Source organism: Enterobacter cloacae complex sp. FDA-CDC-AR_0132, assembly GCF_003010695.1.
GTDB lineage: Bacteria > Pseudomonadota > Gammaproteobacteria > Enterobacterales > Enterobacteriaceae > Enterobacter > Enterobacter ludwigii.
Genome location: NZ_CP027618.1, coordinates 4,413,628 through 4,470,837, shown reverse-complemented (window position 1 = coordinate 4,470,837; position 57,210 = coordinate 4,413,628). Strand labels below are relative to the sequence as shown.

The window sequence follows — 57,210 nt, the reverse complement described above, 5'->3', positions numbered from 1 at the left end:
GCGTGGTGGAACAAATTGTTCAGCGCTGTACCGAGGTGGAGTCTGGCGGCCGCATGGTGGACGCTATTCTGACAAACACCTTGCTGCCTCAGATGAGCCAGATATTACTTACCGCCAGCCGCAGCGATGAGCAGTACCGACGTCTGCACGTCACCTGTGAGCAGGGCGAGTTTCACTGTCAGTTTGCCGCGTAATAATCATCAAGAGAACTGTAAAAGATGACGGATAATGATAACAATCGGACTGTCCCAAACGCGCTCCCGGTCGGGTATCGCTTCAACGAGTTTGAAATTAAAGAGGTGATCGGCGGCGGCGGGTTCGGCATCGTCTATCGCGCGTGGGATCATCAGCTCGAACGCACTATCGCTATCAAAGAATTTATGCCTGCCTCGCTCGCCGTGCGCGGCGACGATATGACGCTGGTACTGCGCAGCGAACGTTTTGGCAAAGCGTTTTCCGCCGGTCTGAACAGCTTCATTCAGGAAGCCCGCCTGCTGGCGCGCTTCAACCACCCGAACCTGCTTCACGTGCTGCGTTTCTGGGTGCAAAACGATACGGCCTATATGGGAACGCTGTTCTATAGCGGTACCACGCTCTCCCGCCTGCGCGAACAAAAACCGGAGCTGATTAACGAAGCCTGGATCCGTCGTATGCTGCCCATGCTGTTCGGTGCCATTAAGACAATTCATGACGAAGGCTATTTGCACCGCGACATCTCTCTGGATAACATCCAGATTCAGGACAACGGCCTGCCGGTTCTGCTCGATTTCGGCTCAGCGCGCCGCACCATTGGTAATCTCTCTGACGAGACGGAAACCATGCTGCGCCCGGGCTTTGCGCCGATCGAGCAGTACACTGACGACAACGAAAGCGAGCAGGGCCCGTGGACGGATATTTATGCTCTCGGCGCCGTGCTGCGTACCCTGATTGTCGGCTCACCGCCGCCGGTCAGCGTGGTGCGCTCAATCCAGGACACCTGCAAACCGCTGGTGGAACTGCAGCCACAGGGCTATTCCCTCTCGCTGTTGCAGGCCATTGACCGGGCGCTGGCGTTGCACATGGAAGACCGACCGCAGTCCATCGATGAATTCGCGGCGCTGATTGAGATGCCGGTAGCGGGTATCGACGATGTACTGAGCGCGAAAAAACCGGGCACGATGCTGGTACCGGTAGAGGAAGAGGCACCGGCTTCTGCACTGGACTGGCACCGGTACAAAATCCCGGCAATGGTTGCTGCGGGCGTGCTGGTTGGCGTCGTCGCCGGAGCGATGCTGTTTAGCGGTGGCGACCATGATGCGCCAGAGCAGGCGGCGCAGGCCCCCGCTGAGACGCGCACCGTTGAAACTGCATCGAACGCGCCGGATGTGAAACCGGAAACGGCGAAAGCCAGTGAACAGACTGCACCGACTGCGACAGCGCAACCGGCCACCCCGCCGGTGGATGCCAGCCCGGTGGCACTGGTCTATATCCGTATTCTTGACGGTGAGACCCTGAAAGTGAACAGTGAGCCAAAAACACTGCGTCCGGCGAATAACGGTTATGCATCGCTCAAGCTACCTGCGGGCGAGGCCAGAATTGAACTGCAGGGCAACGGGAAAACGCGTACCCAGACGCTGGATATCGCGAAGCCTGGCACCTGGCTGGTGAATCCGTAAGTAAGGTAAGCAGGGACTGGTAACAGGACGGAGCGAATGTATAACCTCAAGTTTGTCTATCTTTTCAGCGAGAATGTCTCGCCAGCGCTTTTCGCGAAAATTATCCGCCCGTCCGTAGCCGGGCAGTGGATAATGTCAGTTCCCGACAATTCGCTGCGCTCGCTGTTTACGCGTTACGATTTGCTGCATTCCATCACCGGGGCGAATCCCTATCAGTCAGGACGCGATACCCGTAAGCTGATCGTGCAGGATCTCGATATCGGCAGGATCGTTGCCATCGACGAGAGTTTCCGTAACTGGTCATCGGTAACGGAGATATTTTATATCAATGCCGATGGCCGACTGCAGGCGGCCTCGCTTACCGGTCTGGGCTGGTATCCGGTAAGCACAATCGTCGATCGCTACGAAACCATGGTGCGAACCTACGGTGCCCGTCCTGCGCCGACGGTACTGCCGAAGCAGGTGGTGAAATCCAAAGCGGCACAGGTGCCGGATGAGGCCACGCCGGGTAAAGACGGTAAAACCTATGCTTCGCAGCTACAGCAGATGACCAAGGCGGAACGCTGGCAGGCGCGTAAGGATCTGATCGCGAAGGGTAGTAACAGCCTTTACCCGGATGCGCAGATCGCCGCTAAACGACTGGCGGCGAATAATATTGCGGTGGAGAAAGCGAAGCTTGCTGAGAATGTTTATAAGACAGTGAATCCGCTGGAGACAACGCCGGGGGTGCCAGAGGGCTGGAAGGATATAAGCAACGATGCATCGGTGCTAAAGAAGTTAGGTCTTAAAAGTAAAACACTTTATGACAAGAGTGAGGATCCTGATTTTCTGGCACGCGTCTATCAGCCTGACCCTGACGTTTTTGGTGGCGATATGAACCCTACGCTGGTGTTCAGAGGGTCGAGGCAACCAGAGTTTTTCCCCATGAAGAACATGACTGACTGGAAAAATAACGGTGCGCAGGGGCTTGGGTTGGAGTCGGATTATTACCGAAGAGCCGTAAGTATGGGCGAGCAGCTCGCCAAATCAGGTCAAAAAATAGACATTGCGGGGCACTCTCTTGGGGGAGGTTTAGCATCAGCCACCTCTATGGCAAGCGGTATGGCGGGATGGACGTTTAATGCTTCTGGCCTAAATTCCGGTACCGTCGAGAAATATGGCGGAAGCATATTGGGCAGCACGGATAACATTCAGGCTTACCGCGTCGAGGGTGAACTGCTGACCAGGACTCAGGAAGTAAATGTTTGGGAAGATTTTAAAATGGTAAAAGGGCACGTGCCAGCACTTATAGCGAAAGAAGAGATTTCTGCCATTATGCCCAATGCTGCCGGAATAGCTCACGACCTTCCTGGTGGAATGGGGAGTGCATTTGACCGACATGGAATAGATCAAGCGATAAACTGTATTGAACAACAGAAGGATGAGGATATCTCTATTATCAGGAGCCGCGCGTGAAATCACTAATTATTGGCTGGGTAGCGCTTTGTTTAATGTTTATGGTTCAGGGGTGCAAGCAAAATATGGATTTACAACCAGATAATTACTTTAATGGTGACCAGCTCACATTAGCGCGCGCAATTGAGAATGGTGACGGCGATGAGGTGAAAAAGCTAGCTTCGAAAACTGATTTAAACAAACCCGGTAAAGAGGACATGACCCTGTTGTTTTGGGCGGTGATGAATTCACTTAACGATAAAAAAACGCCTGAACATTTAAAAATTATCACTACTCTGATTAAGGCTGGCGCAGATCCGCTGCAGCCGAGGCCGCAGGGAAAAAGTTCGCCTGCAGAATTAGTATTAAAAGCGGACAGCGACGTGTGGATAAAGGCGATGCTGGACGGCGGATTATCTCCAGATGCGAAAGACAAAACGTTTGGTGAGCCTATAATATTCGAAAGTATCGAAGCGAAAAATACCGAGACACTCAAGGCGATGCTTGACGGCGGAGCGGATATTAATATTACCGACTCACTGGGTAGTACATTGTTAGTAGCCGCGCTGGATTACCACGCTTACGATCACGTGCTCCTTTTGCTGAAACGCGGTACTGACCCTGAAATTAAGACTATCAATGGCTGGACGATGGGTAATCAACTTCAACGTTATCTGAACAGAACAGAAGAAGGCAGTGAAGAATATAAAAAACTAACTGAAATCAAAGAGACGCTTATTCAACATGGTGGTAAATGGCCGCCAGCACCAGTCAAGTAAAGGTTAGGGCGAACATGACCGCGAAAAATAAAATCTTCTATTTCTGGGGTGTTATGGATGTCATCGGGATTGTGTTTTATTCGATTGGTCCATACCATTTACTTGAGTCATGGTGGGTTTCCACCGGAGGAAATCCGGGTGTAATTATTTTTATGCTGATAGCAGGTGGCGTAAACGGAATAGTGACAGGTGCTTTTTATCTTGTTTATCTCCTCATGCCAGTTTCCTTGCTTTTTTCTGCCTGGTTTTTTTTCACAAAACATCGATATGCGGTCGGTTTTGCTCTTATACAAGAAGTGCTGCGCGTTATCATCTTCAGTTGCTCAGTGACACTTTTCCCTATGGCGATCGTTGGTTTAGGATTGAGCATTATTCCCATTAATATTGCTTTATTTATATTATCGGAAATAATAAAGATTGGCTCTCTCATATATATAATCAAAACAGTTCGCGCTAAATAACCAATCTGACACTGCATAGTATTGCCATGACACATTTAGTGCCGTGAGTCTTTGCATCGCATAAGCCATACGGAATAAAGATTATGCTCAACCGAATTACCGTTCAGCTCCCGGTGGAGGGGCTTCTGTTCTGGAAACTCACAGGTCGCGAGGCGATGTCCGAGTCGTTCGCCCTGACGCTGACCCTGCTTGGCACGGATGCGCGCATTGACCGCAGCAAACTGCTGGGTCAGCCGGTCACGGTAACCATCCCGACGCAGAGCCTGCTGACGCCCCGTTATATCAATGGAAAAATTACCCGCGTGGCGGTGAGTGCCGTCGAGCTGACGGGCACCCGCTATGCGGTGTACCAGCTGACGGTGGAGCCGGACCTGTGGCCGATGAAGCGCGACCGTAACCTGCGTATCTTCCAGGGCCAGACGGTGCCGCAGATTGTGAAAACCCTGCTGGCTGAACATCAGGTTAACGTGGAAGATAAGCTCACCGGGAGCTACCGGGTGTGGGACTACTGCGTGCAGTATCAGGAGTCGAGCCTGGACTTCATCAGCCGTCTGATGGAGCTGGAGGGGATTGCGTATCACTTCAGCCACGACGCCGACAGGCACACCCTGGTGCTCACCGACGCCGCGACGCAGCATCAGCCGTTCAGCGGCTATGAGGTCATTCCTTACCACCAGACGCCGTCCGGCGGCAGTACGGATGAAGAGGGTATCAGCCAGTGGGCGCTGGAGGACAGCGTCACCCCGGGGATTTACAGCCTCGATGACTACGACTTCCGCAAGCCGAACGCGTGGCTGTTCCAGGCGCAGCAGAACCCGGCGTCACCGAAACCGGGCAGTATCGACGTGTACGACTGGCCGGGACGGTTTGTTGAGACCGGGCATGCGGAGTTCTACGCCCGTATCCGTCAGGAGCGCTGGCAGGTGGAGCACCAGCAGATTCAGGCGACGGCCACGGCCGCGGGTATTGCACCGGGACACACCTTCACCCTGACTAACGCCCCGTTCTTCAGTGATAACGGTGACTATCTGGTCACGGCGGCGGGTTACCATTTCGAGGAGAACCGCTACGCGAGCGGCGAGGGGGAAACCCTTCACCGCACTGATTTCGCGGTCATCCCGGCGGCGGTGTCATACCGTCCGGCGCAGAGCACGGCGTGGCCGCGCACCTACGGCCCGCAGACGGCAAAGGTTGTGGGACCAAATGGGGAGAGTATCTGGACGGACAAATATGGCCGCGTGAAGGTGAAATTCCACTGGGACCGTCTGGCGAAGGGGGATGACACCAGCTCCTGCTGGGTGCGCGTGTCGAGCGCCTGGGCGGGTCAGGGGTACGGCGGGGTGCAAATTCCGCGGGTCGGCGATGAGGTGGTGGTGGACTTTATCAACGGCGATCCGGACCGTCCGATTATTACTGGTCGCGTGTACAACGAGGCGAGCATGCCGCCGTGGGCGCTGCCGGCGGCGGCCACGCAGATGGGTTTTATGAGCCGCACGAAGGATGGCTCCGTGGATAATGCCAATGCCCTGCGCTTTGAGGACAAGGCGGGCGCAGAGCAGGTGTGGATCCAGGCCGAGCGCAATCTGGATATTAACGTCAAAAACGACGAAACACATTCTACTGAAAAAAATCGAACCCAGTTTGTTGGTGAAGATGAAACCTTACGGGTAGCGAAAAACCAGAAATCAGGGATTAAAGGCGATGTGGTATGCCTGACGGGGAACAGTCGAAACGATAAGGTCGTTAATAATTTTATACTTTCCGCAGGTAATACGCTGAGACTGGAATGTGGTGAAAGCGCCATCGAGCTATCAAAAGACGGTAGCGTTCATATCATTGGTAATAACTTTAACTTTACTGCAAAACAGAACGCACAAATTAATACGCTTTCCGGCGAATTGCATTTGAACCCTGATGACGGACGAAATGCCATCGATCCGCCTGGTGCATCCCTTCAGGGTGAAATCCAACAGGAAGTGGATAGTTTTTTTGTTATTAATGGCAACAAGTAAGAGTAACCCGAATGGCTGATTATATTCTTCAGGAAGCAACACTCGCCTTACCCGATGTATTTAAAGACAGAACCATGAATTTATTCACCATGAGTGATAACGGAGCTAGCGAGTTTACTTTTGTTGTTTCTCGTGCGACGGCAAAAAACGAAGATAAAGTCCATGATGCGGCTACCCGACTGGCGCATGAACTGGAAATTACAGTGCCCGACTTTCGTCTAGAATCCTCTCAGATGACTTCTGTTGATGGTCATCCGGCGGTAGAGCTTTTTTATCAGTTTAAAAATGATAACTCGGTCATTTTTCAGAAGCAGACGGTGATTTTACTCGCTGACCATCCTGGTGGGCAAAAGATGGTGTGTTACATCGGCACATGCCCGGGCGAATTTAGCGATTATTATCATAATCAATACCAGGAAATTATCCGTAGTATTAAGTTTCACAAACCTGCTCAAACGGATCCCAAAGAAATGCTCGCTGCCGACAGCCAGGGGCCTTTTTTTGCGCTTGATAGTGAGAGTAAAGTTCTCCGTGTCTTTGAAAACATTCAGGAACTTTATGGACATCTTTCGCTTCAGCGGGCGAAAGAGGGTCAATATTTGCTTTATGAAAAAAAAGGTAAACCACTCAGTATTGCACCCGTTCCGGACAGCCAACCCCTTCGTTATGCGCTCTGGACGACTTCCTCAGACAAATCACATCACTTGCTTTCACAACTTTCCGTATGCCGCCAGGTCTCTGGTTCTGACCAACTTAATACACCCGATCGGATACGTGGGTATCTGATGGCACAGCGAGCCGAATAGTTATGTCAGAATGTCTGGCCGCACGCGTAGATGATGAGATTGCTCATACAGCCTCAAAAGGCTGGATGATCGCAGGATTGGTGGGTGGGGCAATTCTGGGCGCTGCTGCCGTTGTCGTCACCGGAGGGACCGCGCTGGTTGCTGTTTCTGCCGTTGCGGCTGGGGCATGTGCTGCGGGTGGGTTGGGTGAACTCCTCGGCAGTATGTCATGGGCACCGCGTCACACGACAGGTACGCTGAAAGAAGGTTCACCCAATGTCTTTATCAACAGCCGAAAGGCGATCCGCGCACATCTATCAGCCGGAGAGTGTGATGAGCACAGCGGCAGCCTGCAACGGGTCGCGGAAGGTTCGATAAAAGTTTACATCAACAACTTCCCCGCCTCTCGCACAGGCGATAAATTGACATGCAGCGCTGAGATTAGTCAGGGATCGCGTAATGTTATTATCGGCGGAAGCAAGGTCCAGACCGATGAAATAAGTCCTGAAATCCCGGAATGGGTGAACTGGACGATGCTCGCCGTTGGTGCCGGAGCCATGGCGGTGCTCGCCAGTCCTGCTATCGCACTTCTGAGTACCCTCGGGGCGATGGGTGGTGGAACGGTTGGTAGCTACGCAGGTGGGATGTTGTTTGGCGAAGGTAGCGACGGTCAGAAATGGGGGATGCTGATCGGCTCGATTATCGGCGGCGGGGCTGGCATGAAAGGCGGGGCGCGGTTTGATGCGTGGCGAGCTGGTAAATCAATGCCGCGCGTTAGTGCGGAACCCATTACAGCCCCAGCTTCGCCGAGGATGAGCTTAAGCGAAGCCGTAGGGAAACAACGAGCTGAAAAATGGATTACTCGTGGCAGAGAATTGGCAGATAATCGTGATCCTGCTTTGTCTGCTTTACTCAGTGATGAGCAAGTAGGCGCATTGTATGGTTATACTACCGATCCTGGCTACCAAATGGTAAACCCAGCATTACGAGGTATGAAACCAATGACTAAAGAAATGGAAGCATTTACTCAACATATAAATGATGGCCTGGACCAGCTTCCTGCTTTTAGTGGAGAGACATACCGCGGGATGAACAGCTTACCTTCACACATCTTGGATGGATATACTCCGGGCAAAACAGTTATCGATCCAGCCTTTGTTAGTACTGATGTTAATCAAGGCTTCAGCGGTCCTATCCAAATGCGTATTGAAGGTTTTTCCGGCCGGAAAATTGACTTCCTTTCAGAATTCAATGCAACAGAGACTGAAGTGCTATTTAAGCCTAATACATCGTTTGAGGTTATCAGCAGGTCAGATGAACTTGGGATAACAAATATAGAATTAAGGGAAATACCATGATCGACCTTCATACTGAAGACTCTGTAATCAATCATTATGCCGATCGCTATCGTACATACATGCCAATTAATGTCCGTAAGGCAATAAAAAATGACGGTATTGATGGTTTGAGTTCTTCACAAGCCTGGGATGAAACATTACCTTTAATTACGACTGAAGATATTTCACGTGATAAAGCACTTGGGGCGCTGGTCGGTTTGGCTGTTGGGGACGCAGTCGGCACTACTCTTGAGTTTAAGAAAAGAGACAGTGAACATGTAGCGGATATGATTGGTGGCGGACCTTTTCATTTAAAACCCGGTGAATGGACGGATGATACGTCCATGGCATTATGTCTGGCGGAAACTTATCTTTCAGAAAACAGAATGCATACCGATATACTTAGAAAATATCTCGTTAAATGGTATCTTAACGGTGATAATAGCAGTAATGGTCGGTGTTTCGATATTGGCAATACGACGCGATTTGCGCTTGAACAGTATTTGCGTATCGGGCCTTCCTGGTATGGTAATACCGAGAAACACACTGCTGGTAATGCTGGGGTTATTCGTCAAGCTCCGGTGTCTATCTTTCGTCGAAAATCGCTGCGCGCGATTTACTTCGAATCCCAGGCTCAGAGTCGCGCAACTCATGGTGCGGTAGAGTCAATTAATGCATGCCAATTTCTCGGATTGGTATTGCACTATTTAATTAACGGTTATAAAAAAGAAGAAGCTTTTTCCCCTCATGTTTTCCCACTATGCGCGCGTGTAATGATCATAAATGCGGGTGAGTATAAGCAAAAAACTCGCGATCAGATTCGTTCAAGTGGTTATGTAATAGATACGCTTGAGGCCGCGATGTGGTCCGTATGGAATACGGATAATTTCAGAGATGCTATTCTGTTGGCCGCCAATCTTGCCGATGATGCTGACAGCGTTGCGGCGACGGCAGGACAAATAGCGGGAGCATTATATGGTTATTCTGGTATTCCGTCGGAGTGGAAAAACAAACTTGTACAACACGAGCGTATCGCCAAAATGGCAGGTGAACTGTTTGATAGAGCTCCTGAGGATAATTTTTTATAATTGAATAATTCATATGGCACGGCTATTGTAGCGTGCCATTCAGTTGGAGAGAAAATGTTGGGTTAATGTGAAGTTACATGTGAGGAAAACAACTCACTTTGCCAGCATAGAAAATATACTGAATTATGCAAAAAAAGTAGAGTAGTTCGGTAATATTGCTTCCCGTGCCTGGTATTTGGCTAGTTAAAAATATCCCTACCAGCCAAAAGGTAGGGGGTACAGAATTTATTAAGATAAAAATATGTCTAAGAGTGCTCATGAATAAAGAAAATTATAACGAGCTGAATTATATCAATGATGCCATTGATATAATCAATAAACGATTGGAAACAAAACCTGATTTTTCACTGTATATTATGGTGAAGTGCCAGTTGGATTATATTAAATCTGTTTTGGTTGGCGCTGAAAAAGATAAAAGTAAATTACATTCATTGAATCTTGGAGTACTTGCATCTAAAGAATTTGATACAACAGATGCCGAACTTGCTGAGCATTTATCTAATGCTAATTATATAGCTTCGCAGATGGGGAAAGGATTGAAGATCATTCTTCCTCATGAACAAGATGTGGAATATTTGAAAAGACAAAAAAGATATCGTAAGTGATAGGCAGTTTTTTTGAATTCTGCTGGCCGCCAACCTTGCCGATGAAGCTGACAGCGTTGCGGCGACGGTGGGGCAAATAGCTGGAGCATTATATGGTGATTCCGGTATTCCCCAGGATTGGAAAAATAAACTCGAGCAACACGAACGTATCGCCACAATGGCAGGTGAACTATTCGATAGAGCACTTGAGGATAATTTCTAGTAATTGTATAAATCATATGGCGCGGCTATTATAGCGTGCCATTAAGTTGAATAGAAAATGTTGTGTTGATGCGAAGTTGGATGAGAGACGAAACAACTTACTTTTTCAGTGTTGAAATATTTCGAAATATCAAGTGGACCATATTTGATGATAGTCACTCATTAATAAAGAAAGTGATTTTTTAATTTCCCCTCTTAATTTTATTATCTTCCTTTAATAAAATGTGGTGACTGATTTTATCAGGCAGAAGTGGTCGGGAATAATAGGCGCGCTCTCACTCTAATAATTTAACTCAATACAATGAATGAAATAACAGTCTTGGATTATGTTGAAAAAGCATTAAGTTTATCTCAAAAGAGATATGCTGAAGTTAGAAAAAGTAATTCCCAATCCCCGCTTTTGCAAATGTACGACTCTGCAGTACAACAATTATTATTTCTGCGGGACCTCATCGAAGGCAAGGAAAAGGATAAGGCGAAATTATGGAAGATGACGTTCGGTATGTATGCAGCGAAGGAGTTTGATAATTCGGATGAGTTGTTTTTTGAAAGGCTGTCGGATGCCTGGTTTATTGTTGATCAAATTCGCCGAGGATTAAAGGTTAGGCCCCCGCATGAGGTTGATGCCAATTATAGAATAAAACAACAAAATCTTAAAATGAAATATCCTGATGAATTTTAAGGTTGATATTAAATATATTTTATTATGGGTGAATGGTGATTAATTTACATGCTAATTTGAATGTATTGTTAAAATATGTAGATAGATATCGTAAGTACTTACCTGTTAGTAGTCTTTCAGTCCAGCAGAAAATGCAGTATAAATATAATGATAAACTATTAGAATCATCTTTTGATTGCGATGCACAAAAACAATGGTATTTAACACCATCGTGTAGTCTCTCACTAGCGGAATCAAGGGATCGCGCGATTGGTGCCCTTATTGGCCTCGCTGTTGGAGATGCCGTAGGCACTACGCTCGAATTTTTACCGCGTGACAGAGCATACGTCAAAGATATGACAGGAGGTGGGCCATTTCGACTTCGCGCAGGCGAATGGACGGATGACACATCCATGGCATTATGTCTTGCGGAAACGCTTCTTGAGAAGGGTGATGCTGATACTATATGCTTCAGGAATAAGCTTCTGGAATGGTATCAGCATGGTTATAACAGTTCAAATGGCATCTGTTTTGATATAGGTAATACAACTCGCTTTGCTTTAGAACAATATTTAACTGTTGGTCCTGGGTGGAGCGGTAATACTTCGCCAGAAACTGCAGGTAATGCTTCTATTATCAGACAAGCGCCTGTCTCAATTTTTTTTAGAAAGTCATTAAGCAAAGCGTTTTATGAGGCTAAAAAACAGAGCATCGCCACGCACGGTGCCGCGGAAGCAATAAATAGCACACAGTATTTAAGTTATTTACTTGTACATATGATTAATGGCAGCAATAAAGATTTTGTTTTTGCTCCACACGTCATGCCGCTTCAGCCACGTGTAATGATTATCAACGCGGGTGAATATAAGCAAAAAACTCGCGATCAGATTCGTTCAAGTGGTTATGTCATCGATACGCTTGAGGCCGCGATGTGGTCCGTATGGAATACGGATAATTTCAGAGATGCTATTCTGTTGGCCGCCAATCTTGCCGATGATGCTGACAGCGTTGCGGCTACGGCGGGGCAAATCGCGGGTGCGCTGTATGGTTATTCCGGTATCCCACAGGAGTGGAAAGACAAACTGGTACAACACGAACGTATCGCCAGAATGGCAGGTGAACTGTTCGACAGGGCTCCTGAAGATACTTTCTTGTAATTGTTTTCATATTTGGATAGTGAGGGTTTGAGCTGGCCGTAATTTCCGCTCAGGCAGATGGCGGGATTAATGGTTATTGCTGAGTGTGTTGCCCTTTTGACAAAAGATTAAAGAGGATAAATGGGAAATATTGTAATGCATTGGTTTTTCTTTATTTTCTTTATGATTTGGACACTAGCGCTTATCTGGAATGGAAAAGATTTTTTTAACAAGAAAAAGTGGCTCCTGGCGGGGATGATGTTGGTTCTGGTATTAGTAGCCACAGTTGTCATTGGCTTTACGTTTAAATGGCTTTCTCAGTCGATGTCATTGTTTTCCATCGCAACGGCCAAACAATATTCGATCATTTTTTCTATGTCTTTTTTGTGCGTATGGGGTTTAAAGGTCACAGTTGTGCTGCTCTGTACTGTTTTCTCGGGGATTCTGAGGGGGCACAAAAGCTACAATGTGGAAAATTATGAAAAAATATCGTCTATATCACGCATCGTCGCGCCTGGCTTACTTATCGTTGCTAAAAGCTTAATTTCCCTCGGAAGCGTCCTTATGTTTTCGGGTCTTTGGCTAAAGTAAGCACAATGATTAAGGTTGCATAACGGATACCGTTGTTTCTACTGTTATCGCAACCACGTCTCCGCTTTGCGTCATGCCCTTGACCCGATCCGGATGCGTGCATCGACCGCAGCAGGCAGCTCGGTCAACTGGTTGCGGTGATCATCCTCACGCAACCCGCCATGCGCCAATTGTTAATACTGGGGGTGTGACTGTCATAGTCGGGCGAGCGAATAAGGAGCAGCGGATTCAATGAAGTTTCTCGGGTTTATTATTTTTTCATTGGTCGCTCTTGCCTATATCTGGAATGGCAAAGATAGTTTTAACAAAAAAGAATGGGTAGTTTTTTTCGTAAAATTATCTTTTATATTAGTCGGCACTTTTATTCTGGTTTTCGTGTTGATCGGATTGCGGGAAATTTTCCCCTCGATGACAAAAGAAGATGGTGAGTTGGTACTAATCGTTATTCCGCCTTCATTTGTCACACTGTTATTGGCTAAGTTTTTCGTCGTTATGCTTTGCACAATATTTGAAGCTATAATGCGTTTTCATCAGCGATATAACACGGAGCAAAATTATTCGATTTTGTCATCACTGGCAAACAGATATAGCCCCGGATTGCTTTTGCTGGCGAAATGCCTGGCATCATTTGGATGCATTCTTATATTCTATGGTATCTGGCTAGCCTCCGCGGCCTAAGTGAAGAGACATTATAAACACTTAGAACAACTATCCGTTTCCCATAGCCTCCGCTACCAGTAACGAAGACCTTGAGGCGAATGACTGGAAATGGCTGTACACCTCAACTGACAAGGAAATACTTCATTACCAGGTGATATTTCCCATGCGTGTTAAGCCAGCAGGTTTGACTCCACCACACATTACTGAAGTCGGCTTGACGAATGAGAGGGGGTTATCCATCTCCGGAGTAACACTGTGGACGTGCTGGGGAAATTTCATCGCTGCGGAAGAAATGTGTGCTTTATACCAATGCTTTGTTTTTAGCATGGGGAAAGTATGGTGCCATGCGTAGGATGTATTTTTAATTAGTTAATTAAGTGTTCCATATTAAATGATAGGTTCCTCGACGATTTCCCCCAGGTGATTTTTCATCTGCCTGGTTACATGTAATAGTAAATGACTTTTTTTCATTTATCCGTTTTTTATTATCTTCTCCAGCATAAAACCATTACGGAATAAAGATTATGCTCAACCGAATTACCGTTCAGCTCCCGGTGGAGGGGCTTCTGTTCTGGAAACTCACAGGTCGCGAGGCGATGTCCGAGTCGTTCGCCCTGACGCTGACCCTGCTTGGCACGGATGCGCGCATTGACCGCAGCAAACTGCTGGGTCAGCCGGTCACGGTGACCATCCCGACGCAGAGCCTGCTGACGCCCCGCTATATCAATGGAAAAATCACCCGCGTGGCGGTGAGTGCCGTCGAGCTGACGGGCACCCGCTATGCGGTGTATCAGCTGACGGTGGAGCCGGACCTGTGGCCGATGAAGCGCGACCGTAACCTGCGTATCTTCCAGGGCCAGACGGTGCCGCAGATTGTGAAAACCCTGCTGGGTGAACATCAGGTTAACGTGGAGGATAAGCTCACCGGGAGCTACCGGGTGTGGGACTACTGCGTGCAGTATCAGGAGTCGAGCCTGGACTTTATCAGCCGTCTGATGGAGCTGGAGGGGATTGCATACCACTTCAGCCACGACGCCGACAAGCACACCCTGGTGCTCACCGACGCCGCCACGCAGCATCAGCCGTTCAGCGGCTATGAGGTCATTCCTTACCACCAGACGCCGTCAGGCGGCAGTACGGATGAAGAAGGCATCAGCCAGTGGGCGCTGGAGGACAGCGTGACGCCGGGGATTTACAGCCTCGATGATTATGACTTCCGCAAGCCGAACGCGTGGCTGTTCCAGGCCCAGCAGAACCCGGCGTCACCGAAGCCGGGCAGCATCGACGTGTACGACTGGCCGGGACGGTTTGTTGAGACCGGGCATGCGGAGTTCTACGCCCGTATTCGTCAGGAGCGCTGGCAGGTGGAGCACCAGCAGATTCAGGCGACGGCCACGGCCGCGGGTATTGCACCGGGACACACCTTCACCCTGACTAACGCCCCGTTCTTCAGTGATAACGGTGACTATCTGGTCACGGCGGCGGGTTACCATTTCGAGGAGAACCGCTACGCGAGCGGCGAGGGGGAAACCCTTCACCGCACTGATTTCGCGGTCATCCCGGCGGCGGTGTCATACCGTCCGGCGCAGAGCACGGCGTGGCCGCGCACCTACGGCCCGCAGACGGCAAAGGTTGTGGGACCAAATGGGGAGAGTATCTGGACGGACAAATATGGCCGCGTGAAGGTGAAATTCCACTGGGACCGTCTGGCGAAGGGGGATGACACCAGCTCCTGCTGGGTGCGCGTGTCGAGCGCCTGGGCGGGTCAGGGGTACGGCGGGGTGCAAATTCCGCGGGTCGGCGATGAGGTGGTGGTGGACTTTATCAACGGTGACCCGGACCGTCCGATTATCACCGGCCGGGTGTACAACGAAGCAAGCATGCCGCCGTGGGCGCTGCCGGCGGCGGCCACGCAGATGGGTTTTATGAGCCGCACGAAGGATGGCTCCGTGGATAATGCCAATGCCCTGCGCTTTGAGGACAAGGCGGGCGCAGAGCAGGTGTGGATCCAGGCTGAGCGCAACATGGACACCAGCATTAAGAACGATGAAACGCACAGCGTCGGTGGCGAGCGCAGCCATTATGTGAAGAAAAATGAACTGCATCGGGTGGAAGCGAATCAGATCCAGGCGGTGAAAGGCGGAACAGAGATCCTGACGGGCAAAGGCAAGCTGGATGCGGCGGTGGAGCAATATGTCATTGCTTCTGGTACGAAGCTACGGCTGGTCTCTGGTGAAAGCGCAATTGAGCTGAACGCTAACGGCAAGATTAACCTCATCGGCAAAGAGTTTAATTTCTTCGTTGAAGGAGATGGTCATATCACCACCGGCGGTAAGCTGCACCTGAATACGTCTGGCACACAACCGGGCACCACGGCGCCGGGTTCCGGGCATAAAGGGGATATTGATGCGGCGGTGCAGGAGAAATTTACGACTAAAGGTGAGTAAGGTCGTAGCAGTGCTTATTGCATTATTAACAACGGGAATGGCTGAGGGAGATTCAGAGAAAAAGGATCTCTGGGCGTTCATTTCACAAATGAGCGCCTCACTCAAAACGTTATCCGTTACGAGTCTAAATGACATGTCGTTGCATTTTAACTACATGAAAAATAATGCATATATGAACTTCTACCATGCTGATGATTTCAAGCTTTTGGAGGGTACGAGCATTACTACCATTGATTTACGAGTAAGCAAAGAAAATGATGGCATGGCTCCCTTACTGAATTTTTCACCATCAGGCCAGTGCATCACACTTCAAACCGTTAAAAAGCATTACCCACAACTGACGTTAACTGATTATCCCCGAGGCCGCTCGGAGAATGAAGTGACCAGTTATACAGCACCAAAAGATATGAATGGACAAAAAGTGAGTTTCAGTTTCACCGTAAAAAAACCTGACTGTCTGAGCTCTGTTGTTATTAGCGCTGACTAAGAAAACAGCTTCCATGACTCGCGGTTTCCCACATCGGTGAGAAGCGTAATTTAGATTGAGAAAATGACGATTAACGTGAAAAAACAGACTCCGACATATCTTTTTTTTGTTCTGATGCTTACCTGTCTGTGCAGCAGTGCGGTATTGGCTCAAGTTATACCGCCCGTTCTGACAAATCACGATTTTTCTGTGCAGATAAAAAGCCAGCCTGTCGAATTGGGTGAAAGATGGACTCCTGACGTTGCGCGCAGAATTGACGTGCCAGTGGAAGGCAGTTTTACCGGTGAGGTTCCTTTTGACGGAGCTAACTATAAATTCTTCCAGCATCAAAAGTCTGGGTTAGACATTTTCAGTTCCAATCTCTGGTGGGATAAAGCGGAACGAAGCGTTGATGATTATATCGTGTCGCAGATCACGCTGACTGCTACAGATGCCGCAACGCCGCGTGGTGTCCATGTTGGTTCAACGAGAACGGACTTGAACACAGCATACGGTGACGGTCAGGTCGCAAAGGATGCCGGAGAACAATGGATTACCTATGAGTTGGGTAAAAAGGTCCTCTCTTTTGAGATCAAAGACAGTAAAATTGTGAAGATAACAATGAATTACGACAATGGAAATCCAGAGTAATTTATGAAGAGGAAATATCTGGCAGCCGTATTGCTCACCGCTTTCTTGGCAGATGCAACTGAAACTGAAACTGCAACTGCGCTAGAGTTATCACAATACAATAAGCTCAATACGGTCAGTCGCATCGTTAACGATAGCGAAGTGACAGACCTCCTCAGAAAGACCCTGGGAAGCGATTACCAGACGTTTATCAACAATTTTGATGTATTTGGTGAACCGCATTCCACGGCTGACGGAGGATTGTTGATTGAAGGCTGGCTAAAAGATCTTTATCTGGAAAACGCCTCTGCTTTGGTTATCGAACCAGATGGCAAAATCTACGCTGCCTGGGTCGTACCCGAGTCTGACGTTATTCATTATCAGTCTTCTGAACATCGCCAGGATATTAACGGCGATATTAAAAAATGGGCTGCAAGATTTGGCACACTGCATTTTGAAACGATAAGCCAATCTGGTCCCGCATTTGGCGGAGTATGGTCAGGCGGGTACGCGAACGACTCGACGTTAACTCTGCGGTTAGCTGAATCAGGTGGCCGTATCTCCGGATCTTATTGCTATATTTCTCAAAGAGGAAACCGCATTGATTGCCCGGAAGATGATGAGCGTAATCTTAGCGGTACGATCGCGGGCAATCGTGCCAATGTTGAGTTCAACTCATCGTTTGGCGGTATAGGCGGACGGGCTGTTCTGGAAATTAAGGGGAGTGAAATGGAATGGCGTTTAGTTACTCCTCCTCAAAAAGGAAATTATTATGCTCCGCAGCGTTATACGTTACAGAAAGCTGCTTCGGCTCAGACAGTTGAAACCCGAAAACTCAATACTGAAAAGTTCGCTATTTCTCTGGTCAATAAATGCGGGCGTTTTACTAGTGAATGTGACCAGATGTATTATCTCGGCGTGCGCAAAAGTGATAATAGTACGATCTCCCTTAAGGGGAAAACGTTGCACGATCCTGCAGGTAAAATAATTGGTTCTACCTATAAGAATGGCGAGATCGCTTACACCGTGACTTACTCACCTGTGAAATTGGTCGTGAGCAAAGGCAGCCATGTGTTAGTTGAACAGTCAGGTCAGTGGCTTAAATAATGCATTCGCCAGCCAAAAGGCCAGTGTGGATTGGCCTCTTTTGTTTCTCACAATATTAATCATCCCGAGTTCACTTATGAAATACACCCTCCAGGAAGGTTCGTTTTCCCTTTTTCCTGCTGCCTGGCAGGACAACAGTATGAATATTATTCGCGATGACGAAAGCGGATTGTCCGTCGTGGTCAGCCGCGGCGGTATCCCGGACGGCAGCGACTACGAACAAGAGTTCCACCGCCAGTGGGACGTGCTGCGGCCTCAGATGGGCGAGATTGCCCAGAGCGAATTCCGCAACGCTAAAGCCGGGCCTGACGGAAACATTAACGGGCTTGAAGTTGAGACCACCTTCGACAGTAACGGACAGCGCATTTGGCAAAAACAGCTGGCCGTACAAACGCCGGGCAAGCCGGTGTTGATGATTTTTACCCTCTCGGCGCTCAGAGCATTCACCGCAGAGGATGAGGTGCGCTGGAGCGCGCTTAAGCAGAGTCTGACGCTAAACGACAACCGGAATGTGTAAGGCATGAGCGATAACAACGCGGCCCGTCAGGGCGACGAGATTATTCACTCCAGCATTTTTGCGGACATCACCAGCATTGTGGCGGAAGGTGCCGCCTATGCCGTTATCGGCGCTGCCGTGGGCGCGGCGGCAACCGTTGCTGCTCCGCTGCTGGGGGCGGGTGCCGCCGCCGCGGGCGTGGCGGCGATTGGATCCAGCTGTCTGTTAAGTGGGATCATTGGCGGCGTACTGGCAAACGTGGCAGGTATAACTGACGATATCAGCAACGCCGCCGAAGGCTTAGGCAACGCGCTGTTCCCGCCGTCACCAGCGGGCAAAATTACCACCGGGTCTGATAACGTTCTGACGAACGCGATTCCCGCTGCACGAGCGGCCGGGACGCTGACGCCCGCCGACACACCGTCACCTGAACCACAGTCTCCGGGCAGCTTTGCCGATTACGCGGGTATGCTGCTTTCCGCCGCTGGACAGTTTGGCAGCGAGATGTGGCAGCCGAGCGTGGCTTCTGCCGCCGCGGGAACCTCGCCGCTGGAAGAAGACAAGGTGGCGTGCGAAAAGCACTCCGGGCCGCAGTATCTGGCGGAAGGCTCTAAAAGCGTCTTCATTAACGGGCAGCCCGCGGTACGTGCAAAAGATCGCACCACCTGTGAAGGCACTGTCTCTGATGATGTGTCCCCGAATGTGATCATTGGCGGCGACACGCTCACGGTACGTGATATCAAGAGCGGTAAAACGCCGGGTCTGGCGCTGGGGATGATCGCGCTCTCCCTGCTGCGCGGACGTCCGGGTAAAATCCTGAAAAATATGCCCTGTGCACTGGCGGCAGCCGGCGGTGGCATGCTGGCCGATATGGCCGTTAATGCTGTGTTTGGCTCCTCGCACCCGGTACATGCTGCAACCGGCGTGAAGGTGCTGAATGATGACGATGAACTCGATTTTTCGCTGCCGGGGCGCTTCCCGCTGCGCTGGCAGCGCAGCTACAACAGCCTGACCACCCGTGAAGGGCTGTTTGGTCTGGGGTGGGCGACAACCTTTGACAGCTATCTGACGCTCGAAGAGAACAACGCGACCTGGTTCGACGAAACCGGCCGTGAGCTAAGCTTTGAGCTGCCGCCCGTCGATCGCGCGTTTTACAGCATCAGCGAAGGCATCATCATCCGCCGCAATGAGAGCGGCGACGTGGCGATTGCCGACGATGACGGCGCGGTATGGCGTCTGTATAAACCGACCCGGGCGAATCCCACCATCCTGCGTCTGGCCTCCCTCAGCGACGAATACGGTAACGCGCTGCTGACGGAGTGGGATGAACACGGCAGGCTGGTCAATCTTCACGATGAGCCACGGGCGATTGATGTCACCCTGTGCTATGAAGATGAGCGTTTCCCGCAGCGTGCCACCTCTGCCAGCCATTTTGACGGCAACCGTACCTGGCCACTGATGCAGTGGGGTTACGATGCGCGCGGCCAGCTGGCGAGCGTGACGGATGCCTCTGGCGTAGTGACGCGCGAATACCGCTATAACGACCACGGCCTGATGGTCTGGCACCGCCTGCCGGGCGGGCTGGAGAGCGAATACCGCTGGCAAAAATTCGACCACTGGCGTGTGGTGGAAAACCGCACCAGCACCGGCGACGGCTGCCGTTTTAACTATGATTTAGCCGCCGGGCTGACGACTGTCGAGCACTACGATGGCCAGACGCGTAAGCACTACTGGAACGCGCAAAATCTGATTGTCCGCTACGTTGACGAGCGCGGTGAAAACTGGTGCTACGAGTGGGATGAAAACGAACTTCTGACCCGTCGCGTCGATCCCCTCGGGAACGCCGTCACCTTCGTCTACGACGAAATGGGCAACCGGGTGCAGGAAATCGACGTCGACGGCAATACCCGCACCACCACCTGGCTGGAGCACCGCGCGCTGCCGTCAGCCATCATTGAAGCCGACGGCAGTGCGACCCGTTTCTGGTACGACGAACATCACGGGCTGAAGCGTGTGGTGGACCCGATGGGGCAGACAACACTGCTGCGCCGGGACGAGTTTGGTCAGGTCGTTGAAGAAGTTGATGCCGCGGGAAACAGTCGTTACCAGGAGTACAACGAGGCCGGGCAGGTCATTCGTGCCACAGACTGTTCAGGACGAATAACCCGCTATACCTATCATCCGCTGGGCTGGTTAACGACTGAGATCGGCGCTGACGGAGAAGAGACGCGCTATCGCTACGATGCCGCAGGGCGTCCGGTGCAACTCGATCGACCGGAAGGCTGGACAGAGTCACTTGCATGGAACGAACGCGGCCTGCCGGTGACGCATGCGGGCGCTGATGGCAAAGAAAGTGAGTTTAAATACGACGAGGCAGGACGATTAACCGCTACGCGTAACACTCAGGGTGAAGAGGTCCGTCGCCGCTGGGACAGCCGCGGGCGACTGATTGCCCTGGAAAATGAAAATGGCGAAGCCTATCAGTTCCGCTGGGGGCCCGACTCGCTGCTGCTGGAAGAGGTGGGGCTCGATGGCGTGGCCTCACAGTATCGCTATGACGCCTGCGGGCGTACGATAGCGCGCACGTTTGCCGCCGGTCATCCGGAAGCCATCACCCATGCCTTCGCCTGGAGCGCGAGTGGCCAGCTGGTTGCCCGCACCACGCCGGAAGGGCAGACCCGTTATCACTACACACCGTCAGGTTTGCTGAGTCGTATTGGACTTCATCCGGCACTTTCCGTTGACGCCTGGAGTGCAGAGGCAGAACAGGAACTTGCCTTTGAGTATGACGCCCTGGGGCGTGTCACGCGTGAAGTGGGCGAGCACGGTGAGCTGACATGGGAGTATGATGCTCTCGGCAACCGCACCTCCGTCACGCTGCCCGATGGCCGCGAGCTGAAGCAGTTTTACTACGGCATCGGGCATCTGCTCAGCATTGCTCTCGATAAGCTGTCGGTCTCCGATTTTACCCGCGATGAACTCCACCGGGAGACCAGCCGCACTCAGGGGCTGCTGACCACCCGTAGTGAGTACGACCGTCTTGGTCGACTGCATCGCCGGGATGTATTCACTGGCAATGCCCAACGTCCGTCGCCGCGCCGCTGGTCCCGCCGCTGGGATTATGACTACCGCAATAACCTGGTGCGGGAAGAGCGGGACGATAACCCGTTCAGCTGGTACCGCTGGCAGTACGACAGCGCCGGGCGTCTGCTGATTCAGGACGGCACGCTGCCCGGCCAGGAACAGTGGCGCTGGGATGCTGCCGGTAACCCGCTCGAAGGTACTGCTGAGAAGGTCACACACAACCGCCTGGCGCAGCTGAACGGCATTCGCTGGCGTTATGACATCCACGGCCGCACCGTGGAGAAGGATAACGGACAAACCCGCTGGCACTACCGCTACGACGGCGAACATCGCCTGACGGAGGTCATCAGCCAGCCCCGGGACCGCAATAAGCCGCAGACGCAGGTCAGCTTCCGCTACGATCCGCTCGGTCGCCGCATCAGCAAAACGCGCCGCCAGATGCTGGGCGGGCAGCCAACCGGCAAGCCGGTCAGCACCCGGTTTGTCTGGGAAGGGTTTCGTCTGCTGCAGGAGGTGCACGGGGATGTGCCGCTCACCTACGTCTACAGCGACCAGGACAGCTACGACCCGCTGGCGCGTATTGACGGCGTTGATGCCCCGGAGATCTTCTGGTTCCACTGCCAGCCCAACGGTACGCCGGAGCGGATGACGGATATCGAAGGGCAGGTGCGCTGGGAAGGGGTGAACAGCGCCTGGGGCAAGCTGCTACGGGAAAGCGAGACGCAGGTATCAGGATATTCTCAGAACCTGCGCATGCAGGGGCAATACCTGGACCGTGAGACGGGGCTGCACTACAATCTCTTCCGGTATTACGACCCGGACTGCGGGCGGTTTACGCAGCAGGACCCGATAGGGCTGGCGGGGGGGATAAACCTTTACCAGTATGCGCCTAATGCGCTGGGGTGGGTGGATCCGTGGGGGTTATCTAATAGTGGTATATTAGATAAAGCTATGTCTGGTAAAGTTGGAGATCGACTTTCTGCTCACCATGTTATACCCGTTGAGGTGTGGAAAGAGAACCAATCATTCTTCAATAATATTGGCATCGGTAAAGACATGAACTCTGCATTTAATGGTATTCATGTGCCAGGGAGCGCAACAGCAATGAAACAAGATGCAGGGAAAGGAATGGATGTTTTCCATAGCAGTAATCATCATAACTATAGTGACATTGTCCGTCAGCGAATTGCTCGTGTTGAGCAACGATATAATTCTGGGAGATTGGATGCTAAAGGGGCGAGGATAGCTATAAGGCGGATCCAGATTGATATGAAGAATAAAATTTGGATGGGTCATGTTCCCACAACAAAATGCAGGAGAATGAATTAATGTCCTATTATGTGATCATGAATGACTTTGAATCATCACTCATGCCAAGAAATTTACAGGGCATGGTTGATGAAAGATTACAGATCGATGAAAACTGGGAAATAGAAGGCTCTGCATTTTCCTACCCTTATCGAATAACAGACGATGAATGTCCAGAACGTATTTATTTGTTGTGCAATAAAAATGTTGGGGCTTTGAAATTTGACTATTATAAAAAAGACTTTGGGCACTTGATGGATAAGTCTTTATTTTCAATTTTAGAAAATTATAAGCACAATGTTTTTTTTGACCGAGATATAACACCAGTTTCGATCGGGAATGGTCAAGTTCTTCGGAATGATTTTAAATATGTATATTTTCCAGGCGGGGATGTTATAGATGAAGAAAAATCTATTCTTGAAGATGATAAGTTCGGAGATATCATACCTTTTAAAATCGAATTAAAGGATGATGCGCTTGAATATGATATTCTTTCGTTTAGCGACACATTATTAGGTGGTTTTATCATTATTAAACAAGAGGTTAAGGAAGTTATAGAAAGTAAAGGCTTCCGGGGTTTGAAACTTGTTCGACTGGAAAATGCTTTAGACGTTTTCTGTGAGGATTATTTCTACGAAATAGACTCAAATCGTAAGAGAAAGGGCAATAAACTACCTTAATATTGAATGGTGTCGTGCCATTACTGATTCTTTATTTTTCTTTTTTAATGGCGCGAAAAAGTTCTTTGGATGATGAGTCCATTTTTCAACTATAGATCATAGTAGTTTTACGAGTAATCAATAATGTTAACTCTTAAAGAGGAATGATGTATATAAAAAATACTATTCAAGACTTTGTTATCAAATTCAAAACGAATGATTTAAATATGGGGGAGATAGACTTTACAGCAGAAGAAAATAAAAGTTCTCTCCCTGTAAATTTAAATGGCGAAATTCGATTTTTTATAGTCATTTGATTTTAAATGACCACCCAACATTTTATGGTACTTTCTTTATACAAATTGTTGAGTCCCAAGATCTCAATGAAATATTATCAGGCTGGCGAGTTCAAAATGATACGGCCTGGCACGATGAGTATATAATCTTTGCTGAAAGAAATGGAGACGTTCTTTTTTGTGACACCCGAAATATAACATCCCCTGTTTATGGTAGTATTCAAAAACGAAACTTTATCATTTCCGGTTCCTTAGCTGACTTTTTGGATGTTTTTTGTTCTGCCATTGAGATAGAGCAAAGTAAATATGATGGTGATGGTACAGATGATGATTTTAATTTCAGAGAGGATTTTCTGAAAGATATCGATTTTATGCTTAAAAGCAAACTAAAGGATGTTGAGGCCAAAAGGGTTTAAGCAATTCTTTTTTGGTTAAGTTTTTATTTTTTAATATTAAAAATAACATTTTTTAGAGAGCTTATTTCTTCAAAAATTATTTATGGCTCATGTCAGCTTTTATATTGGTTAGGAGGTTTCTTTGCGATTCACCATCAATAAATACATGAAAATCGGTTACGATAAATTTGATGAAAAAAGAGTTACATCTTTTATAGAAAAAGGAAATGATTTTCATGATGATAAAAAATATACTGAGGCGTTAGAGCAATACCACAAAGCCTGGCAAGCTCTTCCTGAGCCGAAGCTTGAATGGGAAATTGCCAACTGGATCTGTGCATGCATATACAGCGCATATTTTGATCTGACGGATTATGCTGAGGCAAAGAAATGGGGAGAGACGACATTACGGACATGTGGATCGGATATAGACACTGCACCCTTAATCGATCTCGGCATGGTCTGTTATGAGTTGAATCAATTTGAGGAAGCGTATAAATATTTTAACGATGCTTATAACTACGGCAAAGAGCGTGCGTTTCAGGATAGACCTAGAAAATACCTTGAATTTTTTTTGCGCAAAAGAACATGAATACATCGTTATTTACCTTTTAAAGGTGGCTTGAATAAATATGTTCCATATAATTGCTTACGGAGTGTAATTACTACGTTATAATCTGATGAATAACTTCAAAAAATGTGAAAAAAAGATTGGACGTGCAGATATTTATAAAACGGAAAGTAAATTATCTATTACCCTTTCGGATGATTTCGTATTACATTATCTGCAATTTAATGGTGGCATTCCTGAGAAAAGTTGGTGGGACGGTGATGAAGGTTTTGAGCCAGTAGAGGTAGCAGGATTTAAACCGTTTGTTTATAATACTCAGACAAATCATGATCCTAGGTCTTTAATTGACGGTTGCTATATTAGCATGTTGGATAGGGAAGTGATTCCTAGGAACCTGCTTCCTTTCGCAAATGATTGGGGAGGGAATTTCTTTTGTCTGAATTTAGATAATTATTCAATTGTATATTTTGCCACAGATTCTTTTGATGAAGATTTGACTATGCAAGAGAATCATATAAAACTTCAAAGATATCTGACAAATTCATTTTCCAACTTTCTTGATGGATTGGTAACAGAAGAGAGACTCCCTTAAAGAATAATTAATAAGTTTGCGACTTATTTAATTCTGCTGCTGTGAAGTCTATTTTTATGAAATTCTGTAGCAAGCCATAAAGTTCTAGTTAAAAACTAAAAATGCAACGTATTTTTCCCTTTAATTAACAATTACCATCTTTGGTCATGAGTTTGTTATTTCTCAGAAATAGTAACTACCTTTTAGGACCAATTAGTATTCAAACGAAAAATAGGTTGAGAATGAAATAACCTCAAACCCTAAGCTTGAAATTAACAATCCACCATATGGAATTCAATGGGAACATGAATGGGGAAGAATTGTTGTACAGTCTAATGAAAAAAGCTTCGACTGTGGAATTTATATTGAATGGAATGTTTGACTAAATGAAGTTTCAATTAATAACCCCCCCCATTTGCTTATCACCTAACCTGTCTATTAATGGAGTTAAAGATTTAGATAAAATGAAAATAACAAATCGACTGAAAAAGAAGTTATTAGTCCTAGATGGCATTGACAATGATTTCATAGAGTATGGAAAGGAACTAGCATGCCCTGAATGCGAAGGTGTACTACTATATTCCATAGTAAATTCATATGGTTTTGACTCGCTCACCGAAGAGGTAAAATGGTTTCTTGTTAAGAAAATGAGAGGTGTGAAGTATCTTAGTGAAGATAATAAATATAGCTATGATGAAAGCCAATTGTATGTTTCGAAAAACACATGTCAAAACTATTTAAAAGACTTTTCAACTGTTTTTACGTATAAAGAAGTTCAGCCAGCCCGGTACCGTGTATCTCTTGTGGGGTTTTTTGAAGGTGACTTGAAACAGATCAAACAATGAAATTTTAGGTTTACCTATGATTGAAAATCTTAATTGTATTAAAGAAAATGATCTGCTTGAATGGACGCATGATGAAAGTAACACACTGATTACTTTGCCATTTTTAGACTGTGCAATGATAGATTCAACACGCCAATTAGTCTTTGCGTTAAGCGAACCAAAGCCATTACCAACCGTTTTGACAATTTTCAATGCTCGGGGCGAAAAGCTGTTGTCGTCTGCACCTCCTGAAGACGCTATTTTCTACTACTTAACATTTAATCTTTCAAAGGAAGTGGTCGTCGTCTGTAGTTATGCAGTACAACAGAATGGCTGGTATGATTGGTTTTATTCCTTTGATATGAAGCGTAACACGTTAACTCGAACTGGGCCTGCGTATTAAGATCAAATGCCCTTAAAAAAATGATAAGGCAAGCTGTTTCTGCGTGCTTTGAAAAGATGTTCGGCTCAGCTCCTGATCTAAGTAAGTAAAACGCTGATCATCTGTTAATTTAATTGTTGAAGATTCGCCTGTATAAAGAGTATAAATGCTGAATGAAACAATTAATAAAAGTGTCGGTAGTTCCTGGAAAATACAGGTAGAAAGGCGGGATTTCAGCTGGGGATGCCATCAGAGAAATAATATTTCAATAGGGGGTAAAATGAATAAATCCATTCATGTCCAGACGGATACTGCCACATTAGTTATTTATGATTTGATGTCATTAAAACATAGAATTGATAATGATGCAGATTGGTGGAGTCTTCCAGAAGTTGAAATTGAAGAAATAAATAAAGGGAATGTATTATTTCTCAATCTTGGAGAGGATGGCACCTATAAAATTCATATAAAAAATAATGTTGACGAGTATGTTGGAGCACTATTTTTAAACGTACCTTCTGGAAAGGTTTTCATTGGGGCGGGGGAGGATGTCACGGGCGGAGATCTTGAGCCTGATGACTCAGATGCTATTTCTGGTGAGTTTATTATTTTAGAACCTGGTAGTTACAAAGTTAAATTTAAAAAGCAAGGTTCAGATGTTCTAATTTCCTTTACAAAAGCAACGTTTATTGAAAACTCATTAGAAGAGGGAGTTTATCTCTGAATGAAAATCCACGCCTTGGTGTGGATTTTTTGATTCAAAAAACAAATGTTAAATAATTAGTTCATCACGTAGCCATTTTTGACAATATCATTTTTTTCCTTTTGCATGTATCTTGCTTGTTTTTTGCGCCTCGCTTACCCTTTCCCTCAATAAATTGTCAGTATACCCGCGACGAACGACTCCACCTTGAGAATCGCCGCCCCCGGGGACTGCTTACAACCCGCAGCGAGTATGACCATCTTGGTCGACTGCATCGCCGGGATGAATTCACTGTCAATGCGCAGCGTCCGTCGCCGCGCCGCTGGTCTCGCCGCTTGGATTACGATTACCGTAATAACCTGGTACGGGAAGAGCGTGACGATAACCCGTTTAGCTGGTACCGCTGGCAGTACGACAGCGCCCGGTGGTTTGCTTGTTCAGGACGGCACGCTGCCCGGACAGGAGCAGTGGCGCTGGGATGCTACCGGTAACCCGCTGGAAGGCTCTGCTGCGAAGGTTACGCACAACCTCCTGACGCAGCTGAACGGCATTCGCTGGCGCTATGACGTTCACGGCCGCACCATAGAGAAAGATAACGGCCAGACCCGCTGGCACTACCGCTACGATCCGCTCGGACGACGCATCAGCAAAACGCGACGCCAGATGCTGGGCGGACAGCCAACCGGCAAGCCGGTCAGCACCCGGTTTGTCTGGGAAGGGTTCCGCCTGCTGCAGGAAGTGCACGGGGACGTGCCGCTGACCTGTGTCTATAGCGGTCAGGACAGCTACGATCCGCTGGCGCGTATTGATGGCGTGGAAGCACCGGAAATCTTCTGGTTCCACTGTCAGCCGAACGGCACGCCGGAGCGGATGACGGATAGCGAAGGGCAGGTGCGCTGGGAAGCGGTGAACAGCGCCTGGGGCAAGCTGCTGCGTGAAAGCGAGCAGCAGGTCCCGATAGGGCTGGCGGGGGGGATAAACCTTTACCAGTATGCGCCGAATGCGCTGGGGTGGGTGGATCCGTGAGGGTTGTCGCCTTGTAAACCTGATAAACATCTACCGGATGTGGAACCAGGGCAATATAATTACCGGGGTATACATAAAGACCATCCCGAATGGGAAAATGCACTTAATGGTAAGGTGATTCCTGGGGATGTTCATTCATCAATAACTCCGGAGCAACATAACTTTGGAGGGGTATCAAGTATCAGCCCATATACTTCGTGGACAGATAGTCCCGATGTAGCAAGAAACTTTGCAGGACCTGATGGTGTTATATTAAGAGTCAAAGTTGGTGCTCCTAAGTCAGGCGATTCTTGGTCGTGGGAGTATTCTTTTGATGAATGGATGGAACGAGAAATCTTACTTAAAGGAATCCGAAGTGGCGATGTTGAGGTGTTTTTACCATGAAAAATGATAGCCTTGTTGAGTATGCGCGAGAAAAAATACCGGATGAATTTCGTTCTTATCTAAATGAAAAAAATAATATGCAATGTGCATCATTCATAAGTCATACTCAAGATGAGTTGCGAACAATGAAAGCGCATAAAGAAAATACGAAATTCACCGAATTGAAAGTAAAGGGGCTTGATGAGTTAATTATTGCTCTTGAAAACTTTGATAAAGAAAATGTTTCTGTAATTAACATCCCTACTAAGTCATATTCTTTTAAGGTTTATTCAGATGAAAAAAATAATTTTCTGCTGGGGGTTGTAATCCTTAAGTTAAAAAAGAAATCTGATGAAGATATTCGATTTGGGCGAGAGGTTCTTGGTATTGTGACTCCTCCTCCCGATATAGAAGATGATTAGGCTTTCTGGCTTTAAGTTATGTACAGACCAACCAGAATGTGCATGTGTAGCGTTCCGGTATGAATTGTATGCATGGTTGTAGGTTCTACACGACGGAAAGAATATTATCAATGTAGGACGTGGGGATGCACCAACGCGTTTGAATAGCCATGTGAATACACCGGGTAAATCTCTTTTGGAACAGTTGACCATATTTGATAATAATTCGACCAAAGCTGAAGCTAAATACTTGGAACAAAGAATTATGGATCTTAATGGTGGAGCTAAGTCAACGAATTCTTTAACAAATCTCCTCAATAAAATCAGATCGTATAGTCCTAATAACCCAAAGGCTAGCACATATGATATTGTGGGTCATAGCAGTGATTGGGGTGGAAAAGTATTGAATGATGCGTTATCAATACTGAAAGGTAATGGCTTATGAAAGTAAAATACAAACAGGGTGACATCTTTGTCATTCCATTGAGCAATGGGAAATATGCGATTTGTCATATTATTTTTGCTCCAAGCAAAAAATTTAAGCAAGCAATAGGGTTCTGCATATTATCGATACAGCAGACTGAAGAGCTTATTGATGGCGGTTCATTAACACCGCTAAGTTTTGAAAAGTTTGGTAAAGAGACGAAAGTTATCTTTACCGGCAACCAAAATATCAGCAAAGGCGTTTGGAAAATTATTGGTCACACTGATCTTACAGAAGAAAAAAAACAATTGAAAATATTTAATTATGCTGGTGTTTTATATATAGGAGAGGACGAAATCAGACGGTTATCTGTTGCCGAATACCCTAATTACACAACAATGGGGGTTTCAGGGTTTGAGCTTATCGATAATATCCTAACCAATATTTGAGCATCAGGGGAAGGGTGCTTCCCCTGTCAGATTTCGTATTGCAGCCACTCATTAACATCTTAAAAATATCACAGGTATTTTATTTTTGATGGCCTGATCTCACATTATCGGTAGAACGATAATAAAAATCGAGGTAATGTAATGAATGATAAAAAAATACAAATAGTTGATCTACTGATTTCACATGGTCAAATAGTGTTCCGATCCCGAGACTATGACGAAAAGCTGAGTCAGTGGGGAAAGGGTAATGTTTCTCAAGGTGCTGTTCTTCACAAGGATTATGTTATATTCGATCCATTACCAGAGGACGCGTTTGGAGCAAACGTCAATATCAAAATAGAGAATGCTTTCAAATTGGATGAAAATGCTCAGCGCTGTATTGTTGTACCATTTTTCATTACGGATAAACATAAGCTGCAAATCGCTTCAGCAACTGAGAAATTCGATTTAAATATAGATGTGAACGATAAAGTTTATTCACTCTTTTATGAGGTTTGTGAAGGCAATGAAATTTACTATAATTTCACTCTTGTACCGGCAAAAGAAGCTGTTGCTGCTAAGTTTTTGCTAGATGACCCTTGGGGAGGAATAAAAGACCATCCTCTCAAAGAAGGTATTTTTTAAATTTAATACTACCTAGGAAATTTATCTCGGAATAAAAATCCGCGCCTAAGCGTGGATTTTTTCATTCAAAACCAATCAAACGTTAAACAGGAAGTTCATCTCATCGCCATCTTTAACGATGTAATCTTTCCCTTCCGCACGCATCTTGCCCGCTTCTTTCGCGCCTTGCTCATCTTTGTAGGTGATGAAGTCTTCAAACGCGATAGTCTGCGCACGAATGAAGCCTTTCTCGAAGTCGGTGTGGATCTTACCGGCTGCCTGAGGCGCAGTCGCACCGACAGGGATGGTCCACGCACGCACTTCTTTTACACCAGCGGTGAAGTAGCTTTGCAGGTTCAGCAGCTCATAGCCCGCGCGGATCACGCGGTTCAGGCCCGGCTCTTCCAGACCCTGCTCGGCCATGGACTCTTCACGGTCGGCGTCGTCCATTTCAGCGGTACCGGATTCAACCGCGGCGCAAACCGCTACCACTACAGAACCTTCACTGCTCGAAGGTTCTGCTGAGAAAGTCACGCACAACTGTCTGGCGCAGCTGAACGGCATTCGCTGGCGCTATGATATCCACGGCCGCACCGTGGAGAAGGATAACGGCCAGACCCGCTGGCACTACTGCTACGACGGGGAGCATCGCCTGACGGAAGTCATCAGCCAGCCGCGGGACCGCAACAAACCGCAGACGCAGGTCAGCTTCCGCTACGATCCGCTCGGGCGACGCATCAGCAAAACGCGACGCCAGATGCTGGGCGGACAGCCAACCGGCAAGCCGAGCACCACCCGGTTTGTCTGGGAAGGTTTCCGCCTGCTGCAGGAAGTGCACGGGGACGTGCCGCTAACCTACGTCTACAGCGATCAGGACAGCTACGATCCGCTGGCGCGTATTGACGGCGTTGATGCCCCGGAGATCTTCTGGTTCCACTGCCAGCCCAACGGTACGCCGGAGCGGATGACGGATATCGAAGGGCAGGTGCGCTGGGAAGGGGTGAACAGCGCCTGGGGCAAGCTGCTGCGGGAAAGCGAGACGCAAGTATCAGGATATTCTCAGAACCTGCGGATGCAGGGGCAATACCTGGACCGTGAGACGGGGCTGCACTACAATCTCTTCCGGTATTACGACCCGGACTGCGGGCGGTTTACGCAGCAGGACCCGATAGGGCTGGCGGGAGGGATAAACCTTTACCAGTATGGTGCAAATAGTTTAACCCGAATAGACCCTCTGGGATTAAAACAAGAGGAAGTTATACGCTATATGAGTAAAGATGAAGCGATTGCATCAGCTTCTGAACGCGATGGTAAAGGCGGATTGGTTCCTAATAATCGTGGTGAAAAAGCCATATGGGTTAATCATGATAGCCGACCAGGGTTTAACCCTGGAAATGAAAAGTATCGTGCCGTTATGACCGTAAATGACTCTGGGGTTGAGCTTCTTAATCAACATAGTGATATATCAAAAGTTGATTACAAAGAAACCGGGCTGAAAGATGGAGTTCTATCAAAGAGAAATGAACCTGGAGCAAGGGGCATCGGTAAAAATATCCTTTCTCGTTTTAATGATAAAATCACTTCATTCCAGATTGAAAAGAAAGATGCTAAAGGTAATTGGAAGAAATGTGGTAAGAGGATTACTTAATGATTTTTGAAATGTATCTACATAAAATTGAACACTTCACTAATGCGAGAGCAGAGATTGAAAGTTTTGGAAATTATGTCTATGTTCAAGATGAACCAGACCTTTTTCCCGTTTATTTTAAAAAAGAAAATGGGAAGTATGCAGAGTTGAGTCGTTGGCAAACTTGCTTTCCTAAGGTTATGTTACAGCGTGCATTAAAGAAGCTAGGCCTAAGTGAAGAAGGGAAATATGCATTTGAAGTTTTTCTTTCTCGATTAGGTTATCTGTTTCAAATAGATAATCGACAGCGTATAGATAAAGATATCGTTATATTATTTTATATACATCAACTTCTTTCCTTAAAAAACAGCAAAGAAGATTACGCAATAAAAGCAAAAGACTTTTTTTTAAGGTTTTTGTGTTTTGAAATGGGCATGGATGATGACTCTTATAATTTACTATGCATTACTAATGATGGGCTCTGTATAGATACTGTTCAGCATGGCAATGTAACTGTATTATCATTGCTTGAGCAATTTTATGCACAATTTGAAAAAAAGAAAAACTTTGGAGATATTAAGGCTATAAAATACTATCAATCATCGGTATTGAATTTTTTGTTTGTTGCGAATAACGAAGATAATCACCTGTTGTTTAATGATAAAAATTGCTATCTTATCGATCCTGGCAATTTTATTAATGCATATAAAAAATCTAAAAAAATAATATATAAAGCTTTGGAGCAGTGTTTTGATAAGTATCAATCTACAAAAAATTTATTAATATCCAACTTCATTCTAATGAATTACGCTTATTATATTCTTAGAGATAATTTAGCAGATCTTAAAACATTGAGAAGACACGTTTCTTCAGATATATTTGGAAGGATAATTTCCGCTATAGTATACAGAGGTTTCTTTGTAGATGAAGAAAAAATACTGAGGTTAGTTGGTGATGAATATAAATTCGGACCTGAAGGTGAAGATCGGAAATTATTTAATTTAATATATTAGATTTAAAATGTTAATGTTCGACCACAATCGAGGGTGTTAGGATTTGAATAATGAATCCGATGTGGAACCCTCGATTCTAAAAAACCAGGTTATGGACTGTTAATAACTTTACGGTACGCATGTTGTCAATAGAACAATATGTATACCTCTTACAGTGCATTAGTGTACGCTGCTATAAAGATTACAGATTATTTTCTTAACAAAAAGTATCATATAAATTTTATTGATGTTCGGTATTTAAGGTTATGCTAACAAACCACAGACGACTTTGTGGCATTCGCTGGCGCTATGACTCCATAAACTTACCGAATGTGTTGAAAGATAACGTCCAGATTTCCTCTCAACCTCATATTCATGGTAATGAATACTGGAATGTTTATCGCGAAGTTGATGGTGCAAATGTGGTAAGTGGCAAGGACCTCATAATAAAGATTATAAAGGTATTGATAGTTACTCGAACAGAACGCTTAAAAAAGAACGATCCTCTATGCATTGCATTCAAATGGTGATCAGTTACCTGCATATACCATAACTCATACTACAGTTAGGCAATCTAAAGGTGATTCATTAGGATATCATGAGGTGTCACAAGTGACACTTAATTCAGATTTCCCTATAGGAACCAAAGTTAGGGAATATTATGTATTAAGGATATATTTGTTTCTAGGGGTTGTGCAACGGCGAATCCTCAATCCGGAAAGGGGGGGCAGTTTTACATACCTGAAGAAGCAAGAGGTAAATTAATTCCTGGTAAGATTATAGATATATGAAGAAGATGACATTTAATGTTAAAAATGGGAATGTTAAAATTGATGGTTATCCTATTGAACTTAGCTCTTTTGAAACATTCACTTCATCTGAATTTTACAAAATCCATCCGCAATTCACTAAGATAGGTAAATTTTATTTTTCGAAAAATGATATTGAATGGGAAGGGCAGAACTTTATCGTAGAGTTCAGACCAGCAATTTTCTCATTTAACCCATCTCTTTTTCTTACAAGTAAAGACGGAGATTTTTATCAATCACTCAAAGATTGGGATAAGAGGGCATCGTTAAAAAATCTAGAAGAGGAAGAAAGACGATTGACAGAATGGGTTCAAAATAAATTTTCCAGAAACAATATGGGAAAGATAAATAAGCCTCCATATGGAACAAAATGGACTTATGAATGGGGAGAGATAACAGTGCAATCAAATGAAAGATCCTTTGATTGTGGGATATATATTGGATGGGATCTTAATCTCTGATGGTAATAAATCGTACATTACATATATGAGTTATCCATTCATGTAACGGAAGTCATATTGTCCAATAGTGATATTTAAATTTATTATAGATGACTGCCTTATTTGGTATACGAGATAAAAACTCGGATTAATCCCTTTTTTCTAAATGAAATAATAATCTTCTTTGTACATCTTTTAAAAATGAGTCTAAAAAAGAGAAATGTATAATGAAATGCATAAAGAATAGTTAGATAATAATTTTGTAAAAATTGGATTTATGGCGAGATGAATTACTCACTTTCAGGATTCACTATATACACCTTAGTTGATCTTTCAATAAAAAATCAAGATATGGCGTTGGTTATTTGTAAATGCCATAAGGTAAAGAGAGTCTCAAGACACAACTGAAACTATTTAAACTTTACTCAGGAAGTTTAGTATGTCGCCATCTTTAACAGTGCAATTTTTCCATTCTGCACGCAGGGGGCGCTGACCACCCGCAACGAGTACGACTATTTTGGTCGACTGCATCGCCGGGACGTCTTTACCGGCAATGCCCAGCGTCCGACACCACGATGCGAGTCCCGCCACTGGGATTACGACTACCGCAATAACCTGGTACGGGAAGATCGGGATGATAACCCGTTCAGCTGGTACCGCTGGCAATACGAAAGGGTCGGGCGTTTGCTTGTTCAGGACGGCACGCTACCCGGGCAGGAGCAGTGGCGCTGGGATGCTGCCGGTAAACCGCTTGAAGGTTCTGCTGAGAAGGTTACGCACAACCGCCTGACGCAGCTGAATGGTATTCGCTGGCATAATAATATCCATGCTCGCACCGTAGAGAAGGATAACGGCCAAACCCGAGGAACCGCAACAAACCGCAGACGCAGGTAAGCTTCCGCTACGATCTGCTCGGTCGCCGCATCAGCAAAATGCGACACCAGATGCTGGGCGGGGCCAACCGGTAAGCTTGTCACCACCCGGTTTGTCTGGGAAGGGTTCCGCCTGCTGCAGGAAGTGCACGGGGACGTGCCGCTGACCTGTGTCTACTGCGACCAGGACAGCTACGATCCGCTGGCGCGTATTGATGGCGTGGATGCACCGGAGATCTTCTGGTTCCACTGCCAGCCCAACGGTACGCCGGAGCGGATGACGGATAGCGAAGGGCAGGTGCGCTGGGGAGGGGTGAACAGCGCCTGGGGCAAGCTGTTGCGGGAAAGCGAGACGCAGTTATCAGGATATTCTCAGAACCTGCGTATGCGGGGCAATACCCGGATCGTGAGACAGGTCTGCACTACATTCTATTCCGGTATTACGACCCGGACTGTGAGCGGTTTACGCATCAGGACCCGATAGGGCTGGCGGGGGGATAAACCTTTACCAGTATGCGCCGAATGCGCTGGGATGGGGGGATCCGTGGGGGTTGAAACCAAGATGTGCACCGACGAAAGCAAATGACCATAATCAGGCTGCTTTCGGCAGGCAGTGGCAAGGTCATGGGGAGTACAAAGGACGCGACTTATGGTCTAACACAATGTTAAAAGAAGGTGATGTCATCTACGGTGGTGCTCCTGGACAATCTGGTTTTTATTTTGATAAGGCAACTCTCGATGCCGCTGGCGGTAGTAGACAAAAACTATGGGAGAGTTTGCAGGTACAGCCACATAGAATATTTGGATTCCGTAGCAAAATTTAGGCGTACCGTGTAAAACGAGATGCAGTTGCTGGAACGGGACAAGCATTATCATAAGATCCTGTTGTTTTTGGTCAGGGAGGAGGAACATAATTTTCCTTTCAAATTATAAAATTGTGCTTGAGCCTATTAGCAAGCCTTTTGATATCGGAATATGACTATGAATCTTGCTATAGATACAGGCGCTTTTTTCTTCAATAAAATGCTGATGCTGACACCACTTATAACCAAAAAAGAAATAATGAATAATAATAATTTAAATTGGGAGCCTTGGCCAGATAAGGGATGTGATACAGTCTCTTATAGAGCTATTTTTAACATAAAAGGAAACACGCATGGTGATATTTATTTGATAGTTAACTTTATTCAACCTAATGATGGAAATGCTATTATAGGTAGTTGGAGTTTCGCACCTTATAAATTAATCGATGGGGAGCAAAAAAATCCAGAGGGGAAAGTCACAAATAAATTAAGGGATTGGTTCAAAGAAAAAACTAATGTTGACCTCCCAATTCATGGTGCATGGGGCCATATTAATGCGGCATATGACCATTGGAATTGTTCAGGTGCAATTTATTGTAATTATCGTTCTGGTTTCAGAGATGAAAAATCCTGGAGGGATTATTGCAAATGGAATAATATAAAATCATGAATTGAATGCGTATTGGTGTAAAAAACCTCGCAGTTATTTAATGATGGGGTGTCGAAAATAAAGCTTGCGACTGTTGAAATCATACCTTTTGAGGCCAGTGTGAAGACAGAACTCCTGGAAAATGTGTTTTACCCCTAAGAAAATCAAACGTTAAACAAGAGTTCATCATATCGCCATCTTTAACGATGTAATCTTTTCCTTACGCAGCATCTTGCCTGCTTCTTCGCGCCTTGTTCACCCTGCTCTCAATAAGCTGTCGGTCTCAGATTTTAGCCGCGACGAACTTCACCGTGAGACCAGCCGCACCCAGGGGATGCTGACCACCCGCAGCGAATATGACCGCCTTGACCGACTGCATTGCCGGAACGTCTTTACCGGCAATGCCAATGTCCGGCACCGCGATGCGGGTCCCGCCGCTGGGATTACGACTACCGCAATAACCTGGTGTGGGAAGAGCGTGACGACAACCCGTTCAGCTGGTACCGCTGGCAGTATGACAGCGCCGGGCGTTTGCTTGTTCAGGACGACACGCTGCCTGGCCAGGAGCAGATGCGCTGGGAAGGGGCGAATAGTGCCTGGGAAAAACTGCTGCAGGGAAGCGGGACGCAGCTATCAGGATATTCTCAGAACTTGCGTATGCAGGGGCAATACCTGGACCGTGAGATAGGACTGACAACAATCTGTTTCGGTATTATGACCCGGACTGCGGTAGGTTTACGCAGCAGGACCCGATAGGGCTGGCGGGGGGGATAAACCTTTACCAGTATGCGCCGAATGCGCTGGGATGGGTGGATCTGTGGGGGTTGAGTCGTGAGTGTAGCGGTAAAACAAAACCTGATTTCTATGTTGGGCCTGCTGGTCCAGGCGCTACAATGCCTTCAACTGCTTATCGTTATGTCCGATATTTGAATGACGATGGCAGTTTAGATAAATGGGTTCCTGGTCTTCTCGAAACTAAAAAAGTGCCTGTAACGTATTTTGGATTCGAAAAATTTTATACGGGTAAAGCGGCTCGTGATGCGTATCAGATAAAAGGTCCTGATAAAGTTGATCCGACTTTACCAGCGGATGTTTCTTGGAGTGATGCAAGAATTAGAGGAACATTTGATACATTGCAACTTTATGAAAATGGTACTCCTCAAGTGAGGCATCCAAGAATGTTTGGGGATGAAGTTGGTGCACCATTAGAACAATTTACAAATGCTTATCCGCAGTATGGGAAAGGGGGCGTAGAACAAATGCACGCAGAAAAACGGGAAATTACTTTCGACAAAATTGATATTTTTCCGGAGGAATAATGAATTACGATTCTTACAATGAGGTGCTCGACTATCTCAAGGAGTTTTTTAAGTCAAGAGTAGAGTCCGCACGTTATTTAGAAAAGCTAATAACTTTGATTGAAGCTTCTCGCTCTGAAAAAACTGTGACAATAAGAGGTATTTATGAAACGTACATGCAGTATGTAAAAGAAAATAGAGAAAATATAAAAGTCATCGCTGGAGAAAAAGAAATGTGGATTAATTTATTGAACCATTGGCAATAAGGTTTTATTGTCACAAAGATTCCATTGTAAATGGTTCTTACAAACCAGCGTGAATATCCTGCTGGAGCATCTTTCGAAAGCCGAGCCTTGCCTTTGGATACGCTAGATAAACCATATAAAACCTACGAAGTGGTTGCTCCAGTACATGCATATGCAGGACCCGCGATACCTTGGTTTGAACAACCAGGAGGGGGTGCTCAATATGCACTATCTAAATCAATAAAACAACTATTGGCTGATAAAAAAATTAGAGAGAAATAAATTTTATGACTCTGGGAAGTTATAATTTTAAACCCAAGAGAACAATATATGATGGAAAGGATGATGATTTTAATGATTATTCAGAAAAAATATCCATACCAAAGTTAGATTGTGAGATTGTTTTCAAAAACGAAGATGCCAAACCTCTTTGGGGTATACATGATGATTTAAAAAAACAAATCTTGAAAAATATCTCTGGGATAAAGGTTAAAACATATAGCGATGATCTAAGTCCCTCCTATAAATATAACGATTTAGATATTTGTGTTTATTCCAGTTTGTTTGCAGGCAATATTTTTCATATAGTATTAGCTGAGGGTGAAAGTCAGGCTGCTAGATATAAAATCATATTATTAGGGTTTGTATTAACTGACTGCAATTAACGCTATTTCAGCGAAATAGCATGGTGATGCAAGTTTATTCCCATCTTCTATTGTCGATAAATTACGAGGCCGGGAAGTAAAATCCTTTGATGATTTTGGCGAGAACTTCTGTATAGGAGGATGTTTCGATTCGCATCTTTCAAAGCAATGTTGTTCATCAAATGTTACCAGAATGCGGGGCGGAAAGCTCCAATAGCGCATGCTATGCAATGGAACGTGAAAAATAGATAATTTGTACTACACCATAGAACCCCTGCCCAACATGGAGGCGGTGTATATGATGTTGATAATCTAGTAATTATTACGCCAAGATATCACCTTGACACACTAGACCGTGCTTATCATTTTTAAGGAGTAATATGCAAAGACAAGAGCTTATTGACCTGATAAAAAAAATCCAACGTAGTGAAGGTACAGAAGAGGAAGCTGATAACAACATTGACCTACTTTGCAGAAGTGTCGCAGACCCTCAGGCAGCCAATTACATTTATTATGAAGAACTTAGCGCAGAAGAAATTGCTGATAAAATTATAAACTACAAACCAATCCAACTATAAATATTATTCTGGTGGCGCAATGAGCCTCCCATATGAAAAAAATCCATGCCAAAACGTGGATTTTTTCCATTCAAAACAGATCAAACGTTAACAAGATGTTCACCACGTCGCCATCTTTAACGATGTAATCTTTACCTTCAACAGGCATTCGGGCTTCCTCCTTACGCACCTTGCTGACCCTTACCCTCAATATTTTGCTTGTTCAGGACGGCACGCTGCCCGGACAGGAGCAGTGGCGCTGGGATGCTGCCGGTAACCCGCTGGAAGGATCTGCTGAGAAGGTCACGCACAACCGCCTGACGCAGCTGAACGGCATTCGCTGGCGCTATGATATCCACGGCCGCACTGTGGAGAAGGATAACGGCCAGACCCGCTGGCACTACCGCTACGACGGTGAAGATCGCCTGACGGAAGTCATCAGCCAGCCGCGGGACCACAACAAACCGCAGACGCAGGTCAGCTTCCGCTACGATCCGCTACGATCCGCTCGGTCGCCGCATCAGCAAAACGCGACGCCAGATGATGGGCGGACAGCCAACCGGCAAGCTGATCACCATCCGGTTTGTCTGGGAAGGGTTCCACCTGCTGCAGGAGGTGCACGGGGACGTGCCGCTGACCTGTGTCTACAGCGGTCAGGACAGCTACGACCCGCTGGCGCGCATTGACGGCGTGGAAGCGCGGGAGACCTTCTGGTTCCACTGTCAGCCGAACGGCACGCCGGAGCGGATGACGGATATTGAAGGGCAGGTGCGCTGGGAAGGGGTGAAGAGCGCCTGGGGCAAGCTGCTGCGGGAAAGTGAAACGCAGGTATCAGGATATTCCCAGAACCTGCGGATGCAGGGGCAATACCTGGATCGTGAGACAGGGCTGCACTACAATCTGTTCCGGTATTACGGCCCGGGCTGCGGACGGTTTACGCAGCAGGATCTGATAGGGCTATATGGCGGGTTAAATCTTTACAGCTATGCTCCTAATCCATTAGGTTGAATAGATCCGCTGGGTCTATGCAAGAGAGGGGATCCCAATGCAACTGAGTCTATATTTAGGGTTCAAGGGGGAATTCCACCAAATGCAAGTCGGGTCAGAATCAAATTAGATTCTGCTAATAACCAAAAAATTCAGCGTGGACCCTTAAATAGTGGAACCTTAAATATCAGTATTGGAGGTAGCTCGCATGCTCAGCATTTCCTTGATATTAGAGGTGGTAATGCAGAAATTGTTTCCTTTCAACTTCCTAAGTGGATGGCGGATTTCATAAAAGAAAGTGCAATACCTCAGGCCGGTTATCGTACTAATCCGTTAAATCAAGGTGGGTTAGCTCCTAAGCGTGTCGATCCGACAACGCCAGCTAGAACGTATGAATTACCATCAATATGGGCAGAATGGCTTGAAGAAGTAGCGATTCCAGGCTCGGGGAATGTAAAATAGGTTACTATATGAATGTTAATAAAGATGATGAACTCCTTGTAATAGTAAAGAACGAAGGAAGATTTTATTGGTTCGTTGCCTTTAAAGAAATGTGGGTTTTGGACAGAGTTAAATGGGTAGACGATTTTGTGAAAAACGGGGTGGAAATTAACTTACAGGATATCCATAAAGAAAGATATGACATACCAGTAGTAAATGAAGAAAACGTACGGATATTCATTGATAACTTAATTAAAGAGGGTTATTTATACGATAAGGATGATATGGCTGTGGCGTTTTACAATAGGCTTTCAGAAAAAACAACCTGGTGGGATATATATGATCTAATGCCAGATTTATTTATAGACTTTGATAGTAAACGACTATATTCTGAATATGTTGAGAATATGCATTACCACAAATATGTTCCTGATGGATGGTTAGGTGAACTTGTTGATTTCTGCAGTGATGGAACGTTACCTCAAGATGAAATATTCTGGATAAAAAATGAAACAGATTATAGAAGCATTGTGATCGTTAAACGGTAAAAATATACTTTCGGCATATCATTACTAGACTATGCAATGTTAGATTCAATACGTTAATTAGTCTTTGTATTAAATGAACAAAAGCCGTTACCAGCCGTTTTGACAAACTTCAATGCACTGTATGACAAAGTATATTTGTCTGCACCTCCCCAAGGGACTCTTTTATTGCTTAACATTCACTCTTCCAAGGGAAGTCGACATTGTCTGTAGCTATGCGGTAAAAAAAATGGCTGGAATGATTGGTTATTTCATATGATGCATAACATATTTTCCCAATCCGGACCCGCGTATTAAGATTAAAATACACATAAACGTTATAACAATACTGGGTGGCAACAGAGGATCCGCATAAACAGTTCCAACAATCGGCGTAAAAACCTAACTGAGAGGCAAAGGATGAGCACGGTTTAAATAGTTATTTTAACCTATATAAAACCACTCGAAGAGATTGACGCAGCGATACATGCTCATGTTGAGTGGCTAAAAAAGGGGTATTCAGAGGGGATTTTCCTGACGTCCGGTAGACGGATCCCAAGAAACGGTGGTGTCATTCTCGCTAAGTGTGAGAGTCTTGCCTCTCTTGAAGAGCGCTTACGCAAGAATCCTTTTCAGAGGTTAAAACTTGCGACTGCCGAAATCATTCCTTTTGAACCCAGTATGAAGACAGAACTCCTGGAAAATGTGTTTTGACCCCGTAAGGAAATCAAACGTTAAACAAGAGTTCATCACATCGCCATCTTTAACGATGTAATCTTTGCCTTCCGCACGCATCTTGCCTGCTTCTTCGCGCCTTGTTCACCCTGCTCTCAATAAGCTGTCGGTTTCAGATTTTAGCCGCGACGAACTTCACCGTGAGACCAGCCGCACCCAGGGGCTGCTGACTACCCGCAGCGAGTACGACCGTCTTGGTCAACTGCATCGCCGGAACGTCTTTACCGGCAATGCCCAGCGTCCGGCACCGCGATGCGGGTATCGCCGCTGGGATTATGACTACCGTAATAACCTGATACGGGAATAGCGGGACGATAACCCGTTCAGCTGGTACCGCTGGCAATACGACAGCGCCGGACGCTTGCTTGTTCAGGACGGCACGTTGCCCGGACAGGAGCAGTGGCGCTGGGATGCTGCCGGTAACCCGCTGGAAGGTTCTGCTGAGAAGGTCACGCACAACCGCCTGACGCAGGTCAGCTTCCGCTACGATCCACTCGGTCGCCGCATCAGCAAAACGCGACGCCAAATGCTGGGCGAATAGCCAACCGGCAAGCCGGTCACTACCCGGTGCGTCTGGGAGGGGGTCCGCCTGCTGCAGGAGGTGAACGGGGACGTGCCGCTGACCTGTGTCTACATCGATGGGCAGGTGCGCTGGGAAGGGGTGAACAGCGCCTGGGGCAAGCTGCTGCGGGAAAGCGAGACGCAGGTATCAGGATATTCTCAGAACCTCCGGATGCAGGGGCAATACCTGGATCGTGAGACAGGGCTGCACTACAATCTGTTCCGGTATTACGACCCGGACTGCGGGCGGTTTACGCAGCAGGACCCGATAGGGCTGGCGGGGGGGGGGATAAACCTTTACCCGTAGGCGCCGAATGCGATTGGGTGGGGTTGACTTCTTAGGCATTGATTCATGATACAGCCGAAGAAGAGATGAAAGATATCACGAAGAATGGTGTAATAAGACCTTCAACAGGGGATATACTTGTCCGCTTCGAGGATGGACAATACTTCATTAATATCATACCTGAAATGATTGGCGGACGAACACTTGAAAGATATTGATGGAATTGTGAAAATGTCACTAGGCCAATTAGAAGCTGATAGATATGGTAATGCAAGAAAATTAAAAGGAATAAGCCATTTTGCCGAAATAGCTGTTATTGGCTTAGATGGTAATTGAATCACGAGAAAATACACCTTTGATCTTGTATATAAAAGATTTTGATGATTCTAAAAGAATTGTTAAAAGAGGGAGGGATTGTAGTTGGAGAAAAAATATTTTAAAGGAAATGTTGATTTTATCTCTGGGCAAGGGTGCATTCTTAGTGAATTTATAGGAGATGTCGCGACACGTCAAATAAATATTGTTGATGGTGAGTATTATGCTTCTTCCTCTTTGTTAGATAAAAACGAACAAGTAGGTTTCCTGCTTTATGATGGTAAGAAAAGCGACTTAGACTTAAGTGACTCTGAAGAGATTTCAAATGAAGAATTTGAAAGTGTTTGGATGGATTCACTCGATTCATTTAAAGAAAAAAAACGAATAAAGTATTTATCCGGAGATGCTGTAAAGTGTTTGAACAAATCCACAATCATTGCTCACATTGTAAATAACAAAGGCAAATGGGGGAAGGGATTTGTTTTGTCTCTTTCGAAAAAATATCCTGCTTCGAAGAAAAACTATCACAACAATTTTAAAGATAATGGCGTTCCAGAATTAGGTACGGTAGATTTTGTTATGGTTGATGATCAAAAAAGGATATTTGTTGCTAATATGTTTGCACAGGATGGGATCAAGAAAAATAACAATGATGATAATCAATATGTATGCTATGAATTCTTAGATGTTTGTCTCGCAAAATTGTCTGACTTTGCGTTGGTGAATCGTCTTTCAGTACAAATGCCAAGAATAGGATCTGGCCTTGGTGGTGGTGATTGGAGTATTATAGAGTCATTAATATTAAAAAATATTTGTTATAAGATGATTGATTGTACTGTATTGACTTTATAATTTTAAGTTAAATTTAGATACGGTTTTTTAGTAAGGCTTAATTGCAGTTCTAAAATAAATGCATTATTGACATAGGCAAGGACTTTAGTATGCAAATATCTATAATAAATACTATTGAAAAGGAAACGAGTTACACGATAACAAGAACTACATCGAGGCTTTGAGCAATAACAACAAGTCCAGAAAGCGCTATCTTAGCTGAAGGGTACATTGGAACTTGCCAACTGGATATTTGTATGCTTGTACAGCCCTTACTTCGATCTCACGGAGTATGATAAGGCGAAGAAATGGGGTGAGACCACATTACGCACACGTCGAACGAATATAGGTACTGCGCCATTTATCGACCTCGGTACGGTCCGTTACGAGTGGAATTATTCGAGGAAGCGAATAAATATTTTAACGATGCTATGTTTATGGAAAACAGCGTGCTTTTCAGGATCGGCCTAAAAATACCTTAAGTTCTCTATGCGCAAGAGGGTATAAGATAGTTAATTTATAGAATTTACAATTTAAACAATAGGTTAACACTATGCCATCTTTAACGATGTAGTCTTTCCCTTCCGCACGAACCTCGTCTGCTTCTTTTGCACCTTGCTCTCGATTAGCGGTTAGTATACTCACGACGTACTCCACCGTGAGACCAGCCTTACGCAGGGCTGCTGACCATCCGTAGCGAGTAAGATTGGCTGACACAGCTGAATGGTATTCGCTGGCGTAAAGCTAACCGGTAAGCCCGTCACCACCCCGTTTGCTTGAGAGGGGTTCCGCCTGCTGCAGGAAGTGCGGGGAATGTGCCGTTGACCTATGTCTACAGCGATCAGGAGAGCTACGATCCGCTGGCGCGTATTGATGGCGTTGCTGACCTGAGATTTCCTGGTTCTACTGCCATCCTAACGGCATGCCGGAGCGAATGATGGATAGTGAAGGGCAGGTGCGCTGGAGAGGGGTATACAACGCCTGGTGCAAGTTGCTGCGAAAAGGCGAGACGCAGATATCATGTTATTCCCAGGATCTGAGTATGCAGGGGCAATACCTGTAACGTGAGACTGGACTGCACTACAATCTGTTCCGTTATTACGACCCGGGCTGCGGGCGGTTTACTCAGTCGGACCCGATAGGGCTGGCGGGGGGGAAAACTTTACCAGTATGCACCGATGTGGGTAGGTCATTATAGATTAAGTGTTTATGAAATTGGAAGCTATCCTTATTTGAGAGATATAGTTAATGATGGCCACACTGGACTTGATGCTCATTGTTGGATGCAAAATTATTTTGAAAAAAATATTTTTGAAGTTTATAATCTTAAACGCTGAAGAAACATATCGGCATTAATAAAAGTTTGGGGAGAGGTGTAGTTTGCATGGATTCTATAAAAAACAATTAACAACTAATTATCTGTAGGCAATTAACAACACTTTTCCGCATTGTTAATTTCTACTAATTCACTAACAAATGCTAGTCTCATTGCAATGACATTTGTTTTTAATATGGCTTGTTCTTATATCGGTAAACACATATGGTAAAGCAGGATTTAATCGATCAGTTGGATAAAATTGAACAACTAGTGCACAAATCTTTACCTGCTGAATATAAACGATTTATGGTTGAGAATGTTAGAGACACTGACTCTTATGAGATTAAAAGATCGAATGGTGAACATTTATATGTATTCAATTGTTTCGATTTACTTGAAAGAAATATTACATACACAATTCAAGAGGTTGAACCTGAATTTTTATTGATTGGTCAAGATGGCGATCTAGGATATTTTCTTAATTTGTGTAGAGGTACTGATGAGGTTTATTCTTTAGAACTTGGTGCGTTAGGAAGCTTGGATATGATTAAAGAAAGTAATACTATATTTATGTTATAAGAGTTTCTGATTCATTTATGGACTACTAGTTTAATATAAATAAAAATCAATGCCAAAGCGTGCATTTCTTTTGCTCAAAACAAATTAAACGTTAAATAAGAAGTTCAGCAATTCACCATCTGAACGATATAATCCTACCCTTCGGCAAGAATCTTGTCTGCTTCTTTTGCGCCTTGCTCTCGATTAGCGGTGAGTATACTCGCGACGTACTCCACCGTGAGATCAGCCGTACGCAAGGCTTCTGACCACCCGCAGCGAGTACGATCGCATGGGCCAACTGTATAGTCGGGACGTCTTTGTCGGCAATGCCCGTCGCCAGCGCCGCTGTCATGCAGCAGATAACCCGCTCGAAGATTCTGCTAAGTAGTAGGTCGTTAATAATTGTAAGACGCAACTGAATGGCATTCGCTGGCGTAAACGCGATATCAGATGCTGGATGGCAACTGGCATGCTAGTCACTTCCCGGTTTGCCTGGGAAGGGTTCCCCCTGCTGCAGGTGGTGCATGGGGATGTGCGGCTCACCTATGTCTATTGCGATCAGGACAGCAACGATCCGCTGGTACGAATTGACGGCGTAGATACCCCGGAGATCTTCTGGTTCCATTGCCAGCCTAACGGCATGCCCGTGCGGACGTCGGATAGCGAAGTGCAGGTGCGCTGGGAAGGAGGGAACAGCGCGTGGGGAAAGCTGTTGCGGGAAGCTGAGACGCAGGTATCACGATTTTCTCAGAACCTGCACATGCAGGGGCAATACCTGGACTGTGAGACCGGGCTGCATACAATCTGTTCCGGTATTACGATCCGGACAGCGGGCGGTTTACGCAGCAGGGGCCGATAGGGCTGGTGGGGCGATAAACCTTTACTCCTATGCGCCGAATGCGCTGGGGTGGGTGGATCCTGTTGGTTTAACCGTTTGCAAAAACGGATGCCCTAAACGATCAATGAGAAGCATGTCTTTTGCTGAGTGGATTAAAAGAAAAAAGTGGAAATAATACCCATGTGTATTTAAGATATAAAGATGTCAGACCTATCTATGTAGGGATCACTAAGGATGTAGATATCCGTGCTGTACAGCTTGGTGACTTGGTGAAATGTTCGACAAAATAGTTAGAATTACTGAAGAACTGTTAAATTGCGGTCATGCGTGGATCAGAGAACCAGAAATTATTCACAATAATCCCCACTTTTAAAATTCTATCAATAGCATAAGTCCGACAAGAAAGTTATACTCGGATGCTATTATGTGTGGCGGAAATTGGCTTAAATAATAGGGTTAATGGAAAATGGCCGATAGACTTACTATAGTGCCAGCAAAAGAAAATCAAAAAAAATGGCCTAAAGAAGGCGATGTTTTTTACTTTCAGTTAAATGATGGTCGGTTAGGCTATGGCATGGTCTCTTTGGGTAAAATAGATGTCGGCCCGTTCAAGAATGCCATAGTTATATATATATATAACTATTTTACATCTTCGCTTCAAGAAGATGCTGTATTGCCAAAAGATAATTTGCTGCTGTCGCCAATTATTACTGATAATTCATGTTGGAAAAACGGTTATTTCGTAACGTTTAAAACTATCGACATGCGCGAAGTGGATGTCTTACCTCAACATTATTTTAAAAACCCTGTTAGAAATAAAATATATGATCATTATGGCGTGGCAGTAGACTCGCCGATTGAGAATATACTAATAGGTGAGGAGTCGATTCAATTTTATAAAAGCGTTGTAAAATCTATAGAAAGTATAATTAACTAATATGCAGGTCGGTGAGTAGCTTGTGTTTTTCGGTCTTTTATTTTTACCGCAGCATGTTATGATGATTAGCTTATAAAAAACATATTGTTAGATTTTTGAGTGCCAGATGGGCTTATACCTATTTTTAACCTAATCCCTTCATTTATTACTTGATAATTTATAACTATAGAAACCGATACTGCCGTATTAGTTATTTATGATTTGATGCTATTAAAGCATAGAATTAATGAGGATGTAGATTGGTGCAGTCTACCAAAAGATGAAGAAATAAAAATGCAATATGTTATCTCCAATCTTGGTGGTGACGGAACCTATAATGTCAATATTAGATACGATGTTGGTGAGTATACAGTTGCATAATTCTTAAGCGTATCTTCTGGGAAAGTTTTCATCGGGGCGGGGGAGAATGTTACGGGCGGCGCCCTTGATCCTGATGACTCCGAAGCTATGTCAGATGAGTTTATTACTTTAGAAGCTGGTAATTATGAAGTTAAATATACAAAACAAGGTGCGGATGTTCTCATTTCCTTTACACCAGATGCTGGGCGGACAGCCAACCGGCAAGCCGGTCACCACCCGGTTTGTCTGGGAAGGGTTCCGTCTGCTGCAGGAGGTGCACGGGGATGTGCCGCTGACCTGTGTCTACAGCGATCAGGACAGTTACGATCCGCTGGCGCGTGTCGATGGCGTTGATTCCCCGGAGATTTTCTGGTTCCACTGCCAGCCCAACGGCACGCCGGAGCGGATGACGGATATCGAAGGGCAGGTGCGCTGGGAAGGGGTGAACAGCGCCTGGGGCAAGCTGCTGCGGGAAAGCGAGACGCAGGTATCAGGATATTCTCAGAACCTGCGCATGCAGGGGCAATACCTGGATCGTGAGACAGGGCTGCACTACAATCTGTTCCGGTATTATGACCCGGACAGCGGAAGATTTACGCAGCAGGACCCGATAGGGCTGGCGGGGGGGGATAAACCTTTACCAGTATGCGCCTAATGCGCTGGGATGGGTGGATCCGTGGGGGTTGAGTCGTAAATGTAAGGATCCATCTAAAGAAGCAACGAAGTGGCAAGGCCCTGGAAATGATGATTATCCCGGTGTTGATGTTTATAAGAATAGGAAGCTGAAAAAAGGTACAATTCTTTATGCTCTTTACCCGAATGGGAATCAACAACCCTCATATACTGTGACATTCCCAACAGTCAATCAATATAGAGGCGATCCTTTGGGTTATCATCAAGCGTTACAGGTAAAATTAGATCCTCGATGGCCTGTACGTACGAAATTAAGGGCTTTCTATGTAAGCGAAGACATAGATGTTGCTTACGGTAGAGCTGCAGCCAATAAGTTGTATGGAGATGGGGGAGGACTTCAGTTCTTTATCCCAGAGGAATCGAGACATCTTTTAACCCCAGGAAAGATTATAGATATATGATAAACTTAAATTTTAATGCGAAAACGGGAAAGCTAATTTTCGATGGTCTAACTTTAGAGATTGATACTGAAGAAGGATTTTGCAACAGTAAACTTTATCACAAACTAAATACGTTTAATGCTGTAAAGAAATACATGCCTTATCAATATCTTATTGATCCGGTGTTTTTTTGCGATAAAGAATTTGAAATTAACATACGGCCAATATGTTTTGGTTTTCCTTTTATGGTTCATCTTGTCGATAAAGATAGTGAATATTATAAATCCCTAAAGGACTGGGATACGAGAACTAATATTAACATGCTAAATAACTCAGTGAAAAGCTTGTCTGATTGGCTAAGCCTTTCTCTGAATTTAGGGGTTCCTGATATTACGAAAACAGAAATGATTAGATGGGATTATGAATGGGGCCGAATTTCTGTCTCGTATGAGACAAAGTCATTCAACCATGGTATATATATAGTTTGGAATTCAATATAATCAATAATCAAGGCTTGCCTAAATTAAGTTATTGACTAATAACATCATCCATTTACTTTTAATCTTACTTGTTATTATTGGAGATAAAAGTTATAGAGGAAATGAAAATAACTAATCGACTTAAAAAGAAGTTATTAGTCCTCGATGGCATTGACAATGATTTCATAGAGTATGGAAAGGAAATATCATGCCCTGAATGTGACGGGGTAATAGTCTACTCTATCGTAAACTCATATGAGTTTGACACGCTTACTGAAGAGGTAAAAAGCTTTTTGGTTAAGAAAATGAGAGGTGTGAAGCTTGTTAGTGAACATAAGAGATATAGCTACGACGATAGCCAATTAGATGTTTCGAAAAATACATGTTCAAAGTGTTTGAAAGATTTTTCTAGTGTATTAACGTATAAAGAAGTGCAACCAGCACGATACCGGGTATATCTTGTGGGGCTTTTTGAAGGTGATTTGAAAAAGATCAAACTTTAAAAGTTGAGGTTTACCAATGATTGAAAATCTCATTTATTTTAAAGAAAATAACCTGCTTCATTGGGCTAGTGGTGAAAGTAACAGAGTGGTTAGTATGCCATTTTTAGACCATGCAATGGTCGACTCAACACGCCAGTTAGTCTTTGCGTTAAGCGAGTCTAAGCCATTACCAACCGTTTTGACCATCTTCGATACTCAGGGCGAAAAATTATTTTGATCTGCACCTCCTGAAGGTGCGACTTTCTATTACTTAACATTCAATCTGTCAAAGGAAGTGGTCGTTTTCTGTAGCTATCCAGCAAAACAAAATGGTTGGCATGATTGGTTTTATTCCTGGGATATGAAGCGTAACGCGTTGTCTCAATCGGGCCCTGCATATTAAGATCAAAAGCGCTAAAAAAAATGATAACTATAACCGGTGGCAAAACAGGGACTGTATCAGCAGTTCCAACAAGCGATTTAAAAAAACAGAGTTAAGAGGCAAAGGATGAGCACGGTTTACATTGTCATTTTGACCTATATAAAACCACTCGATGAAATCGACGCAGCGATATCTGCTCATGTTGAGTGGCTAAAAAAGGGGTATGCAGAGGGGATTTTTCTGGCGCCCGGTAGACGGATCCCAAGAAACGGTGGTGTCATTCTCGCTAAGTGCGAGAGTCTTGCCTCTCTTGAAGAGCGCTTACGCGAGGATCCTTTTCAGAAGTTAAAGCTTGCGACTGTTGAAATCATTCCCTTTGAACCCAGCATGAAAACAGAACTCCTGGAAAATGTGTTTTAACCCCGGAATAAAAAAATCCACGCCAAAGCGTGGATTTTTTTCATTCAAAACAAATCAAACGTTAAACAGGAAGTTCATCACGTCGCCATCTTTAACGATGTAATCTTTCCCTTCCGCACGCATCTTGCCTGCTTCTTTTGCGCCTTGCTCACCCTTGTAGGTGATGAAATCTTCAAACGCGATAGTCTGCGCACGAATGAAGCCTTTCTCGAAGTCGGTGTGGATCTTACCGGCCGCCTGAGGCGCAGTCGCACCGACAGGAATCGTCCACGCACGCACTTCTTTCACGCCAGCGGTGAAGTAGGTCTGCAGGTTCAGCAGCTCATAGCCTGCGCGGATCACGCGGTTCAGGCCCGGCTCTTCCAGACCCAGCTCGGCCATGAATTCGTCACGGTCAGCGTCGTCCAGCTCTGCAATGTCGGATTCAACCGCGGCGCAAACCGCTACCACTACAGAACCTTCACTGCTCGAAGGTTCTGCTGAGAAAGTCACGCACAACTGTCTGACGTAGCTGAACGGCATTCGCTGGCGCTATGATATCCACGGCCGCACCATGGAGAAGGATAACGGCCAGACCCGCTGGCACTACCGCTACGATGGTGAGCACCGTCTGACGGAAGTCATCAGCCAGCCGCGGGACCGCAACAAACCGCAGACGCAGGTCAGCTTCCGCTACGATCCGCTCGGTCGCCGCATCAGCAAAACGCGACGCCAGATGCTGGGCGGACAGCCAACCGGAAAGCCGGTCACCACCCGGTTTGTCTGGGAAGGTTTCCGTCTGCTGCAGGAAGTGCACGGGGACGTGCCGCTGACCTACGTCTACAGCGATCAGGACAGCTACGATCCGCTGGCGCGTATCGACGGCGTTGATGCCCCGGAAATCTTCTGGTTCCACTGCCAGCCCAACGGTACGCCGGAGCGGATGACGGATAGCGAAGGGCAGGTGCGCTGGGAAGGGGTGAACAGTGCCTGGGGCAAGCTACTGCGGGAAAGTGAAACGCAGGTATCAGGATATTCTCAGAACCTGCGCATGCAGGGGCAATACCTGGATCGTGAGACAGGGCTGCACTACAATCTGTTCCGGTATTACGACCCGGACTGCGGAAGGTTTACGCAGCAGGACCCGATAGGGCTGGCGGGGGGGATAAACCTTTACCAGTATGCGCCGAATGCGCTGGGGTGGGTGGATCCGTGGGGGTTGAAATGCAAGTCTACGGAAGATGGTCCGATTTTAGGTCCTCATGGAAGTTTAAAAATGACTTACGCCCTGGACAATCACATCACTTATATCAGGATACTGCATTCCGTGACATTATTCCTACTAATAGTGGAGCAGCGATAAAATTAGAAGGTAATGCGTTCACTCAACCAGGTACTCCACATTATGAAGCTCATAAATCTTTAGAACAGTTTTGGAATCAATTTAGGAAAGGCGGAGCTTCATACCGAGAAATGCCTTCCAATCTCCATTATACTCAGGCATTGAAGCATTCACTGGAGGCTGCTGGTTTACCAGCAAATCAGGTGAAAGAAGCAGTCAGATATAGTATTCAAAATCGAATACAACATGGTGCGCTTGGTGGTATGAACGTACCTGGGATCCCAGGAAGAATAAATCAGGTTAAATCATGAAAATATCCCCGTTAGCAATAGACAGGTTAAACAAAATTAATTGGTTTGTTAATCTTGGTGTGGCGACGACCCTCCCTGGGGTTATCCAGGTTCAGTCTCTTAGCTTATTTATAAAAGGCTTGAATAGCGATGAATGGGAAAGTGCCACATTGGAAGCAGGCAATGAAATAACAGGTTATCTCGCAAAGAAACATACTAACAATTATCAATATTGGAACTCTTTGGTCAAAGAGGCTAAGAAAGTGGTGGAGAATGATATTATCCCAAAAATAATCTTCCCAGAGTCTGAGAAAAGCTCAATGATTGAGAACTTAAAATGGGATCTGGTGAATTACTTGCTTGAAGATGCGTATGGTTCTTTACTACGAGAGCCGTTCTTTTTTGACGGATTGATTAATGTTTATGAAGCTGGTCATATGCCTTGTGGATGGTCAGGAACTTGGCCTGCGGGAAAACTAGTTATCTATTGATAGATTCGCAATAAAAAATCCACGCCTAAGCGTGGATTTTTTTCATTCAAAATAAATCAAACGTTAAACAGGAAGTTCATCACGTCGCCATCTTTAACGATGTAATCTTTCCCTTCCGCACGCATCTTGCCTGCTTCTTTCGCGCCTTGCTCACCCTTGTAGGTGATGAAATCTTCAAACGCGATAGTCTGCGCACGAATGAAGCCTTTCTCGAAGTCGGTGTGGATCTTACCGGCCGCCTGAGGCGCAGTCGCACCGACAGGAATCGTCCACGCACGCACTTCTTTCACGCCAGCGGTGAAGTAGGTCTGCAGGTTCAGCAGCTCATAGCCTGCGCGGATCACGCGGTTCAGGCCCGGCTCTTCCAGACCCAGCTCGGCCATGAATTCGTCACGGTCAGCGTCGTCCAGCTCTGCAATGTCGGATTCAACGGCAGCGCAAACCGCTACAACCACTGAACCTTCAGCCGCCGCGATTTCACGCACTTTGTCCAGGTATGGGTTGTTCTCGAAACCGTCTTCGTTAACGTTGGCGATGTACATAGTTGGCTTCAGAGTCAGGAAGCTCAGGTATTTGATCGCCGCCTTGTCTTCTTCTGTCAGGTTTTTCAGCGCGCGCAGCATGCCCGCGTTTTCCAGCTGTGGCAGACATTTTTCCAGCGCAGCCAGTTCTGCTTTCGCGTCTTTGTCGCCACCTTTGGCTTTCTTCTGCACGCGGTGAATAGCGCGTTCACAGGTGTCGAGGTCAGACAGTGCCAGCTCGGTGTTGATGACGTCGATGTCGTCAGCCGGATCCACTTTGTTGTTGACGTGGATGATGTTGTCGTTCTCGAAGCAACGGACAACGTGACCAATTGCTTCCGTTTCACGGATGTTGGTCAGGAACTGGTTACCGAGGCCTTCGCCTTTGGATGCACCTTTCACCAGGCCCGCGATGTCCACGAACTCCATGGTGGTCGGCAGAATGCGCTGCGGCTTCACGATTTCCGCGAGCTGGTCCAGACGCGGATCGGGCATTGGCACAACGCCGGTGTTCGGTTCGATGGTACAGAACGGGAAGTTCGCCGCTTCAATACCTGCTTTGGTGAGCGCGTTGAACAGGGTGGATTTGCCCACGTTTGGCAGACCGACGATACCGCATTTGAATCCCATTTCTAAATCACCTTAATATCTTGATAATCAATCCGTTAACGATAACCGATTGATGAAAAGTAAATAACTACGCCTATTATACACGTAACCCGCATCACGCGCGGTAAAAAAGCCGTATCGGGCGGATTATTGCGCTTTGAAAGCGTGTAAGCGGTTTGTCGCTTTGGTTAGGCCATCTTGCAGCCAGATTTCGGTGCAGCGCACCGCTTCGTCGACCGCTTCGTCAATCAGTTTCTGCTCAGAAACCGGCGGTTTACCTAACACAAAACCGACAACTTTGTTTTTATCGCCCGGATGGCCGATTCCCACGCGCAAACGGTGGAAATTGGGGTTATTGCTCAGCTTGCTGATAATGTCTTTCAGACCATTGTGACCGCCATGACCACCGCCCAGTTTGAATTTTGCCACACCGGGGGGCAGGTCCAGCTCATCGTGGGCCACCAGAATTTCATCCGGGTTAATGCGATAAAACGTCGCCATGGCTGCAACAGCTTTGCCGCTCAGGTTCATAAAGGTGGTGGGCACCAGCAGACGGACATCTGCGCCAGCAAGATTGATACGTGAGGTATACCCGTAGAATTTTGGTTCTTCACGCAGGGGAGCACGTAACCGTTCGGCCAGCAGATCAACGTACCAGGCACCGGCATTGTGGCGGGTCGCCGCGTACTCTGCGCCTGGGTTCGCGAGGCCGACAATCAGTTTAATCGTCACGATTCAATTCCTAATGGGTTCCAGATCTGGCGCGTAGTTTACTGTCTGACGCGCCGCTTGACAAAATTCTGCTGCCCGAACCGCGAGATATGAATAATTACTTATCTGAACAATTAGAATTTCAAGCTGTTCAATGTCTTATTTGTAAACTTTTGTCTGGGAGTTATCTGTAAATGTGATCATTCACGCAACTCATAAAAGAGCCGTTGTCTATACTTTACACACAAGGATCAGGGGCTTTTCCCCTTACAACCCAAAGTTCCGGAGGTGACATATGAAACGCAAAAACGCTTCGATACTCGGTAATGTGCTGATGGGGTTGGGACTGTTTGTGATGGTCGCTGGCGTGGGTTATTCAATTTTAAACCAATTGCCGCAGCTTGACCTTCCGCAATACTTTGCGCATGGCGCGGTATTGAGTATCTTCCTTGGTGCAGTGCTATGGCTTGCCGGTGCGCGCGTGAGTGGTCATGAAGAAGTCTGCGATAAATACTGGTGGGTGCGCCATTACGATAAGCGCTGCCGCAGGGACCAGCACAAACACAGCTAACGTGCTACGACGAAAGAACACCGAAACGGCTCCTCATGGAGTCGTTTTTTTTTGCATGAAAGGTTGACCCTCACGTAACGTAAGGCTTCAAAGTGGTGCCACTGGCAAAGTAAAAGGAGCAGTTATGTTGATTCAGGTGGGTGAACTCGCGAAACGTGCCGGGATCACCGTGCGAACATTGCATCACTATGAGCAAACAGGGTTGTTACTGCCTTCTGCCAGAAGTGCGGCAGGTTACCGGCTGTATAATCTGGCGGATGTGCAACGTCTGCATATGATTCAGGTGCTGGCAAAAGCCGGGCTGGAACTTGCTGAAATCAGGGATTTTCTGAAACAGGAGTCGCTGTCGTTAACCGAATTACTCGATGCGCAAATCAGTTTGCTGGATAAGCAACTTCGCAGCATGCTGACACTGCGCGAGAGGCTGGTGGAATTGCGTACCGGGCTTACCGACGATGCGGCACCCAATCTGGAATCCTGGCTACAGACTCTGGAGTTAATGAATATGTACGAACGCTGGTTTAGCAAAGAGGAGTTACAGCAGTTGCCGTTTGCCGTACAGAAGGAGGCACTTGCGGATATCTGGTCAAGTCTGGTTGCTGAGGCAAATAGCCTGCTGAAGCATAATATCGACGTTTCGGATCCCCGTGCCAGGGATCTGGCGACGCGCTGGATGTCACGCCTGGAGCAGGATACGGCAGGTAAGCCGGAATTTCTCACCCGGCTGAACGAGATGCACAGCGTCGAGCCTCAGATGCGTGAGCAGACGGGTATTACGGCGGAAATGACTGACTATATTACGCGGGCGTTTGCCGAATCGAAGCTTGCCATCTGGGAAAAGTATCTCTCTGCAGAAGAGATGACCTTTACCCGCGCACACTATTTTGATCGCATGATGGAGTGGCCGCCACTGGTAGCGAAATTGCATCAGGCACAGCGGGAAAACCTTGACCCGTCTTCCGGCGAGGCGCAAATGCTCGCTGAACACTGGCGGGTATTGTTCCAGTCATACGCGGGAACGAATCCTGAAACCCAGCAAAAGTTTCGCGTTGCCATGCAGCAGGAGCCGCATCTGATGAAAGGAACATGGATGACGCCTGCCGTGCTTGTATGGCTCCAGCAGGCGATAGCCGTGATGATGCAGAGACGTTTCTCTGCATCAGGGCATTCACAGATCCGCTAACGCGGCTTCACGGTTAGGATAAAAGGCCAGGCGGCCAGGGATCGGCTGCACGCCAGCGCGCGCCATGGTGCGCAGCGGCTGGAATTCGAGATTACTCACCCGCAGTTCGCAGCCTTCCGGCAGACGCGAAACGAAGCGCTGGAAGGCATCCAGACCACCCGCATCCAGCACCGGCACGGCATCCCATTTCAGCACCACAATGCGTTTGCCCACGATACGGGTTTCCAGTTCGCTGAACAGACCTTCCGCGGCAGCAAAGAACAACGGGCCAATCACACGCAGCACCAGCACATCGTCAGGTACCTCTACGTTAACCGGGGAAAGGCGCGTCATCTGCGCTATACGGCGCATAAACAGCAGGGAGGCCAGCACGATCCCGACGCTGATGGCGATAACCATATCGAACAGCACGGTCAGCGACATACAAATCAGCATCACGATGATGTCGTCTTTCGGTGCGC

The 57,210-nt window shown here is 46.3% G+C and carries 58 protein-coding genes and 17 pseudogenes (2 of these 75 cut by a window edge); 66 read left to right on the top strand and 9 right to left on the bottom strand.

What is annotated here, in order from left to right; translation table 11 throughout:
* The 33 genes and pseudogenes from tssH to comJ all read left to right on the top strand — a co-directional run.
* A protein-coding gene (tssH, locus tag AM379_RS21715; RefSeq protein WP_106504224.1) for a type VI secretion system ATPase TssH crosses the window boundary here: on the top strand, positions 1–194 show its final stretch. 2,422 nt of this gene lie to the left of the window's left edge; 194 of the gene's 2,616 nt are visible here — the last part of the coding sequence; its start codon lies beyond the left edge, outside the window; the stop codon is at positions 192–194.
* Between the two features lie 24 nt (positions 195–218).
* Complete coding sequence (locus tag AM379_RS21710) at positions 219–1,655, top strand: serine/threonine protein kinase (RefSeq protein WP_032678393.1); 1,437 nt, start codon at positions 219–221, stop codon at positions 1,653–1,655.
* A 36-nt stretch (positions 1,656–1,691) separates the two neighbouring features.
* Positions 1,692–3,110, top strand: a complete 1,419-nt coding sequence (locus AM379_RS21705; protein WP_020883471.1) for a hypothetical protein — start codon at positions 1,692–1,694, stop codon at positions 3,108–3,110.
* A 35-nt stretch (positions 3,111–3,145) separates the two neighbouring features.
* A complete protein-coding gene (locus AM379_RS21700; RefSeq protein WP_198922454.1) occupies positions 3,146–3,868 on the top strand; it encodes an ankyrin repeat domain-containing protein in 723 nt (240 codons plus the stop codon).
* Entirely contained in the window at positions 3,844–4,329 is a 486-nt protein-coding gene (locus AM379_RS21695; protein WP_236900312.1) for a hypothetical protein, read from the top strand. The genes AM379_RS21700 and AM379_RS21695 overlap by 25 nt, the downstream gene beginning before the upstream one ends.
* Before the next feature lie 83 nt (positions 4,330–4,412).
* Positions 4,413–6,341, top strand: a complete 1,929-nt coding sequence (locus AM379_RS21690) for a type VI secretion system Vgr family protein (protein WP_106504223.1) — start codon at positions 4,413–4,415, stop codon at positions 6,339–6,341.
* An 11-nt stretch (positions 6,342–6,352) separates the two neighbouring features.
* The gene (locus AM379_RS21685; RefSeq protein WP_032678391.1) at positions 6,353–7,147 is read left to right on the top strand and encodes a DcrB-related protein; all 795 of its coding nucleotides are present in this window, start codon (positions 6,353–6,355) and stop codon (positions 7,145–7,147) included.
* 2 nt (positions 7,148–7,149) lie between these two features.
* Entirely contained in the window at positions 7,150–8,484 is a 1,335-nt protein-coding gene (locus AM379_RS21680; protein ID WP_106504221.1) for a PAAR domain-containing protein, read from the top strand.
* On the top strand, positions 8,481–9,551 hold the full coding sequence (gene tri1 / locus AM379_RS21675; RefSeq protein WP_032678389.1) for an ADP-ribosylarginine hydrolase Tri1: 1,071 nt from the start codon (positions 8,481–8,483) through the stop codon (positions 9,549–9,551). Before AM379_RS21680 ends, tri1 (AM379_RS21675) begins: the two co-directional genes overlap by 4 nt.
* A 257-nt stretch (positions 9,552–9,808) precedes the next feature.
* The gene (locus AM379_RS21670; protein WP_032678388.1) at positions 9,809–10,156 is read left to right on the top strand and encodes an immunity protein Tsi6 family protein; all 348 of its coding nucleotides are present in this window, start codon (positions 9,809–9,811) and stop codon (positions 10,154–10,156) included.
* A gap of 16 nt (positions 10,157–10,172) precedes the next feature.
* A pseudogene (locus tag AM379_RS21665) lies at positions 10,173–10,358 on the top strand (ADP-ribosylglycohydrolase family protein); the annotation flags it as partial.
* Between the two features lie 300 nt (positions 10,359–10,658).
* Positions 10,659–11,039, top strand: a complete 381-nt coding sequence (locus AM379_RS21660; RefSeq protein ID WP_106504220.1) for an immunity protein Tsi6 family protein — start codon at positions 10,659–10,661, stop codon at positions 11,037–11,039.
* A gap of 32 nt (positions 11,040–11,071) precedes the next feature.
* Positions 11,072–12,175, top strand: coding sequence for an ADP-ribosylarginine hydrolase Tri1 (gene tri1 / locus AM379_RS21655; RefSeq protein ID WP_080472150.1), 1,104 nt, complete (start codon positions 11,072–11,074; stop codon positions 12,173–12,175).
* 120 nt (positions 12,176–12,295) lie between these two features.
* Positions 12,296–12,745: a hypothetical protein gene (locus AM379_RS21650; protein ID WP_050816912.1), complete on the top strand. Its 450-nt coding sequence runs from the start codon at positions 12,296–12,298 to the stop codon at positions 12,743–12,745.
* Positions 12,746–12,976: 231 nt separating this feature from the next.
* Positions 12,977–13,423 carry a hypothetical protein gene (locus AM379_RS21645; protein ID WP_032678386.1) on the top strand — a complete coding sequence of 149 codons (447 nt, stop codon included), beginning with the start codon at positions 12,977–12,979 and terminating at the stop codon, positions 13,421–13,423.
* A 506-nt stretch (positions 13,424–13,929) separates the two neighbouring features.
* Positions 13,930–15,852 carry a type VI secretion system Vgr family protein gene (locus AM379_RS21640; RefSeq protein WP_106504219.1) on the top strand — a complete coding sequence of 641 codons (1,923 nt, stop codon included), beginning with the start codon at positions 13,930–13,932 and terminating at the stop codon, positions 15,850–15,852.
* 10 nt (positions 15,853–15,862) lie between these two features.
* Positions 15,863–16,339 (top strand): hypothetical protein, encoded by a 477-nt coding sequence (locus AM379_RS21635; protein WP_236900311.1) that lies wholly within the window; start codon positions 15,863–15,865, stop codon positions 16,337–16,339.
* A gap of 75 nt (positions 16,340–16,414) precedes the next feature.
* Positions 16,415–16,969, top strand: coding sequence for a hypothetical protein (locus AM379_RS21630; RefSeq protein ID WP_229216804.1), 555 nt, complete (start codon positions 16,415–16,417; stop codon positions 16,967–16,969).
* A 3-nt stretch (positions 16,970–16,972) separates the two neighbouring features.
* On the top strand, positions 16,973–18,055 hold the full coding sequence (locus AM379_RS21625) for a hypothetical protein (RefSeq protein WP_106504216.1): 1,083 nt from the start codon (positions 16,973–16,975) through the stop codon (positions 18,053–18,055).
* Positions 18,056–18,131: 76 nt separating this feature from the next.
* Positions 18,132–18,572, top strand: coding sequence for a DcrB-related protein (locus tag AM379_RS21620; protein ID WP_106504215.1), 441 nt, complete (start codon positions 18,132–18,134; stop codon positions 18,570–18,572).
* Between the two features lie 3 nt (positions 18,573–18,575).
* Complete coding sequence (locus AM379_RS21615; RefSeq protein ID WP_106504213.1) at positions 18,576–22,964, top strand: RHS repeat-associated core domain-containing protein; 4,389 nt, start codon at positions 18,576–18,578, stop codon at positions 22,962–22,964.
* Positions 22,964–23,623 (top strand): Imm43 family immunity protein, encoded by a 660-nt coding sequence (locus AM379_RS21610; protein ID WP_032678379.1) that lies wholly within the window; start codon positions 22,964–22,966, stop codon positions 23,621–23,623. Before AM379_RS21615 ends, AM379_RS21610 begins: the two co-directional genes overlap by 1 nt.
* 292 nt (positions 23,624–23,915) lie before the next feature.
* A complete protein-coding gene (locus AM379_RS21605; RefSeq protein WP_236900310.1) occupies positions 23,916–24,314 on the top strand; it encodes a hypothetical protein in 399 nt (132 codons plus the stop codon).
* A 121-nt stretch (positions 24,315–24,435) separates the two neighbouring features.
* Positions 24,436–24,885: a hypothetical protein gene (locus AM379_RS21600; RefSeq protein WP_106504212.1), complete on the top strand. Its 450-nt coding sequence runs from the start codon at positions 24,436–24,438 to the stop codon at positions 24,883–24,885.
* A gap of 88 nt (positions 24,886–24,973) precedes the next feature.
* On the top strand, positions 24,974–25,456 hold the full coding sequence (locus tag AM379_RS21595) for an SMI1/KNR4 family protein (RefSeq protein WP_082209483.1): 483 nt from the start codon (positions 24,974–24,976) through the stop codon (positions 25,454–25,456).
* Between the two features lie 365 nt (positions 25,457–25,821).
* Entirely contained in the window at positions 25,822–26,280 is a 459-nt protein-coding gene (locus AM379_RS21590; protein WP_236900309.1) for a hypothetical protein, read from the top strand.
* A 16-nt stretch (positions 26,281–26,296) separates the two neighbouring features.
* Positions 26,297–26,662 (top strand): hypothetical protein, encoded by a 366-nt coding sequence (locus AM379_RS21585; protein WP_072031448.1) that lies wholly within the window; start codon positions 26,297–26,299, stop codon positions 26,660–26,662.
* A 259-nt stretch (positions 26,663–26,921) separates the two neighbouring features.
* Positions 26,922–27,365, top strand: a complete 444-nt coding sequence (locus AM379_RS21580) for a DUF6386 family protein (protein WP_032678375.1) — start codon at positions 26,922–26,924, stop codon at positions 27,363–27,365.
* Between the two features lie 161 nt (positions 27,366–27,526).
* Positions 27,527–28,367 (top strand): annotated as a pseudogene (locus tag AM379_RS21575) (RHS repeat domain-containing protein); the annotation flags it as partial.
* A 42-nt stretch (positions 28,368–28,409) separates the two neighbouring features.
* Complete coding sequence (locus tag AM379_RS24160; RefSeq protein WP_155964426.1) at positions 28,410–28,754, top strand: hypothetical protein; 345 nt, start codon at positions 28,410–28,412, stop codon at positions 28,752–28,754.
* A complete protein-coding gene (locus tag AM379_RS21570) occupies positions 28,751–29,155 on the top strand; it encodes a hypothetical protein (RefSeq protein ID WP_032678373.1) in 405 nt (134 codons plus the stop codon). The genes AM379_RS24160 and AM379_RS21570 overlap by 4 nt, the downstream gene beginning before the upstream one ends.
* Positions 29,156–29,575: 420 nt before the next feature.
* Entirely contained in the window at positions 29,576–30,007 is a 432-nt protein-coding gene (locus AM379_RS21560) for an immunity 26/phosphotriesterase HocA family protein (RefSeq protein ID WP_032678372.1), read from the top strand.
* A 141-nt stretch (positions 30,008–30,148) separates the two neighbouring features.
* Positions 30,149–30,631 carry a competence protein ComJ gene (comJ, locus tag AM379_RS21555; RefSeq protein WP_032678371.1) on the top strand — a complete coding sequence of 161 codons (483 nt, stop codon included), beginning with the start codon at positions 30,149–30,151 and terminating at the stop codon, positions 30,629–30,631.
* A 75-nt stretch (positions 30,632–30,706) separates the two neighbouring features.
* Here the strand turns inward: comJ and AM379_RS21550 are convergent.
* A pseudogene (locus AM379_RS21550) lies at positions 30,707–31,129 on the bottom strand (DUF933 domain-containing protein); the annotation flags it as partial.
* On the opposite strand from AM379_RS21550, the pseudogene AM379_RS21545 reads away from it, so the two are divergent.
* From AM379_RS21545 to AM379_RS21505, 13 genes and pseudogenes are all read left to right on the top strand, one after another.
* Positions 31,119–32,258 (top strand): annotated as a pseudogene (locus AM379_RS21545) (RHS repeat domain-containing protein); the annotation flags it as partial. The pseudogenes AM379_RS21550 and AM379_RS21545 sit on opposite strands and share 11 nt — an antisense overlap.
* Positions 32,258–33,250: a hypothetical protein gene (locus tag AM379_RS21540; protein WP_106504210.1), complete on the top strand. Its 993-nt coding sequence runs from the start codon at positions 32,258–32,260 to the stop codon at positions 33,248–33,250. The pseudogene AM379_RS21545 and the gene AM379_RS21540, both read left to right, overlap by 1 nt.
* 766 nt (positions 33,251–34,016) lie before the next feature.
* Entirely contained in the window at positions 34,017–34,499 is a 483-nt protein-coding gene (locus tag AM379_RS21535; RefSeq protein WP_032678368.1) for a hypothetical protein, read from the top strand.
* Positions 34,500–34,955: 456 nt separating this feature from the next.
* A pseudogene (locus AM379_RS21530) lies at positions 34,956–36,174 on the top strand (RHS repeat domain-containing protein); the annotation flags it as partial.
* A gap of 157 nt (positions 36,175–36,331) precedes the next feature.
* Positions 36,332–36,823 (top strand): hypothetical protein, encoded by a 492-nt coding sequence (locus AM379_RS24155; protein ID WP_072031447.1) that lies wholly within the window; start codon positions 36,332–36,334, stop codon positions 36,821–36,823.
* A gap of 199 nt (positions 36,824–37,022) precedes the next feature.
* Positions 37,023–37,635, top strand: a pseudogene (locus AM379_RS24480) (RHS repeat-associated core domain-containing protein); the annotation flags it as partial.
* A gap of 60 nt (positions 37,636–37,695) precedes the next feature.
* Positions 37,696–38,121: a hypothetical protein gene (locus AM379_RS24475; protein WP_032678365.1), complete on the top strand. Its 426-nt coding sequence runs from the start codon at positions 37,696–37,698 to the stop codon at positions 38,119–38,121.
* Positions 38,121–38,366 (top strand): hypothetical protein, encoded by a 246-nt coding sequence (locus AM379_RS21520; RefSeq protein ID WP_032678364.1) that lies wholly within the window; start codon positions 38,121–38,123, stop codon positions 38,364–38,366. The genes AM379_RS24475 and AM379_RS21520 overlap by 1 nt, the downstream gene beginning before the upstream one ends.
* Positions 38,367–38,396: 30 nt before the next feature.
* Complete coding sequence (locus tag AM379_RS21515) at positions 38,397–38,627, top strand: TNT domain-containing protein (protein WP_072031445.1); 231 nt, start codon at positions 38,397–38,399, stop codon at positions 38,625–38,627.
* Positions 38,628–38,632: 5 nt separating this feature from the next.
* Entirely contained in the window at positions 38,633–39,010 is a 378-nt protein-coding gene (locus AM379_RS21510; RefSeq protein ID WP_032678363.1) for a hypothetical protein, read from the top strand.
* A gap of 49 nt (positions 39,011–39,059) precedes the next feature.
* Positions 39,060–39,206 carry a hypothetical protein gene (locus AM379_RS24575; protein ID WP_335253385.1) on the top strand — a complete coding sequence of 49 codons (147 nt, stop codon included), beginning with the start codon at positions 39,060–39,062 and terminating at the stop codon, positions 39,204–39,206.
* 77 nt (positions 39,207–39,283) lie between these two features.
* A pseudogene (locus AM379_RS24570) lies at positions 39,284–39,361 on the top strand (hypothetical protein); the annotation flags it as partial.
* 8 nt (positions 39,362–39,369) lie between these two features.
* Positions 39,370–39,567, top strand: coding sequence for a bacteriocin immunity protein (locus AM379_RS21505; protein ID WP_032678362.1), 198 nt, complete (start codon positions 39,370–39,372; stop codon positions 39,565–39,567).
* 70 nt (positions 39,568–39,637) lie between these two features.
* Here the strand turns inward: AM379_RS21505 and AM379_RS21500 are convergent.
* Positions 39,638–39,749, bottom strand: a pseudogene (locus AM379_RS21500) (DUF933 domain-containing protein); the annotation flags it as partial.
* Between the two features lie 12 nt (positions 39,750–39,761).
* Between AM379_RS21500 and AM379_RS24470 the strand changes: the two are divergent.
* The 3 genes and pseudogenes from AM379_RS24470 to AM379_RS21480 all read left to right on the top strand — a co-directional run.
* Positions 39,762–40,551 (top strand): annotated as a pseudogene (locus AM379_RS24470) (RHS repeat domain-containing protein); the annotation flags it as partial.
* A 452-nt stretch (positions 40,552–41,003) separates the two neighbouring features.
* On the top strand, positions 41,004–41,522 hold the full coding sequence (locus AM379_RS21485) for a hypothetical protein (RefSeq protein WP_032678360.1): 519 nt from the start codon (positions 41,004–41,006) through the stop codon (positions 41,520–41,522).
* Positions 41,523–41,933: 411 nt separating this feature from the next.
* Positions 41,934–42,212: a YciI family protein gene (locus tag AM379_RS21480; protein WP_236900333.1), complete on the top strand. Its 279-nt coding sequence runs from the start codon at positions 41,934–41,936 to the stop codon at positions 42,210–42,212.
* A gap of 13 nt (positions 42,213–42,225) precedes the next feature.
* On the opposite strand, the pseudogene AM379_RS24695 reads toward AM379_RS21480, so the two are convergent.
* Positions 42,226–42,325: pseudogene (locus AM379_RS24695) on the bottom strand (DUF933 domain-containing protein); the annotation flags it as partial.
* Between the two features lie 20 nt (positions 42,326–42,345).
* A complete protein-coding gene (locus tag AM379_RS24690; RefSeq protein ID WP_414651022.1) occupies positions 42,346–42,576 on the bottom strand; it encodes a hypothetical protein in 231 nt (76 codons plus the stop codon).
* 18 nt (positions 42,577–42,594) lie between these two features.
* Here AM379_RS24690 and AM379_RS24685 point away from each other — a divergent pair, with 18 nt between their 5' ends.
* From AM379_RS24685 to AM379_RS21465, 4 genes are all read left to right on the top strand, one after another.
* Positions 42,595–42,774, top strand: coding sequence for a hypothetical protein (locus tag AM379_RS24685; protein ID WP_210864185.1), 180 nt, complete (start codon positions 42,595–42,597; stop codon positions 42,772–42,774).
* Positions 42,775–42,846: 72 nt separating this feature from the next.
* Positions 42,847–43,101, top strand: a complete 255-nt coding sequence (locus tag AM379_RS24680) for an RHS repeat-associated core domain-containing protein (RefSeq protein ID WP_414651021.1) — start codon at positions 42,847–42,849, stop codon at positions 43,099–43,101.
* 183 nt (positions 43,102–43,284) lie between these two features.
* Positions 43,285–43,416, top strand: coding sequence for a hypothetical protein (locus tag AM379_RS24515; RefSeq protein ID WP_255358183.1), 132 nt, complete (start codon positions 43,285–43,287; stop codon positions 43,414–43,416).
* An 84-nt stretch (positions 43,417–43,500) separates the two neighbouring features.
* The gene (locus tag AM379_RS21465) at positions 43,501–44,247 is read left to right on the top strand and encodes a macro domain-containing protein (protein WP_050595742.1); all 747 of its coding nucleotides are present in this window, start codon (positions 43,501–43,503) and stop codon (positions 44,245–44,247) included.
* 510 nt (positions 44,248–44,757) lie between these two features.
* Here AM379_RS21465 and AM379_RS24675 read toward each other — a convergent pair.
* Positions 44,758–44,862 (bottom strand): annotated as a pseudogene (locus AM379_RS24675) (DUF933 domain-containing protein); the annotation flags it as partial.
* 111 nt (positions 44,863–44,973) lie between these two features.
* Here AM379_RS24675 and AM379_RS24525 point away from each other — a divergent pair.
* The 9 genes and pseudogenes from AM379_RS24525 to AM379_RS21400 form a co-directional block, all read left to right on the top strand.
* Positions 44,974–45,416: pseudogene (locus AM379_RS24525) on the top strand (RHS repeat domain-containing protein); the annotation flags it as partial.
* 350 nt (positions 45,417–45,766) lie between these two features.
* Positions 45,767–46,123, top strand: a complete 357-nt coding sequence (locus AM379_RS21445; RefSeq protein WP_032678359.1) for a hypothetical protein — start codon at positions 45,767–45,769, stop codon at positions 46,121–46,123.
* Positions 46,124–46,230: 107 nt separating this feature from the next.
* A pseudogene (locus AM379_RS21435) lies at positions 46,231–47,115 on the top strand (RHS repeat domain-containing protein); the annotation flags it as partial.
* A 291-nt stretch (positions 47,116–47,406) separates the two neighbouring features.
* Positions 47,407–47,877 carry an Imm26 family immunity protein gene (locus tag AM379_RS21430; protein ID WP_032678356.1) on the top strand — a complete coding sequence of 157 codons (471 nt, stop codon included), beginning with the start codon at positions 47,407–47,409 and terminating at the stop codon, positions 47,875–47,877.
* Positions 47,878–48,081: 204 nt separating this feature from the next.
* Positions 48,082–48,375 (top strand): annotated as a pseudogene (locus AM379_RS24265) (DUF6386 family protein); the annotation flags it as partial.
* 31 nt (positions 48,376–48,406) lie between these two features.
* Positions 48,407–49,310, top strand: a pseudogene (locus AM379_RS24230) (RHS repeat-associated core domain-containing protein); the annotation flags it as partial.
* Positions 49,307–49,789: a hypothetical protein gene (locus AM379_RS21415; protein ID WP_032678355.1), complete on the top strand. Its 483-nt coding sequence runs from the start codon at positions 49,307–49,309 to the stop codon at positions 49,787–49,789. The pseudogene AM379_RS24230 and the gene AM379_RS21415, both read left to right, overlap by 4 nt.
* Positions 49,790–50,287: 498 nt before the next feature.
* The gene (locus tag AM379_RS24450; RefSeq protein WP_236900308.1) at positions 50,288–50,488 is read left to right on the top strand and encodes a hypothetical protein; all 201 of its coding nucleotides are present in this window, start codon (positions 50,288–50,290) and stop codon (positions 50,486–50,488) included.
* A 270-nt stretch (positions 50,489–50,758) separates the two neighbouring features.
* Complete coding sequence (locus tag AM379_RS21400; protein ID WP_106504207.1) at positions 50,759–51,052, top strand: YciI family protein; 294 nt, start codon at positions 50,759–50,761, stop codon at positions 51,050–51,052.
* A 54-nt stretch (positions 51,053–51,106) separates the two neighbouring features.
* Here AM379_RS21400 and AM379_RS21395 read toward each other — a convergent pair.
* Positions 51,107–51,529, bottom strand: a pseudogene (locus AM379_RS21395) (DUF933 domain-containing protein); the annotation flags it as partial.
* Between AM379_RS21395 and AM379_RS21390 the strand changes: the two are divergent.
* Both AM379_RS21390 and AM379_RS21385 read left to right on the top strand, forming a co-directional pair.
* Positions 51,519–52,265 (top strand): annotated as a pseudogene (locus AM379_RS21390) (RHS repeat domain-containing protein); the annotation flags it as partial. The pseudogenes AM379_RS21395 and AM379_RS21390 sit on opposite strands and share 11 nt — an antisense overlap.
* A gap of 415 nt (positions 52,266–52,680) precedes the next feature.
* Entirely contained in the window at positions 52,681–53,154 is a 474-nt protein-coding gene (locus tag AM379_RS21385; protein ID WP_106504206.1) for a hypothetical protein, read from the top strand.
* A 56-nt stretch (positions 53,155–53,210) separates the two neighbouring features.
* Here AM379_RS21385 and ychF read toward each other — a convergent pair whose 3' ends face one another.
* A complete protein-coding gene (gene ychF / locus AM379_RS21380; protein WP_006175915.1) occupies positions 53,211–54,305 on the bottom strand; it encodes a redox-regulated ATPase YchF in 1,095 nt (364 codons plus the stop codon).
* 126 nt (positions 54,306–54,431) lie between these two features.
* Positions 54,432–55,016 carry an aminoacyl-tRNA hydrolase gene (gene pth, locus AM379_RS21375; protein WP_106504205.1) on the bottom strand — a complete coding sequence of 195 codons (585 nt, stop codon included), beginning with the start codon at positions 55,014–55,016 and terminating at the stop codon, positions 54,432–54,434.
* A gap of 274 nt (positions 55,017–55,290) precedes the next feature.
* Here pth and ychH point away from each other — a divergent pair, with 274 nt between their 5' ends.
* The gene (ychH, locus tag AM379_RS21370; RefSeq protein WP_014170506.1) at positions 55,291–55,566 is read left to right on the top strand and encodes a stress-induced protein YchH; all 276 of its coding nucleotides are present in this window, start codon (positions 55,291–55,293) and stop codon (positions 55,564–55,566) included.
* 124 nt (positions 55,567–55,690) lie between these two features.
* Positions 55,691–56,749: a MerR family transcriptional regulator gene (locus AM379_RS21365; RefSeq protein WP_106504204.1), complete on the top strand. Its 1,059-nt coding sequence runs from the start codon at positions 55,691–55,693 to the stop codon at positions 56,747–56,749.
* On the opposite strand, the gene dauA is transcribed toward AM379_RS21365, so the two are convergent.
* Positions 56,735–57,210: the 3' end of a C4-dicarboxylic acid transporter DauA gene (dauA, locus tag AM379_RS21360; protein ID WP_047356819.1), read on the bottom strand. The gene runs 1,204 nt beyond the window's last position; 476 of the gene's 1,680 nt are visible here — the last part of the coding sequence; its start codon lies off the right edge, out of view — the gene reads right to left on this strand; the stop codon is at positions 56,735–56,737. The genes AM379_RS21365 and dauA overlap by 15 nt on opposite strands.

What these genes read in the sequence shown, in the direction of transcription:
- AM379_RS21710 (WP_032678393.1), top strand. Translation starts at nt 219, where the DNA reads ATGACGGATAATGATAACAATCGGACTGTCCCAAACGCGCTCCCGGTC.
- AM379_RS21705 (WP_020883471.1), top strand. Translation starts at nt 1,692, where the DNA reads ATGTATAACCTCAAGTTTGTCTATCTTTTCAGCGAGAATGTCTCGCCA.
- AM379_RS21700 (WP_198922454.1), top strand. Translation starts at nt 3,146, where the DNA reads ATGTTTATGGTTCAGGGGTGCAAGCAAAATATGGATTTACAACCAGAT.
- AM379_RS21695 (WP_236900312.1), top strand. Translation starts at nt 3,844, where the DNA reads ATGGCCGCCAGCACCAGTCAAGTAAAGGTTAGGGCGAACATGACCGCG.
- AM379_RS21690 (WP_106504223.1), top strand. Translation starts at nt 4,413, where the DNA reads ATGCTCAACCGAATTACCGTTCAGCTCCCGGTGGAGGGGCTTCTGTTC.
- AM379_RS21685 (WP_032678391.1), top strand. Translation starts at nt 6,353, where the DNA reads ATGGCTGATTATATTCTTCAGGAAGCAACACTCGCCTTACCCGATGTA.
- AM379_RS21680 (WP_106504221.1), top strand. Translation starts at nt 7,150, where the DNA reads ATGTCAGAATGTCTGGCCGCACGCGTAGATGATGAGATTGCTCATACA.
- tri1 (WP_032678389.1), top strand. Translation starts at nt 8,481, where the DNA reads ATGATCGACCTTCATACTGAAGACTCTGTAATCAATCATTATGCCGAT.
- AM379_RS21670 (WP_032678388.1), top strand. Translation starts at nt 9,809, where the DNA reads ATGAATAAAGAAAATTATAACGAGCTGAATTATATCAATGATGCCATT.
- AM379_RS21660 (WP_106504220.1), top strand. Translation starts at nt 10,659, where the DNA reads ATGAATGAAATAACAGTCTTGGATTATGTTGAAAAAGCATTAAGTTTA.
- tri1 (WP_080472150.1), top strand. Translation starts at nt 11,072, where the DNA reads ATGGTGATTAATTTACATGCTAATTTGAATGTATTGTTAAAATATGTA.
- AM379_RS21650 (WP_050816912.1), top strand. Translation starts at nt 12,296, where the DNA reads ATGGGAAATATTGTAATGCATTGGTTTTTCTTTATTTTCTTTATGATT.
- AM379_RS21645 (WP_032678386.1), top strand. Translation starts at nt 12,977, where the DNA reads ATGAAGTTTCTCGGGTTTATTATTTTTTCATTGGTCGCTCTTGCCTAT.
- AM379_RS21640 (WP_106504219.1), top strand. Translation starts at nt 13,930, where the DNA reads ATGCTCAACCGAATTACCGTTCAGCTCCCGGTGGAGGGGCTTCTGTTC.
- AM379_RS21625 (WP_106504216.1), top strand. Translation starts at nt 16,973, where the DNA reads ATGAAGAGGAAATATCTGGCAGCCGTATTGCTCACCGCTTTCTTGGCA.
- AM379_RS21620 (WP_106504215.1), top strand. Translation starts at nt 18,132, where the DNA reads ATGAAATACACCCTCCAGGAAGGTTCGTTTTCCCTTTTTCCTGCTGCC.
- AM379_RS21615 (WP_106504213.1), top strand. Translation starts at nt 18,576, where the DNA reads ATGAGCGATAACAACGCGGCCCGTCAGGGCGACGAGATTATTCACTCC.
- AM379_RS21610 (WP_032678379.1), top strand. Translation starts at nt 22,964, where the DNA reads ATGTCCTATTATGTGATCATGAATGACTTTGAATCATCACTCATGCCA.
- AM379_RS21595 (WP_082209483.1), top strand. Translation starts at nt 24,974, where the DNA reads ATGAATAACTTCAAAAAATGTGAAAAAAAGATTGGACGTGCAGATATT.
- AM379_RS21590 (WP_236900309.1), top strand. Translation starts at nt 25,822, where the DNA reads ATGAAGTTTCAATTAATAACCCCCCCCATTTGCTTATCACCTAACCTG.
- AM379_RS21585 (WP_072031448.1), top strand. Translation starts at nt 26,297, where the DNA reads ATGATTGAAAATCTTAATTGTATTAAAGAAAATGATCTGCTTGAATGG.
- AM379_RS21580 (WP_032678375.1), top strand. Translation starts at nt 26,922, where the DNA reads ATGAATAAATCCATTCATGTCCAGACGGATACTGCCACATTAGTTATT.
- AM379_RS21570 (WP_032678373.1), top strand. Translation starts at nt 28,751, where the DNA reads ATGAAAAATGATAGCCTTGTTGAGTATGCGCGAGAAAAAATACCGGAT.
- AM379_RS21560 (WP_032678372.1), top strand. Translation starts at nt 29,576, where the DNA reads ATGAAAGTAAAATACAAACAGGGTGACATCTTTGTCATTCCATTGAGC.
- comJ (WP_032678371.1), top strand. Translation starts at nt 30,149, where the DNA reads ATGAATGATAAAAAAATACAAATAGTTGATCTACTGATTTCACATGGT.
- AM379_RS21540 (WP_106504210.1), top strand. Translation starts at nt 32,258, where the DNA reads ATGATTTTTGAAATGTATCTACATAAAATTGAACACTTCACTAATGCG.
- AM379_RS21535 (WP_032678368.1), top strand. Translation starts at nt 34,017, where the DNA reads ATGAAGAAGATGACATTTAATGTTAAAAATGGGAATGTTAAAATTGAT.
- AM379_RS24155 (WP_072031447.1), top strand. Translation starts at nt 36,332, where the DNA reads ATGAATCTTGCTATAGATACAGGCGCTTTTTTCTTCAATAAAATGCTG.
- AM379_RS24475 (WP_032678365.1), top strand. Translation starts at nt 37,696, where the DNA reads ATGCCTTCAACTGCTTATCGTTATGTCCGATATTTGAATGACGATGGC.
- AM379_RS21520 (WP_032678364.1), top strand. Translation starts at nt 38,121, where the DNA reads ATGAATTACGATTCTTACAATGAGGTGCTCGACTATCTCAAGGAGTTT.
- AM379_RS21515 (WP_072031445.1), top strand. Translation starts at nt 38,397, where the DNA reads ATGGTTCTTACAAACCAGCGTGAATATCCTGCTGGAGCATCTTTCGAA.
- AM379_RS21510 (WP_032678363.1), top strand. Translation starts at nt 38,633, where the DNA reads ATGACTCTGGGAAGTTATAATTTTAAACCCAAGAGAACAATATATGAT.
- AM379_RS21505 (WP_032678362.1), top strand. Translation starts at nt 39,370, where the DNA reads ATGCAAAGACAAGAGCTTATTGACCTGATAAAAAAAATCCAACGTAGT.
- AM379_RS21485 (WP_032678360.1), top strand. Translation starts at nt 41,004, where the DNA reads ATGAATGTTAATAAAGATGATGAACTCCTTGTAATAGTAAAGAACGAA.
- AM379_RS21445 (WP_032678359.1), top strand. Translation starts at nt 45,767, where the DNA reads ATGGTAAAGCAGGATTTAATCGATCAGTTGGATAAAATTGAACAACTA.
- AM379_RS21430 (WP_032678356.1), top strand. Translation starts at nt 47,407, where the DNA reads ATGGCCGATAGACTTACTATAGTGCCAGCAAAAGAAAATCAAAAAAAA.
- AM379_RS21415 (WP_032678355.1), top strand. Translation starts at nt 49,307, where the DNA reads ATGATAAACTTAAATTTTAATGCGAAAACGGGAAAGCTAATTTTCGAT.
- AM379_RS24450 (WP_236900308.1), top strand. Translation starts at nt 50,288, where the DNA reads ATGATTGAAAATCTCATTTATTTTAAAGAAAATAACCTGCTTCATTGG.
- AM379_RS21400 (WP_106504207.1), top strand. Translation starts at nt 50,759, where the DNA reads ATGAGCACGGTTTACATTGTCATTTTGACCTATATAAAACCACTCGAT.
- AM379_RS21385 (WP_106504206.1), top strand. Translation starts at nt 52,681, where the DNA reads ATGAAAATATCCCCGTTAGCAATAGACAGGTTAAACAAAATTAATTGG.
- ychF (WP_006175915.1), bottom strand. Translation starts at nt 54,305, where the DNA reads ATGGGATTCAAATGCGGTATCGTCGGTCTGCCAAACGTGGGCAAATCC.
- ychH (WP_014170506.1), top strand. Translation starts at nt 55,291, where the DNA reads ATGAAACGCAAAAACGCTTCGATACTCGGTAATGTGCTGATGGGGTTG.
- AM379_RS21365 (WP_106504204.1), top strand. Translation starts at nt 55,691, where the DNA reads ATGTTGATTCAGGTGGGTGAACTCGCGAAACGTGCCGGGATCACCGTG.